We start from the raw sequence: 57,671 nt of genomic DNA on the forward strand, positions 1-57,671 counted from the left end.
GATGGAAACCGCGGCGAAACAGGCGGCCCGCTGGAAAGCGGCCGGCTACGACCTGCGCGTCGCGATCAACGTGTCGGCGCGACAGCTCACGGATACAGCCGTAGTCCGCCATTTCACCGAGGCATTGCAGCACGCGAGTCTCGATCCATGCCTCGTCGACCTCGAACTGACCGAAAGCTGCCTGATCGAAAACGAAGCGGCCGCGATCGAGCTGATCAAGCAGTTCCGCCAACTCGGCGCGCAAGTGCATCTGGACGACTTCGGCACCGGCTACTCGTCGCTGTCGCAACTCGGCCGTATTCCACTCGACGTGATCAAGCTCGACCGCAGCTTCACGCGCTCGATCCACGCGGATATGAAGGCACAGGCGCTGGTGCGCTCGATGGTCGCCGTCGCGCAGGAACTCGATTTCCAGGTGGTCGCCGAAGGGATCGAAACCGAGGCGGAAGAAGCCTTCATGAAGGGGCTCGGCGTCGATTACGTGCAGGGCTTCCTGTATGCGAAGCCGATGCCCGCCATCGAGTTCGAGCGCTGGCTGCTCGATAGGCGCAAGCTCAGGCTGATCGCCTGAGCCCTGCTGTCGCGCGCTTCAGCCGAGGCGCGCCGACCAACCACCCACTTCGTCTTCATTCATCCCGACGGCGCGCGCCGCGGAGTGGATTTGCGTCCACGTCGCCGCGTCGATCGGAATGCCGCTGGCCTCGCGCTGCGCGCGCGTCACGCGCTCGGGCTCGCCGGGTTCGTAGATGCGCTCCGCGCCCGCCGCGAGCGGCGACGCCTTCACCCACGCGAGGAACGCATCGGCTTCGGCTTGCGCATCGGGCGCGTCGAATGCGGTGGGATCGATGATCACCGATAGCATGCAGTTGATGATCGCGTGTGTGGTGCCGAGCGTGTCCGCATGCGTCGTGAAGCCGCCCGACAGCGCGCCGCCGAAAATCTCGCACATCGCCGCGAGCCCGAAACCCTTGTAGCCACCGAACGGTGTGAGCGCGCCGAACGGCGCTTCGTGCATGACTTTCGGTTCGAGCGTCGGCATGCCTTCGTGATCGATCAACGCGCCGGGTGGTGTGTGCTTGCCCTGGTTATAAGCGACGCGCGTCTTGCCAAACGCGATCGTGCTGGTCGCGAAGTCGAGCACCAGCGGCGGTTTGCCTGGCCGCGGATAAGCGGCGCAGAACGGATTCGTGCCGATGCGCCGGTCCGCGCCGCCGAATGGCGCGACGAGCGGATCGCCCGCCACGTTGACGAAGTGAAACGACACCAGCCCGGCGCGCGCGCACTGCTCGGCCCAATGCCCGATGCGGCCGATATGATGCGCGCCGCGCAAGCCCACCGCGCAGACGCCGAGCCGCCGCGCGCGCTCGATGCCCCGCTCCATCGCCTCGAACGCGATCACCTGACCGAAGCCCTTGCCGCCTTCGACGGTCAGTACCGCGCCCGCGTCCTTCACGACGTCGGCGTGTCGATTCAGTTGCAGTTGCCGGTCGGCGAGCGATTCGACATAGCGCGGGATCATGCCGACGCCGTGCGAGTCGTGCCCGGTCAGATTCGCGGCCACCAGATGATCGGCCACCAGCTCCGCTTCGCGCGGCGTACTGCCCGCTCGCTCCCAGATCGCCCTGACGTAGGCATGCAGTTGATCGGCCGGAATCCGGGGCGTGGTGGTTTGGGCAGTCTGGGAGTCGGTCATTCAGCGTGTCGGTGAGGTTCGAACGGGAGGAATGAAACGGCGGGAAAAACAGCTGCATCAAAGCAGCATCAATAAACAGCGGGCCCGGGTGACGCCCGAGCCCCACTCAAACGAAACCAGAACTCACGACGCCACGGCAATCACTTCGGCAACCGCGGCCGTCAGCTTCTTGCCGTACGGCACGTGCAGGAACTCGTTCGGCCCATGTGCGTTCGACTTCGGCCCGAGCACGCCGCACACCATGAACTGCGACTTCGGGAAGCCCGCCTTCAGCACGTTCATCAACGGGATCGTGCCGCCGAGACCCATGTAGGCCGCGTCGGCGCCGAAGTGCTGACGCGACGCCTCGTTGAGCGCGGTGGCGAGCCATGGCGCGACCTCCGGTGCGTTCCAGCCGCTCGCCGCGCCCGCATCCGGCTTGAACGTGACCTTCGCGTTGTACGGCGGATCGAATTCGAGCAGCGCCTTCAGTTCGGCGACCGCCTTCTCCGCTTCGATGGTCGGCGGCAGCCGCAGCGACAGCTTGAACGCCGTGCGCGGACGCAGCACGTTGCCGGCGTCGGCGAGCGCGGGCAAGCCAGCCGCGCCCGTCACCGACAGCGACGGACGCCACGTCGAATTGAGCAGCGCCTCGCGCGGATCGGTCGTGGTGGGCAGCACCTGACGGCCGTCCTGGCCGCACGCCCACGGCATCTTCTTCCAGACGTCATCGCCGAGAATCTTTGCGGCGGCCTCCGCTTCGCGCAGACGATCGGCCGGCACCGTGCAGTGGAAGCCCTTCGGCAGCAGCGTGCCGTTCGCGGAGTCTTCGAGACGATCAAACAGTTGCCGCATGATGCGGAAGCTCGACGGCACGATGCCGCCGTAGACGCCCGAGTGAATCCCTTCGTCGAGCACCTGCACTTCGAGATCGCCGCCGACGAGTCCGCGCAGCGACGTGGTCAGCCACAGCTGATCGTAATTGCCCGCACCCGAGTCGAGACACACGACGAGCCCGACGTTACCGAGCCGCTCGCGCAGCGCGTCGACGTAGGGCAATAGATCGTAGCTGCCCGACTCCTCGCACGTTTCGATCAGCCCGACGCAGCGCGGCCGCTCGACACCCTGCGCATCGAGCGCGGCGAGCGCCGTCAGGCTCGCATAGATCGCGTAGCCGTCGTCCGCGCCGCCGCGGCCGTAGAGCTTGCCGTCTTCGAACTTCGGCGTCCACGGACCGAGGTCGTTGCGCCAGCCATCGAACTCGGGCTGCTTGTCGAGGTGGCCATAGAGCACGATGGTTTGGTCGCTGCCCGAGCGCGTCGCGGCCGTCTCGAAGAAGATCACCGGCGTGCGGCCCGGCAGGCGGATCACCTCGAGCTTCAGGCCGCGCACCGGTTGCTGCTCGGCCCATTGTGCGGCGTCGGTGATCACGCGCTCCAGATAACCGTGTTTCGCCCAGTCGGGATCGAACGCCGGACTCTTGGCCGGCACCGCGATGTAGTCCGTCAGCGCGGGCACGATCTCGTCGTTCCACTTGCGCTCGACGAATTCTCGTAGCGTGTCCGGGTTGAGTTGAGCCTGCTGGGTCGTGTCGTCGCTGATCATGATCGGGTCCGTGAAGTACTGTTCGGTCGAAACGATCATGATAGTCCCGATGCGTGTCGGGCTGAACCCCTTGCGGTGATTGGAGTGGAGACTGGAATGCGCAGGTGCGAGACGCGCGGCCGCCATTCGCGCGACAATCGCTATATGCATCGCGCATCAGGAGCTGGTATGGGTGGCAACGTGGCCGTTCAGGCCATCGGCGCGGCGTTCGCGCTGGCGCTGTATTTTCTGCCGGCGATCATCGCGGACCGGCGCAAGCGCCGCGACGTGCTGACGCTCGCGCTCTTCAATGCGTGCCTCGGCTGGACCGTACTCGGCTGGGTGCTCGCACTGTATTGGGCGCTACAGCCGAATCCGGCGGAGAGCCTCGCGCGGGACGTCGTGGAGACACGCAAGGTGTCGACCTTGCGCGCGTTTTCATCGGCGCTGACGCTGCGCGTGCGGCGACGCGAGGCCGCGCGCGACCGGCCCAAGCGCTGAAACGATTCGGGCGGCTCGAGCAATACGAGCAACAAACGAACAACAGGAAACCGATTGATTGACGTGCACGGGCGTCACTCAGGGGCGTCACTCAGGCCGCGCGCCCGATGCGACTCCACTGTACCGAGCCCGCCGGAATGGAGCGCGGCTCCGCGCGCACGGCATGCGCGGCAAAGCTTTCGTGGCGCAGTTCGCCGTGTTCGTCGAACCACTCGCAGATCACCCAGTCGCCGGGATTCAGCGCGAACGGACCCGCGTACGTCACGGTCATGCGCGGGCCCCCTTCTTTTAACTTGACGACGTCGCCCACATTGAAGGGGGCGGCGGATGTTGTCTGGAATGCGTCAATGGTAGCGGTCAGCATATTGGGTCCCCCTATCTTGAGCGTTTATTAAGTTGAGCCCGGCTTTATCGACTCCGACCTGTTGAACGTACACTCTAACGTAAAGTTAAGACAGATTAACAATCGAATTTAAACGCGGCAAGCGCTTTTTTATTGATACCGTTTTCATTAGGCCCGCAGTCCATGCTCGGTGGCTAAAGGTTCCCCGCATTACCGAACACAATCATCGCGACACCTTGCGGCTAACCCTATGTGCGCTACCGCACAAACGCAACACTTACTGCAGGCCGTTTGCAGGCCGGTAGAAAATGCGAGGTCGGTTTCATCTGATTAAAAACACTGACGTGATGTCGTCGAGCGGTTAATCGGAATGAGCCAGTTTGATCTAAATCAGAATTACCTGTGAACGAGTAGATCGCCGGTAAATAGCATGCAGTTCGTTATACCGCTTCGTTCAAATTGACCGATTTTTTCAGCGAGCCAACAAATGAAAACGATTACCAGCGGATTAATTTCAAACTGCCGGGGCCACCGAGCGCCGCACACCTTGCTGATGACGCACCAGCAGCACGCTAAGGCCGATACACACGAACATCAGCACAGCATTAATAGCGAGGCTCAGCTGGAACGCGTGCGCATAAGAGGCGGGTGCCGAACTGCCGCCGAGCGCCCCGAAGAACGCGCCGCTGATCGCCGCGGTGCCGAACGCGGAGCCGATCTGCAACGTCGACGAGACCACACCCGATGCAAGCCCGGCCTTCTCGGGCACCACCTCCTGCAACACGATGCGCATGATCGACGGCAACAGCAGACCATGTCCGACGCCCGCGCACACTAGCCCGCAGTAGAACAGCAGATCGGGCGTCGCGGACTGGGTCGCGGACCAGCCGGTCACCGTGAAGCCCAGCGTCATCATCGAGAAACCGAGCGTCAGCACGTGGGCGCCGATGCGCTTGACCACGGCCGGCGACGTCAACGGCCCGATCACGAAGCCAAGCGCGAACGGCATGATCGCGATGCCCGACGCGAGCGGCGTCCAGTGCAGGCCGGTTTGCAGAAAGATGCCGTAGGTCAGGAAGAACGCGCTATTGCAATAGAACAGGAACGCGAGCACGAGACCAAGCGCGAACGCGCGATTGCGGAACAGTTGCAGATCGACGAGCGGATGGCCGCCAGCGCGCTCGACGCGCCGCTCGGTCGCGACGAACAGCGCGAACACCGGCACCGCGAGTGCGAACATGGCGAAGGTCCACGCGGGCCAGCCGGCTTCGCGGCCATGCGTCATCGGATAGATGACGAGCAGCAGCACCGCCGACAGCAGCGCGACGCCCTTCAGATCGACGCCGGTATGCGTGGCCGGCTGGTTCTCCGGCACGAACTTCCATGTGCCGATGAACGCCGCGATGCCGATCGGGATGTTGATCAGGAAGATCACGCGCCAGTCGAGCCCGAACGGGTGATATGTGATCAGCGCGCCGCCGCCAAGTTGCCCGACGATCGACGACAAGCCGAACACGAAGCCATACAGGCTCATCACGCGCGTCTGCTGATGCAACGGCACGACCGCGCGAATCGTCGCGAGCACTTGCGGCGCCATCACCGCGGCCGCGATGCCTTGCACGATGCGCGAGATCACGAGCATGTGGCCGCTCGTCGCGAAGCCGCACAACGCGGACGCGATCACGAAAGCCGCCATGCCCGTCATGAACATGCGACGGCGGCCGAACAGATCGCCAAGGCGGCCCCCCGTGATCAGCAGCACCGCGTAGGCGGACGCATAAGCCGACACGACGAGTTGCAGTTGCGCGTCGCTAGCGTTGAGGCCCGTGTGAATCGACGGCAGCGCCAGATTGACGATGAAGTAATCGAGCGGCGCGAGAAAGGCGCCGACGAACAACACGGCGAGCGCGAGCGCCTGGCGCTGAAAGCCGGGCGCCGACATTTTGGCGGCGACAGCCATGCCGGCCATCGCCGGGCCGGGACCGGTCACGGCTACGCTCGCCGCGCAGCTGACGGATCCACCGAATGCCGCCGGAGGGGACTTGATCGCTTCGCTTTTCATGACCGATCGTTCAAAAATTGGTTAAAAAATTTTGCGCCACTGCTCGCGGACGAGGCGTTACACCAGCGCGCGCATCGCCACATCGACGATACCGATCAGCGCATCTTGCTGATGCGCGACCCGCCCCATGACGCGCAAGCCCTGCATGACGCACAACAGGAAATCGCCGACGGCTTTTTCGTCGAGCGTCGAATCGAATGCGCCGCTCGCCTGACCGCGGATCACCGCCGCGGCGAGCAAAGTCGCCATGCGGCGCTGAATCGCGGCGACACGCGCGCGCAGCACTTCGTCATCGGGCTGCATTTCGAGCGTCGTATTCGTAATGAAACAGCTGCGCCGGCCGCTCAATGCGCACGAGACCCGCGCGTAGTGCAGCAGCGCGTCGCGCAGCGCCTGCTCCGGCTCGGCCGTCGCGCTCAGTCGCTGCGCAAGCCGCGCGACCGCGCCTTCCGAGTAATGATCCAGCGCGGCGAGCATGATGCCGTGCTTGTCGCCGAACACGCCGTAAAGGCTGCCGCGCAGCAGACCGGTGGCCTTGCACAGATCGTCGATCGACGTCGCGTGGTAGCCGTGATCCCAGAACACCTGGCTCGCGTTCGCCAGCACGGTGGCCGTGTCGAACTCGCGCGGACGGCCGCGCTGACATGTTTCGCCAGCTTTTTTCGCGGCTTGCTTTGAATGACTCAATTGCGATGACCTTGTTGCCTGGTTGCGTCGGTCTGTTGATATTATGACTGGACGTTCAATAAATCAAGGATGGCATTCCGTAGGCCTACTCGCGTTGGGGTCATCATCCGTTAATTCGACAACAGCCATCAAAAAACCGGCGGCGGGCATGGCCCGTCACCGGCTTCGTTGCGCGCTGACCGTGACAGCAAAGACTCAGGTCTCGAGCTTCGCATCCATCGTAATCGTCGCGTTCAGCACCTTCGACACTGGGCACCCGGCCTTCGCGTCCGCGGTGGCTTTGTCGAACGCGGCCTTGTCTCCGCCCGGAATCTTCACGGCCACGTCGAGATGCACCGCGGTGATCGCGAAGCCGCCGCCGTCCTTGTCGAGCGTGACGGTGGCCGTGGTGCCGATGCGCTCCGGCGTGATGTTGGCCTTGCCTAGCTCCGCCGACAACGCCATCGAGAAACATCCCGCATGCGCAGCCGCGATCAGTTCTTCAGGATTCGTGCCGATGCCGTCCGCGAAGCGCGTCGCGAACGAGTACTGGGTGTCCTTCAGGACGCCGCTGTCGGTGGAAATCGAGCCCTTGCCGTTCTGCAGGCCGCCTTGCCAGACTGCCGATGCCTTGCGCTTCATTGCTCTCTCCTGTTTGTGCCTTGCCGCGCACGCTGCTCGACCAAAGATGATGCCCGCCACGGCGGTCCGCCCGGATGTGTCCGCGCCTGGGCATCGGTCGCAGGTGCCGCGCGGCTTGCAGGCGCGGGCGTGGACCGGATTTCATCATAGGCGCTTCCGTGTCCCGGCGCGGAAAAGGCGGCTTTTCACTATCTCAAAATCGGCAACGATATTTCACCAGAAACCCGCTTTTTTGCTGACATCGTAAGAAATGGACTCCGTTCAACGGATCGGGGAACGCGGTTTACGCCGATCCACCGCTCGACGATCGTCACCGCTTCGGCGCCAGGTTCGCAAGACGTCGGCGGCGCGAAGCCCAGTTCGTCGGACGCGGGCGCGCCGGCGACGGTCGCTATTCGGGAAACGGCAGGCTTTGCTGCCCCAATGCGCGCATGTCGAACACGTTCAGCGTCATCGCGACCAGCGCGTAGTAGCCGAGCAGGCCGACCAGGTTGATCACGACCTGGTGCCCGAAACGCCCGACCGCCTGCGCATACGTCGCGGCCGTCACTCGCTTCGTCTCGTACAGTTCGCTCGCGAAGTCGTAGATCAGCGCGTCGTCGGCATCGGCGAACTCGGGGCGGCGCCCCTGGCGGATCGCCTCGGCGTCCGCTTCGCCGACGCCCGCCTGCAGCGCGATCGGATAGTGGATATACCACTCCGCCTGGGCCTGCCAGCGCGAAGCGGTCACCAGAATCGCGAGTTCCGACAGCCGCAGCGGCAGCCCGGTCTGGTAGCGGCAAAACGCGCCGAGGCGTTGCGCGTGTTGCGCGAGTTCGGGGCTGTGAATCCAGCCGAGGAACGGCCCATTCAGGTTGCCGCGCGGGCCGGACAGGATTTCGTCGAGCACCGCCTTCTGTTCGGGCGTGGCAGTGGACATGTCGAAGTGAGGCAAGCGCTCGGTCATCATCGTTCTCGCAAAAGGCGGTAGGTCGAATCTCAGAGGGCGGTGAGCGACGCGCCGATCGCATCGCTGAGGCGGCTGACGATCTCGTCGATGTCGCGCTCCGTGCAGATGAACGGCGGCGCGAGCAGCACGTGGTCACCGCTCTTGCCGTCGACGGTCCCGCCCATCGGATACACCATCAGGCCGCGCGCGAATGCTTCGCGTTTGATCGTCGCGTGCAGTTTCAGTTTGGCGTCGAACGGCTCTTTGGTAACGCGATCCTTGACGAGTTCTACGCCGACGAACAAGCCGCGCCCACGCACGTCGCCGATATGCGCATGCTGCGCATAGTGCCCGCGTAGCCGGCCGCGCAACTGCTCGCCACGCGCCTGCACGTTCGCCAGCAGATCGTCTTCCGCGATCGCGCGCTGCACTTCGAGCGCGGCCGCGCACGCGGTCGCATGGCCGATATAGGTATGGCCATGCTGGAAGAAGCCGGAGCCGCCGACAATGGTCTGATAGATGCGGTCGCTGACCAGCGTCGCGCCGATCGGTTGATAACCCGCGCCAAGGCCCTTGGCGATGGTCAGCATATCGGGCGCCACCCCGTCTTCGTGGCACGCGTACAGATAGCCGGTGCGGCCCATGCCCGACATGATCTCGTCGAGAATCAGCAGCACGCCGTAGCGGTCGCACACCGCGCGGATCTTGCGGAAGTATTCGCGCACCGGCGGCACCGCGCCCGCCGTGGCGCCAACCACCGTTTCCGCGACGAACGCCGCCACCGTGTCCGCACCGAGTGCGAGAATTTTCTGCTCGAGTTCATCGGCGAGACGCTGCGCGAACGCTTCTTCGGTTTCGTCCGCGCGCTGCTCGCGATATGCGTAGCACGCGCTCACGTGATGCGCTTCGATCAGGATCGGCAGGAACGGCTCGCGGCGCCATGCATTGCCGCCGATCGCGAGTGCGCCGAGGGTGTTGCCGTGATAGCTCTGCCGACGCGCGATGAAATGGCGCCGCTGCGTCTCGCCCTTCTCGACGAAATACTGACGCGCGAGCTTGAGCGCCGCCTCGATCGCCTCCGAGCCACCCGACACGAAATACACGTGCTCGAGTCCGGCCGGCGCGCTCGCGACGAGCCGCTCGGCCAGTTGCTCGGCCGGCTCCGTCGTGAAGAACGACGTGTGCGCGTATGGCAACCGTTGCGCTTGCCGCTTGATCGCGTCGATCACGCGCTGGTTGCTGTGACCGAGGCACGACACGGCTGCGCCACCCGACGCGTCGATATAACGCTTGCCCGTGGAGTCGATGATTTCGATGCCGTCGCCCGCGACGGCCACCGGCAAGGTTTGCTTCGGAGAGCGATGAAAAACGGTGGACATGATGTTCAGTTCCTGGAGAGGGTGGCGGACGCTGAAACGCGGGCCGGTTCGGGCATCGCGCACGCGACGAAAGTGTCGAACGCGCATTGCCTCTGGCGATATGCTTTCATCGACACACCAGCGTTGCCGATTTCGAACAGCGCGGTGGCGAGGGTGTTTTCGTTGTCGGGATCGTGACGATCGTTGCGATAGATCGGCAAGCCCGACGGCCCGCGATCGTGCAGTACGTCGAGCAGGGCTGCCGGTTGCAGCGGGCCGGCCGCGGCGAGGCGATTTCGCCGAGCCGGTAGCCGATGTCGTACGGCTCACCGCTGACCTGAAAAACACTGAATTCCTGCATCGACGCCACGGCTCGCACCATATTCAACAATCGGTACGTATTTATACGCCAATACAACATTTGTTGTCAAATGCCGTTGAACGATATCGAGTGGAGTGCGCCGTGCCTCACGCAATCGCTCAAGGCACGTACGCGCCCTTCGCATGCAACGATTGTTCGGCGAGCGCAAGCTGCTCGAGCGCATCCGCGCCTTCGAGCGCGAGCAAATGCGCGACCAGCGCTTCGGCGATCGCCGTGGCGGCCACCAGCGACGGAAAGAACGACGGGCTTTCGTGCGAGAAGATCAGTACCTTGTCGGCGTTCAACGCGATCGGCGACACGGCGCTGTCCGTGATGGCGATCAGTTTGCTGCCTTTTTCGAGCGCGGCCTCGGCGACTCGCGCGGCTTCGACCGAATACGGCGCGAAGCTGATGACGATGGTCGCACTGTCGCGCTCGATCGTGCGCAGTTGCATTTCGAGCGTGCCGGCCTCGCCGTTGAGCAGCGACACCGACGGACGAAACAGCCGGTAGCCATAGACGAGACCGAACCCCACCGCGTAACACGAGCGGAAGCCCGCCACGTGCACGTGCGACGCGCGCCGCAACACGCGCGCGGCCTCGACGATCACGCGGCCGTTATGTGCGGCGGTCGTTTCGAGATTGTGCTGCTGCGCGACGAGAAGATCGTTCGCGAGCGCATCTTTCGATTTGACCATCGAGCGCGCCCGGCTCGTCAACGGCTCGGGCCGGGTGCGCACGCGCGCGACGAACAGATCGCGCAATTCGTTCCAGCCGGGAAACCCCAGTTGCTGCGACAGCCGCACCAGCGACGCGGGCTGCACCTGCGCGCGCTCGGCCACCTTGCGCATCGACGACACCGCGACCTCGTCGGGATGATCGAGCAGGAAGCCCGCTCCCATCTGGAACTGCGGGCTCAGTTCGGGAAAGCGCGCCCGAATCAGGGCGACGAGCTGATCGAAGCTATCTGGCATAGTGAGGTGGGTCGGCGCCGAGGTGAGAGATGACAACAAATGTTACCACCGGGCAGGCGCGTTTCAACGGCGCGAAGATGCTCAGTTCGCCAGCGCTTCTCGATGCGCGTCGACGAAGTCCGCCATGCTGTCGAAGCGGAAGTCGATGTCAGGCTGCGAGCCCGGGTTCATCGTCGCGCCAAAGCCCGGCTGCGAATGACGGCGGTAAATCCAGCACGACGCCAGGCCGAACTCGTTTGCGGGCTTGTGGTCATGGAAGAGACTTTCTGCCGTGTGAAGGATTTTTTCCTTCTTGATGCCGCGCTGATCGAGCTTCTGAAGCATGTACTCGAAGTTGCGCGGCGACGGCTTGTAGGACCCGACGTCCTCCGCTGTGATGATGGCGTCGAACTCAACCTGCAGCCTGGCGTTGCTGAAGGCGAAACTTTCGTTGTCGATGTTCGACAGGATGACCAGCTTGTAGTGCTTCTTCAGATATTGCAGCGCGAGCGCGGAGTCGGCGAACGCCGGCCAGTTTGCGATCGACCGGCCGTACGCCACGCATTCTTCGTGTGTATACGGCAGGCCCCACTCTTCAGCCATGCGCTTATATACGATGGGAAGCAGTTCCTGATAGCGCTTCGCAGGAGTGAAGTTCTGCTGCGACGACTCGTGGCGAGCGTGCGCTTCGAGAATCTCGTCACGCGTGAGCGGCGTCCTGGCTCGCTCCAGCAGAGGCCGAAGGCCTTCAAGGATGCCACTCTCCCAGTCGATCAAGGTGCCGTAGCAGTCAAAAGTCAGTGTATCGAAATCGGTCAGTTTCACGACTCCTCCTGTCGGATGGCGTGCTCAAAGGTTGAACCCATGCCGAAGCGGAGCTAATCTGGTCAAACAAGGGTCCAATACCTGGAGACTATATGCGCCCCCTCGTCCTGACAATGGCTGTCTTGACAGCCGCCGGCATCACCGCATCCGCCAATGCTCAATCGGTGGTCATCCTCGGTCACTCGGCTCCGCTTACGGGCCCCCAGGCGCCGAACGGAAAGGACAACGAGAACGGCGCCCGCCTTGCTATCGATGAACTCAACAAGAGCGGTGTCACGGTCGCCGGCCAGAAGGTAACTTTCAAACTCGACTCCGAGGACGACCAGGCAGATCCTAAGGTTGGCGTTCAGGTCGCGCAGAAACTCGTCGACAGCGGCGTGATTGCTGTCCTCGGCCCGTACAACTCAGGTGTGGCTATTCCGGCATCGCGCGTCTATAACACCGGCGGGGTACCGATGCTGCCGGTTGCCTCCAATCCGGCGCTGACGAAGCAAGGCTTCAGGAACATCTTTCGTATCGGCGCGAGTGACGAGCAGCTAGGCGGAACGATGGGTCAGTTTGCGGCCAAAACATTGAAGGCCAAGACCGCCGCGGTGATCGACGACCGCACGGCATATGGGCAAGGTGTGGCCGAGCAGTTCGTCAAAGAGGCAAAGGCAAATGGAATTCAAATCGTGGACCAACAGTTCACGAACTCGTCGGCGACTGACTTCCTCGGCATTCTCACCAGCATCAAGGCCAAAAATCCGGATGTCGTCTTCTTCGGCGGATACGCTGCTCAAGGCGCGCCGATGGCCAGGCAGATGCGCGCACGCGGACTGCGAGCCAAGCTGCTGGGCGGTGATGGCATTTGCTCGGCCGACATGGGCAGGGTTGCCGGTGACGCGGCCTCTATCGTGTATTGCGCCCAAGGCGGCATCGCGCTCGACAAGACCCCAGCCGGCCGTGAGTTTCTGCAGAAATACAAGGCCGCGTTCAACACCGACACGCAGGTTTATGCGGTCAGCTACTACGACGGCGTAAAACTGCTGGCTGATGCGATGGTCAAAGCGGGAACCACGACCGACAAGGCAAAGCTCACCGCCCAGTTGGCGAAGACCAACTACAAGGGCGTGGCAGGCACCTACTCTTTCGATGAAAACGGCGATCTGAAGGGCGCACCCACGACCGTCTATGTGATCAGAAACGGCCTTCCGGTGCCCTACGGGCAGTGACGTTCAATCGAGTAACCCCAACGCACACATGAAAATCACTCGCACTATTTCGACAGTCGAGGCCCATACCGGCGGCGAAGCGTTCCGTATCGTGACGAGCGGGCTTCCTCGTCTTCCCGGTGACACCATCGTCGAGCGTCGAGCGTGGCTGAAGGAGAACGCCGACGAAATTCGTACCGCGCTGATGTTCGAACCGCGCGGTCATGCTGACATGTACGGCGGATACCTGACCGAACCCGTTAGTCCCACGGCAGACTTCGGAATCATCTTCGTCCACAACGAGGGTTATAGCGACCACTGCGGACACGGCGTTATCGCGCTGTCTACCGCGGCGGTCGAGTTGGGCTGGGTTCAGCGCCAGATTCCCGAGACGCGAATCGGCATCGACGCTCCATGTGGCTTCATCGAGGCGTTCGTGCAATGGGATGGCGAACACGCCGGCAACGTACGCTTCGTCAACGTTCCGTCGTTCATCTGGAAACGGGATGTCACGGTCGAGACGCCGTCGTTTGGCACGGTAAAGGGTGACATCGCCTTCGGTGGTGCCTTCTACTTCTATACGGACGGTGCGCCGCACGGTCTCGCAGTCCGGGAGTCTTCTGTCGAGGAACTGATCAAGTTTGGGGCCGAGGTCAAAAAAGCTGCAAACGACGCATACCCGGTTGAGCATCCCGATATCCCGGAAATCAACCACATCTACGGGACCATCATTGCCAACGCACCGCGGCACGAAGGCTCGACGCAAGCCAACTGTTGCGTGTTCGCCGACCGTGAAGTGGACCGTTCGCCCACGGGCTCAGGGACGGGCGGACGCGTCGCGCAACTCTATCTGCGCGGCGAACTGGCAAGCAACGAGACGCTCGTCAATGAGTCCATCATCGGCACGGTCTTCAAGGGGCGTGTACTCAGTGAGACGACCGTCGGCGACTTCCAGGCCGTCGTCCCCGAGGTCCAGGGCAACGCGTACGTTTGCGGTTTCGCAACCTGGATCGTGGACGAGCGTGACCCGCTGGCTTACGGTTTCCTCGTCCGATAATTGGTTCCTTGCAGTCGCTTTTAGCGCGGAACGCTGTGACAGGCATTCCGCGTTGTTTGATTGGCGAATCGAGCGGCCCGACCGTTAGGTCAAAGCGCGGCTTCGTGCGCGAGGCCAGCGCGTTGGCATCAACTCATCGCCCGTTCTTACCTTGCGTCTTCTTTGCGGTCGCCCTGCTTCGGTTCCGAAGCGCGAAGAACACACCGGCTCCGAGCGCGACGAGCAGAACCACGATCAGGCCACTGATGTCGCTCATGCCGGTCATTCCACGAGATTCCCTCTGGCTGGGCGCCGCCGAGGCAGCCACGGGCGCGGAAGCCTCCGCCGTGACGGGCTGCGGAAGCGCCACACCGGCGGCACTCCCTTGACGCACCAGAGAAGCCTCCGATGTCGGCGAGGCCTGGGACACCTGAGATGCATCAGACGCGGATACGGCTGGAGGCGCTTCGGGATTGGGACCGACAGGTGCCATCGCCGTTTCCGAGGCCGTCACGACCGGCGCGGCCGGCTCAGGCGCGGCGGGCTGAGGCGCGGCCGCCTGAGGAGCGACGTCGACGGACCGGGCCATGGCCTTCCACTGCGCGAACACGCCATCCACGCAGTGCACATCGATACAGGCGTTTCGCGCCTGCCGCCACTTCGCCAGTTGCGCGGACGAGAGTTTCCCGCTGCTCAGAAGAGCCTGTTGCTGCGCGAAGATGTCGTCGTACTCGTTGTTCAGGATCGCGTGATCGCAAATGACGCGCTCAGCGGGTTGCTGCGTGGTTGCACACTGAATGTCGTTCGCCGATGCCGCGGTCGAACTCAACGCCGCCATGGATAGCAGCAATACTCCGAATCGTCGTGCCAAGTGCACCCGTCCTCCCAGAATGTGGTGTCAAAGTCCAGGCACCACAATGAATCCGCCTGGCTCGTCACCGTATGTATCGACTCTGCCTTCCAGCAGATAACGTGCCGCCAACGCGCACAGCGCCGCGTCGACGTCGTCGATCGAAGTCAGCGACGCTGTTGCGATACCTTCCCGCTCGAGGATTGCCCGGCGCTGCGGACCTTTTTGCTTCGCGGATGCGACGTCCGTCCCGAGGAAAGCGCATGTGATCGCGTGGGGGAATGTCTCGAAGCACACGCGGCCATTGAGTTTTTCGCCGCCGCTGAAAAGCGGAAAGTGCGCGACGAATGCATCGTAGACGCGCTCGCCGTTGAACATCCATCCATAGAAGCCGCTCTTGCTGGCGATCGCCGTTTCGCGAGCAGGTGTCGCAAACGAAAAGATTCGCTGCCGCGCGAGCGCCTTCTCGGCTAGTCGTCCCGCGGTGCCTGTTCGCCAACGACACGGCGCATCGATGCCGACCGCCGCCACCTCGAGTGCGCGACACCGTTCGAGCATCTGTTCGGGGGTCGCGTTGCCGAGATGGCTCACGATCTCGGTGCCGCGCAAGACGACCAGATGGTTTCCCTTCCGGTCGCCGCCAACATCGATGCCCGCTACCGTGGTCGGCGTCAAAGCAGCGCCACCACCCTCACATCGCCCTGCTCCGCCGACGCCACCACCTTTTCGCCGATCCGGCGGAACGTAATCGACACCGACGCATCCCCGACCCGCAAATCGCTGACCTCGAGCCAGTCGATACCTTCGGGCAGCATCGGCTGTTCGATCAGCACTTCGCGGCGCTCGGCGTCGATCGTGATGCCCAGACACGCCTCGAGCATCATGAACGGCGAGCCCGCCGCCCATGCCTGCGGCAAACACGCGACCGGATAGGCCGTGGGCGGCTCGCCGCGGCGTCGCGGGAAGCCGCAAAACAGCTCGGGCAAGCGCATGTCGAAATTGACCGCGGCCTGGAACAGCGCCTGCAGCAGCTTCACGGCCGACGCCTTGCCGCCATAGCGTGACAGCCCGCGCGCGCACAGCGCGTTGTCGTGCGGCCAGACCGAGCCGTTGTGATATGCCATCGGATTGAAGCGCGCCTGGCTGGCGGCCAACGTGCGCACGCCCCAGCCGGTGTGGAACAGCGTCGAGTCGAGCGCCCGCACCACCGCCTCGCCGCGCTCGCGCGTGGGCAGGCCGAACGCCAGCAGATGCCCCGCGTTCGATGCCATCACGCGACACAACTCGCCATGACCGTCGAGCGCGATGCCATAAAAGCCGAACTCGTCCATCCAGTACTTTTCTTCGACGCAGCGGCGGATCTTCTTCGCGCGCTCCGCGTATTGCGCGGCCGCGTCGCGCAGGCCGCGCAGCTTCGCGTAGTGAGCCATCGTGTCGAACGCGGCGCTCGCATAGGCCTGCACTTCGACGAGCGCGATCGGGCCGTCAGGGAAGCGCCCGTCCGCGTGGAACACCGAATCGTGACTGTCTTTCCAGCCCTGGTTCGCGAGGCCGCCATCCGATTCGCGCTGGTAATCGAGCAGCCCGTGCCGGTTTTTGTCGCAAACGCCCGCGACCCACTGCGCCGCGCGTTCGAGCGCCGGCCATAGTTCGTCGATCAACCCGACGTCGCCAGTGCGGGCCGCGTAGGCGCCGGCCAGCACAATGAACAGCGGCGTGGTGTCGACACCGCCGTAGTACAGCGCGAACGGGACTTCGCCGGCCGCGGCCATTTCGCCCTTGCGCATCTCGTGCATGATTTTGCCCGGCGCAGCGTCGCGAAACGGCGAGTTCTCGCGCGCCTGATGCTCGGCGAGAAAGCGCAGCACGCCGGCTGCGAGATGCGGTTGCAGCCACAGCGTCTGCAGCGACGTGATCACCGCGTCGCGGCCGAACGGGGTCGAAAACCATGGGATGCCCGCGTACGGGTACGGGCCGGTCGCGAGATCCGTCGTCAGCAGGCCGAGGTCGGCGAACGAGCGGTCGATCCACGCGTTGAACAGCGGATTGCTCGAACGCACGCGCGCGCTCGCGTTGCGTCGCTCGCGCATCACCAGGTGCGCATCCACCATTGCCGCGCGTACCGCCGCGCGGCCGACGCGCGGGCGCTCCGCATCGATCTGCGAGAGATGCGCTTCGCTCACCGCATGCATCGGCTGCGACACGTCGGCGCCGGGCTTGCCGGTCATCGGCACGACCTGCACCGCTATCGACAGATAGATCGACACGCACGCCTGCGCGGGCAGCTTGACGGTGTAGTCGGCGCGGTCGGCGAACAGCTTGTCCGGCTGCGGCGAGAATGCGATCTGCACGTTGCGCGCCACGTCGTCGAGACCGATGTAGCCAAGCAGCACCTGCTGATTCTCGATGCGCGCGGGCTGCACGCGACCCTGTTTGTCGCGCTTCAGGCCACGCACTTCGAACATGTCGCGGAAATCGCTGGAAAACGAAATCGACAGCGGCACGCTCGCATCGCTCGTGCCGTAGTTCGTGAGCTCGATCGCCTCGTTGAGCACGGTGCCCGACAGCACGCGCACACGCTCGACGTGGATCACGCCTTCGGGCGTGCTGTCGCCGCCGAGCGGCGGCAGCGGGCGGTTGGTCAGATGCGCGGTGAAACTGGTGTTGTCGCTGCTGACGCTGCCCGACAGCAGCGACGGCGCGCGGCCGCCGAAGGTCAGCCGCAGTTGCGACATCACGCGCGTATCGTTGACGAACAGGCCATCGTCGTGGCCGGTGATATCGCCGAGCGGATCGTTGACGACGAAGGTGTCGCCCGACTTGAGCACGTGCTGCGTAGCGCTCGCGACGTTAAGGTTTTCCGTCGGGATGAAAACGCCGTCCTGCTCGGGCTCGCGATGATCGACGCCGCCCGAGTGGGTCAGCCCGCCGAGGGCTTCTGGCTGCTGTATCAAGGTCGCTCCTATGGATTCGCTGCTGCGTTTAGTTGCACTTCGGGTCTCGCCTCGGATCTGCCGCCGGATGGCCCGGTTGCCCCCTCACCCGGACCCCGGTCGGCCGGACCATCCGATTGTAGAGGCTCTGTCCGCGTGAGACGAGCTTATCGCCTCGGAGTTTCGGCTTTTTACGCCGTTTTTTTGACGGCGTTTTCTGTGGCACGGGACGTGCAGGCGGCAGGATGCGCGGAACGTAAAAAAACCCACGGCCTCGTGAGCCGTGGGTTGGCGACCGTCGTTGAACGCGTTGTCGGGCGTCTATCCGGCCTGTTACCGCTTCGCGACCGGCTTCGCCTCACGCAGCGTCTCGCCGATGAACAGCTGACGCGGACGACCGATCTTCTGCTCGGGATCGGCGATCATTTCGTTCCACTGCGCGATCCAGCCGACCGTGCGTGCCATCGAGAAGATGCAGGTGAACATCGACGTCGGGATGCCCAGCGCGCGCTGCACGATGCCCGAGTAGAAGTCGACGTTCGGGTACAGCTTGCGCGACACGAAGTACTCGTCTTCGAGCGCGATCTTTTCCAGCGCCATCGCGAGCTTGAACAGCGGGTCGTCGTGCAGGCCCAGCTCTTCGAGCACTTCGTGGCAGGTTTCGCGCATCAGCTTCGCGCGCGGATCGTAGTTCTTGTACACGCGGTGACCGAAGCCCATCAGCTTCACGCCCGAGTTCTTGTCCTTCACCTTCGCGATGAAGTCGGGAATATTGTCGACCGAGCCGATTTCTTCCAGCATGTTCAGCGCGGCTTCGTTCGCGCCGCCGTGCGCCGGGCCCCACAGACACGCGATACCGGCCGCGATACACGCGAACGGATTCGCGCCCGACGAACCGGCGAGCCGCACGGTCGACGTCGACGCGTTCTGCTCGTGGTCCGCGTGAAGAATCAGAATGCGGTCGAGCGCGCGTACCAGCACGTCGTTGACCTCGTACTCCTCGGCCGGATTCGAGAACATCATGCGCATGAAGTTCGCGCTGTACGACAGGTCGTTCTTCGGATACACGAACGGTTGACCGACGCTGTACTTGTACGCCATCGCGACCAGCGTGGGCAGCTTCGCGATCATGCGGACCGCCGATACGTCGCGATGCTGCTGGTTCGTGATGTCGAGCGAGTCGTGGTAGAACGCGGACAGCGCGCCGACCGCCGCAACCAGAATCGCCATCGGGTGCGCGTCGCGACGGAAGCCGCGGAAAAAGAAGTGCATCTGCTCGTGCACCATCGTGTGCTGCGTGACGGTGTTCTCGAACTGGGCTTTCTGCTGGGCGTTCGGCAGTTCGCCCTTCAGCAGCAGGTAGCAGGTTTCGAGGAAGTCGGCGTTCTGCGCGAGGTTGTCGATCGGGTAGCCGCGGTAGAGCAGTTCGCCCTTGTCGCCGTCGATATACGTGATTTCGGAGTTGCACGCCGCCGTCGACATGAAGCCCGGGTCGTACGTGAATTTGCCGCTCTGGCCGTACAGCTTGCGGATGTCGATGACATCGGGGCCCAGCGAGCCCTGATAGATCGGCAGATCGATGGTCTGGTCGCTGTCCGAAAAGCTCAGCGTTGCGTGTGACTTCGAGTTCATCTACGTCTTCCTTTTGCTTGATACCGCACTCGCGCCGGCATGCATTCCCGAAGAAGTACGGGCATGCTCAGGCTCCGCTGCGCATTCTACGGGTCGGCGTGTGGTTGATTGCGTCGATTGATCGCAACAGTCCATCTCCTTGGGCGCAACATTCGTTGTCGCGGCGGGTGCATCGCGATGCCGATGAAAGTTGCACGAAGGTCGGAACACCAGCCGCAACAATGTTTTGCTGCCAGCACACTGCGTCGGACGTGATCCATCTGCGATACTCAGTCCGTGCATTGATGCTTGCGGCCCGCGATTCGAAGCGGGTTTTTTTGATCACACAGAAAAGCAGGACGAATACAAATGAATGTCTCTCTCGAAACGCTGTTTCCGGATCATGTCCATACCGAAGACCACACGGTCACCGCGCTGAATCATCAGGATATCGTCGTCGCGCTGTCGGCGGCGCTGAAGACGCAGGACGTCGCGGTGCTACACATGCTCTACCCGCGCACCGACGCGCGCACGCATCGCAGTCTCGACACGCTCGTCGACGTGCTGCATGGACACGGCCTGCATGAAGTCGCGGATCTGATCGCGCAGGAAGCGCACTATCTGTTGTTCAAGGACCCGGTGAAGGCGTGGAAGGTGTTCCACGAAATCCGCAACGACTCGCTCGCGATCGGCGTGCATCTGTACTATCACGGGCTCGTCGGCGAGGTGGCCGAACGCGCGCTCGACAAGGACGCGCATCGCAAGGCCTGATGCAGTAACGGCGATCGGCGGCGGCACGCGCCGGCCGATCGCCGTTGATTTTCGCTTTACTTGCTCAGCGCGCGCTCCTCGCCTGAATGAAATCATCCACGTAACGATTGAACGCGGACGGATGGGCGAGGTTCATGCCATGCGACGCACCGCGTACCGTTTCGCGGCGCGCATCGGGCAACCATCCCCGCAACGCCGTCACCGTGCGATGAAACATGTCGGGACTCTTCTCGCCGTCGATCAGCAGGACCGGGCAGCGCAGGTCGGCCGCGTCCTGCGGCACGTAGGCGGGCAGCGGATCGCGGAATTGCCGCGCGAGCGTGTGCGCGTTGTCCGTCGCCATGCGGCGAAAACCCGGGGTGCTCATCGCCCAGAAGCCGGGGCGGCTCACCGAATCGACGAACAGTTGCAAGCCTGCTTCGACCTCGCCGCTTTCGATCAACTGAGCCGCTTTCGCGCGCAATGCGTTGACCGTCTCCGGCAGGCTCGCGGGTGGACGTCCGGCGATCTGCAGCGGGCCGCCCGGATCAGCGAGCGTCAGCGTGCGCACGCGTTCGGCATGGCGTCGCGCGAAATGATAGGCGACGCAGCCGCCGCGCGAATGCCCGACCACATGCGCGGGCCCCGCGCCGAAACGCGCGATGAACTCCGCGACTTCATCGGCGTGGCTGCTCCAGCTGAACGGCAGGTCCGCCGCGCTATCCGTCACTGGCCAGTAATGCGTGAGACTGACCGCGACGCAGCGATAGCGCTTCGACAGACCGGCCAGTTGCGGCTGCCAGTAGCGGTAGTCGCACAACGAACCGTGCACGAACAGCAGCAACTCGCCGTCGCCGGCCTCGACGTAAGGCATGCGCAAGCCGCTACGTAGTCCGATGAAGGATGGCGATGACGACAGCGACGAAGCGGAAACAGATTGATTCACGGGTGAGCTACGGGCAGCGCGGCATCGGCGCGCGAATGCGCGCGGAGCCGGCAACAAGCATTGGAATGAGCATATCGGCGTCCCGGAAAATGGGACGCGATGCGTATTGTCACATAAGCGTCAGCGACGCGTCGGGCAGGTGTCTGCCGGGTGCCCCGACGGAGCGCCTATTGAGCACCCACGAAAAAAAGACGCACCATGCGGAAAAGCGAATCCTCTGCATCGCTTGCTCTGGCCGAGGCCGTTGTATTCCAGCTTTTCCGCGAACCACCCGCGCGTGGCGACAAAGGGACTACTCGTTTGGATTGTGCCCACCAATCCGGCAGCCAGCTTGCGCCTCATGCTCAATCAGATTGATACGGCCACACGGACCCAGCAGGGCATCTGCGATGGAATGGGGTGGAATGCAATTTGGCAGTCACCCAAGCCCCCATCCACCGCTCACGCGTCCCAGGCTTCGTCCACCCACCCCGCCGCGGCCGCCGCGCCCGCGCCACGCACCGCGCAGGTCAACGGTTCGTCGGCGACGTGCACGTCGAGGCCGATTTCCCGGCTCAAACGCCGCCCCAGATTGCGCAGCAGCGCGCCGCCACCGGTCAGCACGATGCCCTTGTGCGCGATGTCCGTCACGAGTTCGGCGGGAGCCAATTCGAGCCCGCGCTTCACCGCGCCGATCACCTGACTCAGCGGCCCTTCGATCGCCTCCGAAATATCGCGGTTGCTCAACTGCACCGTGCGCGGTAGCCCATCGTCGACGCTGCGGCCGGTTGCGTTCATCTGCTCGAGAGGCACGTCGTGCACGGCCGAGCCGATGGCTCTCTTGACGTGCTCGGCGGTCTGCTCGCCGAGCAGCACGCCATACAGATTGCGCACGTAGCCGATGATCGCCGCGTCGAAATTGTCGCCGCCGACGCGCACCGAGCCGCTATACGCGGTGCCGCCCAGCGCGATCACGCCGACCTCGGTGGTGCCGCCGCCGATGTCCACCACCATCGAGCCGGTCGCGTCGCCCACCGGCAGGCCCGCGCCGAGCGCCGACGCGAGCGATTCGCCGATCAGGCTGACCTTCCACGCGCCAGCCGCCTCGGCCGCTTCGCGGATCGCGCGGCGCTCGACGTGGGTCGCGGAGGCCGGCACGCACAGCGTGAATGCCGCGCGCCGGCTGAAGAGCGAGCGCGGCCGCGCCATGTCGACGAATTGCTTGATCATGTGTTCGGCGGCGGAGAAATTGGCGATGACGCCATGGCGCATCGGCCGCACCGCTTCGAGATTGCGCGGCACGCGGCCGAGCAGCTGGCGCGCCTCGGCGCCGATCGCGGCGATCCGCTTCGACCCGCTCGCGGGCTGCGTCTCGAAGCACACGACGGACGGCTGGTTCAGCACGATGCCGCCGTCGTCGGTATAGATAAGGGTGTTGGCCGTGCCGAGATCCACCGCCACGGAGTGGCGGAACAGTCGCTCAAAGAGCGGGTAATGCGGCGTCGGTCTGGCCATATGCAGGCTCTGATGTGTCGTTATGCGCCGTCCAAGGCGGTCTGGAAATGCGCCCCCGGTACCCCGAAGCCGCGCGACACGCCCGCTGGGCGTTGCGCTTCCCGCGCGGCGGGGGTGATTTTCAAGCTATTGCCCATATGACGGCAAGCCCGTCAGAATCTTTAGGGCCACTTTCTAGTGGGGTTGTGTCAATCGCGCGACAGCTCGCCCAGTGCGCGTTCCAGCGCGTCACGGCCGAGCGCGACGCCGTCGGCGGTGATCGTGTGGCCGACGCCGGGCAGCACGTAGGCGTCGACCGCATAGCCGGCGGAGTTGAAAGCGTCGGCCGCGGATTCGAGTTCACGCACCGGGATCACCTCGTCGTTCTCGCCGTGGACGAGCGTGAGCGGCGTCGCGCGGTTCGACGATACGATCGGCGAGGCGAGCCGCCCCGAATACGCGACGACGCCCGCCGCGCCCTCAACGCTCGACGCGACGTGATGCAGCGCCATGATTGAACCTTGCGAGAAGCCGACCAGCGCAAGCCGGTCGAAAGACAGCTGCCAATGCGCGAGCTCGGCGTCGAGCACGCGGCGCAGCGCCGGATAGGCGGCGGCGACGCGCGCCTCGCGGTTCGCCGCGCCGACGTCGCGCAGGCTGAACCACTGGCGGCCGCCGAAGCCGCCGTCGAAAGGATCGGTGCCGTCGAGCGACACGAACGCCGTGCGGGGCAGGTCCTCGCTCCAGATGTCGGCGAGCGGCATCAGATCGCGCGCGTTGCTGCCGACGCCGTGCATCAGCACGACGAGGCTCGTCGCGGGCGTGTTTTGCGGCGAGCGCCGCCAGCCGTGTTCGAATTGTTGCCAGCTCATGGGTGTGTGGTCCTTTTTTCCGTGGGATTGGGTATACGTTTCGGCCTTTGGTGACGCAGCCTCAGCCGCGAGCATACGCCGCGTGCCGCGTTCGCGCCGTCGGGCGCCGCATCGGCTGCTGCCGTGGCCGGCGCCGGCCGGCGATTGCAGGTATGCTTTTGCGCATCGACGGACCCGCCGACGCGGTACACGGTCCACGGCATCCTGCGCCGACCATGCATTGCGAATCGCGCGCCCTCGCCGTCCGTCCTCACGCCGTTCGCGCCGTCCGCCGAAAAACATCCGGAGAACGCCTTTTGAGCCAGCCCAACGCCGCGCCTGATTCCGCGTCGCCGCCGCCTCAGCCACCCGCGCCACCGCCGCCGCCCGCGCCTCTCGAAGGCGGCCGGCTGGTTCTCGCGACGATCGCGGTCGCACTCGCCACGTTCATGAACGTGCTCGACACGTCGATCGCGAACGTCGCGATTCCGACTATTTCCGGCAACCTCGGCGTCTCGGTCGACGAGGGCACGTGGGTGATCACCGTGTTCGCGGCCTCCAACGCGGTGGCGATTCCGCTGACCGGTTGGCTCACGCAGCGCATCGGCCAGGTGAAGCTGTTCGTCGGCGCGATCCTGTCCTTCACGCTCGCGTCGTGGCTGTGCGGCATCGCGCCGACGCTGCCTATCCTGCTGCTGGCGCGGGTATTCCAGGGCGCGGTGGCCGGACCGCTGATTCCGTTGTCGCAGGCGATCCTGCTCGGCTCGTATCCGAAGGAGAAGTCGTCGACCGCGCTCGCGCTGTGGGCGATGACCGCCACCGTCGGCCCGATCGCGGGCCCGGCGCTAGGCGGCTGGATCACCGACAGTTACAGCTGGTCGTGGATCTTCTACATCAACATCCCGGTCGGCCTGTTCGCGGCCGGCGTCACGTGGATGATCTACCGCACCCGCGAATCGCCGACGCGCAAGCCGCCGATCGACGTGGTCGGTCTCGGCCTGCTGATCACGTGGGTCGCGTCGCTGCAGATCATGCTCGACAAGGGTAAGGATCTCGACTGGTTCTCGTCGCCGGTGATCGCGATTCTCGGCCTCGTCGCGCTGATCAGCTTTGCGTTTTTCCTCGTATGGGAGCTGACCGAGGAGCACCCGATCGTCGATCTTCGGCTCTTTGAGCAGCGCAATTTTCTCGGCGGCACGATCGCGATTTCGATCGCCTACGGGGTATTTTTCGGCAATCTCGTGCTGCTGCCGCAATGGATGCAGGAGTACCTGAACTACCGTTCGATCGACGCCGGCCTCGTCACCGCACCGCTCGGCATCTTCGCGATCATTCTTGCGCCGATACTCGGCCGCGTGCTGCCGCACTCGGACGCGCGCGTGATCTCGACGGTCGCGTTCGTCGGCTTCGCGATCGTGTTCTACATGCGCTCGAAGTACGTAATCGAGATCGACACGTGGCACCTCGTGCTGCCGACGCTGCTGCAAGGCATTCCGATGGCGCTGTTCTTCGTGCCGCTAACGGCGATCATCCTGTCCGGCCAGCCGCAGAGCCGGATTCCGGCGGCGGCGGGGCTGTCGAATTTCGTGCGGGTGTTCTGCGGCGCGGTGGGCACGTCGATCGCGGGTACCGCGTGGAACAACCGCACGATACTGCATCATGTGCGGCTCACCGAGCAGGCGTCGGTCGACAACCCGTTGTTCGCGCAGCAGATCGACAACACTCAGTCGGTGCTGCATCTGAATCCACAATCGGCGAATGCGCTGTTCGATTTCACCGTGAACACGCAGGCCGCGATGATGGGCCTGAACGACGTCTTCTTTGTGTCGGCGATCATCTTCGTGCTGATCATTCCGCTGATCTGGATCACGCGGCCGGCCAAGGGCGGCGGTGGACCGGATGCGGCCGGCGCTCATTGAGGCAGATTCGTTTTCGTGCGACGGCGACGCTCGCGCGGTGGCCACGAAGCGGCGTCAGCGGAAATAGCGCGCCGGCGTATCGCCGAACGCATCGCGAAACACCGCGATAAACGACGACACGTCGTTATAGCCGACTTCGAGCGCCACCTGCGTGACGCTCTCACCGGCGCCCAGATGTTCGAGCGCGGCCAGCAGACGCAACTGCTGGCGCCATTGACCGAAGGTCTGCCCCGTTTCCTTCGCGAACAAACGCGCGGCCGTGCGCGCGGTCACGCCCGCGGCCGCGGCGAGCTCCTCCAGCACCAGAGATTGCGCGGGATTCGCGCTGAGCGCCTCGGCGATGCGCCGCGCGCGCGGATCGGCCGGCCAGTTCAAGCCAAGCGGCGCGGCGGGCAAGCCGGCGACGCGATCCAGCAGCACCTGCAGCAGACGGCGGGCGGGTTCATCGGGCGTGTGATCGTGCGGCAGATCGGCCGCGGCGGCGAGCAGCGCCTGCACCAGTGTGTCGGGGATCAGCGCGCCGGTCTGCGCGGGCAGCGGCGCGGCGGCGGCGGCGGAGTCGTCGGTGGCGTCCATTGCGGCATTGGTTGCGACGTAGAGCGAATACGACTGCACCGGGCGCGTCGCGTGCAGGCAGTGCTGCGTATTCGCGGCGATCCACAGCGCGCGGGCGGGCGGCACGACCCAACGGCCGGATGCCGTGCGCACGGTCAGCACGCCTTCGCTGACGTGAATCAGACGCGCGCGCCGATACGCGCGCCACGGCTCGTCCAGCGTCGCATGGCGCTCGCCGACCACGAAGACCGCTTGCTCGATGCCGTCCGGATCGAAGGCTTCCGTCATGGTGTCTGCTCTGACGCGGGACGTCCGCGAAGGGAGCAAGATTAGCACGCGCGCGGGGCGCGGCTGCAAGGCGGGCTAACAGGGTTCGGCCACCATGAGCGCGCACCCCGCCTAAGGCCTGGTTACCCCGCCCGCTTCACCAACTCCTCCAGCACCGTCCGATACGAAGTCATGCCAATCACCCACTCGTCGGCGGCGTGATGCTGCTCTCGGTCGCACTGGGCTTCTTGATCTATCCACTCGTCGAAGGCCGCGAATCCGGCTGACCGGATTGGATCGTCGCGATGTTCGCCTGCGCACTCGGCTGGTGTCGCGAAGCGGGAACCGTACGTGCGCAGCCACGTATCGTTGATCAAACCGTGGTCTTCGAAACCGTTGAGCTTCAAGGTACTCAGAATATTGAAACCGAGTTCGCCCAGCACGGCATCGAGACGTCCTTCAGCCTCGGCGTTCAAGATCCACTGAAACCACGGGGATACCTTGGCGTTTGCTCGCCATCGGTCAACCAGCGTTGCCTGGCCGAACGGCGTGGGTCCGTTGACGCTGATGATGCGCCGCACGCGATCCGGATGGCGAGACGCGAGACCCATACCAACCGGCCCGCCGAAATCATGCATGACGAGCGTTATCTCCCGCAGGTCTAGTGCTAACACGAAGCGTTCGAGATTGTCGCCGCTGGTTACTACACCGGCAGTTGGCTCATCTTGAACGGAACATCGCTCGAAACATGGTCGACATTCGGCGGCGCTGGGGCAATCGGATTCGCAGCGTCCGCGACCTCTTCATGGCTGGGCGGCCCCTCATGCAGTGCGCATACGCCGTTTGAACCTCGCAAGGCTGCGACCAGTTGAATCCGCCACTCTGAACGGCCTTTCGAATTGCATATAGCGGCCTTTCAATATTCACCGAGGCCAATTTCACGCGCGGCCTTGACCGCGAAGCGGGCAATCACCCTGAATCGTCATTGAGGCGACTTTGTGCGCCATTCCGTTGCTGCTTTATTTTTCTCGCTAGAATCACCGGCTGCCACTCCGTCACACTGCTCCCGATACATTCGGCTTTTCTAACAATCCACTTTTGATTAGAAGGAAGACTATATGTCAAGCGATTCGAGCAAACTGGATTTGGGCGATTTCGAGAGGTATATGGAAACTCTCGTGCGTGACTGGCACGTTCCGGGAGTCGGTGTGAGTATTGTCAGGAATGACGAGGTCGTGATGACGCAGGGGTACGGCCATCGTGACGTTGCGAAGGCGCGGCCATTTACTTCCTCGACACTGTTTCCAATCGCGTCGAATACGAAACTTTTTACCGCTGTCGCCGCAGGTCTGCTGGTTGAACGTGGCCTGCTGAGTTTCGATGAACCGATTCGCAATGCGGTACCCAGTCTGCGGTTTTATGATCAGTCACTTGATGCGGCAGTCACATTACGCGACATGCTCGGGCACAAAACCGGTGTGCCGCGTTATGACATGATCTGGTACGAATCGGACTACTCGACGAAGGATCTCTTTGATCGCATCCGGTTCATGAAGCCGATTGCTCCGATGCGCTCGCGGCTCATCTACAACAACATGATGTACGAAGCGGTCGGCCATATCATCGAGCTGATAAGCGGTAAGCCATGGGAACAATTCATCAGCGACGAGATTCTGGTGCCCCTTGGTATGCACCGAACCTTGTTCACGTATGGCGACGCAAAAGCCGACGACCAGGGAGACTACGCGTTACCTTTCTCTGAACGACGCGACAGTAATGAATTTTGGCAACCCCCTGCGCCGAAAGATGACAAGTCCAGTCCGGCGGGCAGCATCGTCTCCAGCCTGGAGGACATCGCGCGCTGGTCGATCATGCTGATGAACGACGGACGGATCGACGGCAAGCAAGTCATACCCGAGAGCGTTCTAAAAGCGACGCTCGCTCTCGGCTTGCCGTGGCCAACCGAAATGAGTGACGTGTTCGGCTTCAAAACCGATCTTAACGGCATCTACGGCATGGGACGCATGACGGCCGCGTTTCGGGGTCATCTGTTGACGAGTCATGGCGGCACGCTGCGTGCGTTTCATTCGCAGGTGTCATATTTGCCGGAAGAGAAGATCGGTGTTTCCGTATTCGTGATAGGCGACCATTGCTCCCCGCTAAGCAACGCAATCGGCTTCGATATCTATAGTCGCGCACTTGGCCTCAAAGAGACCGACTGGACAGCGCGCCTGCTCGACTTTCGCAAGAAGGCAAAGGCGACAATGCGCGAGGCCCGAGAACGGGCCGTGCCACGTGCGGTTCCGAACACACAGCCGTCGCACAACTTAGCGGATTACGCCGGCTCGTACGAGCACCCGGCGTATGGAACGCTGGATATCACAACTGACGGCACGCAACTCCAGTTCGAATTCCGTCAGGTCAAGCTGCCCCTTAACCATTTCCACTACGATCGCTTTGACACGGCTGATGACGAGACAAATGGCGCATGGTCGGTTTCGTTCCTTACAAGCATGCTCGGCGATATAGATCGCGCGGCGATACGGCTTGATCAGGCGGAAGCCGTGTTCGCTCGTCTGCCAACGCTACCCGATGCGGACGTCCTCGCAAGACTTGTCGGCACGTACGAAACGCCTCTTGGCAGGAAGATCGGTGTCAAGCTGAGTCGAGACAACGATATCGCATTGTTCCATCCGGGCGAACCGGCCGATGTCCTGAAACCATTCAAAGGCCTGCAATTTCGCAGCAGCGATTTCCCGGACATCACGTTTGAATTCGTTCTCGAAGAGGACGGTCGTGCGAAAGCGCTTCGCCACTGGAATGCACATGTCGAATTGGAGTGGCCGCGCATCGACGACTCCATCCCTGCTGACGCGCTCGAAAGCGACGGGCTGCTCAAGAGTTAGCCTCGCGTTCCCGGCAGACGGCTGTGGGTACAGCTAACTGCCCAGACACGTCGCCTGCTCACGTGCTTTTATAGAACCATCCTTTCCCGATGCACCGCCTTCGTCATGACAACCTTTGAACCGGTCACATTGACTACCACGCGTCTCATTCTGCGGCCGCTGCGTCATGAGGACGCGCAATGGCTGTTTGCGATCTGGTCAGATCCTGAGGCAATGCGCTATTTTCCGTTTCGAGCGATGACATCGCTAGACCAGGCAACGGATCGCGTCTCACGCAAATTGAAGACGTCAGCCGGCGGCCAGGATTTCATCTGCGTAGTTGAATTGCGGGCGACCCGTGAAGTGCTCGGCGACTGCGCTCTCTTTAATGCGAACGAGCAATGCCGACGCGCGGAGATAGGCTTTAGTCTGAAACGCAAGCATTGGGGAAACGGATTTATGCGAGAGGCGGCTTCTGCGCTAATCGAGCATGGTTTCGGCACGCTGAATTTACACCGGATTGAAGCGGATATCGACCCACGGAATTCAGCCTCGGCGCGTCTTCTCGAGCGGCTCGGGTTTATCCGTGAAGGGTTGTTGCGTGATCGTTGGATAGTTGGCGACGAGGTGTCAGATAGCGCGTTGTATGGCCTGCTTGAACGTGATCGTCTGGCCTATATAGACACTAACTGCCGTTAGAGACACTCAATGTCGCCGAAAGCAGCCGCTCGACGGCTCGACCACGTCGCCGCGCTAACACAGAGAAAGCTAGCGGCGCGGAGAATCATTGGAACTGCTAGCGCCACCCCATTCGCGCTCCCGACCCGGCAACTCCTGCAGCATAGTCATGAACGCTCGCACCTTCGCGCTCAGAAGCCGGCGCGAATTGTAAAGGGCCCAGATTTCCACGGGCGAGCCCGCCTTTCCCCAACAGGCGAGTCTTCCTGTCGACACATCATGCTCAACCAGCAATCTGGGCAAGAGCGCCGCGCCTACGCCCTCGAGCACCGCGTCACGCACCATCAGCAACGATGACAGCCGCAACACGGGCATCGGCCTGATCGCTATCGCACCACCGTCTTCCGTTCGCATGTGCCATAACGCGCCTGATGGTGCCGCGGCCGACATAACGGCCGGCACCTCCAGCCCGGTTGAATCGGGTGCCGTTGTGGAAGGTATCGACATGCCCGGCGCCGCGACCACGAGGCGCTCGTCACCGAGGATGCGCCGTCCCACGAGTTGCTCGCCATGCGCCGGGTCGATACGGATCACGAGGTCGTAGCCGTCCTCCACCGGATCCACGATGCGGTCTTCTGCAATGACCTCAAGTTCGACCTGCGGATAGGCGAGCGCAAAGCGCGCAGCGATCCGGCACAGCACGACATGCGCGAAAACGACAGGCGCGCTGATGCGCAGCCGCCCGCGCGCCACCGGGGCGCGTGAGGCGAGCGCTTCACCCGCCTCCTGAATCTCAGCCATGAGCCCCCGCGTGCGTTCATGGAGTGCAACGCCCTCTTCCGTCAGACGCAGCCTGCGTGAGCCTCGCTCGATCAGCCTGACGCCGAGGCTTTCCTCGAGCTCGGCCACGCGCCGCGAGAGGGTGGCCTTGGGGCGGTCGAGCGCCCGGCTGGCGGGCCCAAAGCCACCGTGCAGTGCAACTGCATTGAAATCGCCGAGCGACGTCAAATCCATGATCGTTCCGTTTACGAGACGAAGTGTATGAATTCTGGCACTTTCGACTATTGAGCGAAACGACTATTGTTTGTCTCACGGGCTGACCCAGCCCATCCACTTCAAGGAGATACCCATGGCAGTCCTCGTTACAGGCAGCACGGGCGTGATCGGTAAGCAGGTTATCGAGCATCTGGGCGGCAGCGGTGCCGAGGTACGCGCGCTGACCCGCACACCGGAGAAAGCGCGATTTTCTGGTGGCGTCACCGCAGTGAAGGGCGACCTGTCCGACGTCGACGCGGTGCGGCAGGCGATGATCGGCGTCAGCACGTTGTTCCTGCTTGCGCCCAACGTCGCGGACGAGCTGACTCAGGCGGTGCAGACCCTGAGCGTCGCACGGGAAGCGGGTGTGAAAGGCGTGGTTTATCTGTCGGTGTTCAAGGGCGCCGAATACGTCGACGTGCCGCATTTCACCGGCAAACATACGGTCGAGCGCATGATCGAACACCTCGACCTGCCGGTGACAGTGCTGCGCCCCGCGTATTTCATCCAGAACGACGTCCGGCAGAAAGACCCGCTGCTTTCGCACGGCGTCTACGGCATGCCAATTGGCGCGAAAGGCATTTCCATGGTCGACGTCCGTGATATCGGCGAGGCTGCCGCGCGCGAACTGCTGCGCCGCGAGCGTGGCTCAAACCCGCTGCCGCGCGAGACCTACGAACTCGTCGGTCCTGACGCGATCAATGCGCAGACCGTGGTTTCGATCTGGGCCGAGGCGCTGGGACGTCCCGTCCGCTACGGTGGCGACGATCTCGACGTCCTTGAGCAGCGCCTCAAGTCGGTTGCTCCTGCCTGGCTCGCATACGACATGCGGCTCATGATGGGCCGGTATCAGCAGGACGGCGCGGTCGCGTCCAGCGCGGAGGTCGAGCGTATGGCGACGCTGCTGGGACGGCAACCGAGATCCTATCGGGACTTTGCTGTCGCCATGGCTGCGGCGTGGGCTAAGGACTGACCTGCCAGGATACGCGATCGCGACTTTCAGAGGCTGGCACGCGCGACGGGGGGCTTGACGGGGCCGACCCCTACTCGCGGGTGTATTCCGCTGCTTATGAAGGCCGCGCGGATATCGACCCAGCGTGACACTCGTGGCTTCAGGGAGCGGACGTCCGTAAATCGTCTCCAGAAGCACGAACGATTCAACGCGTTTCCCGCCGACTTCAGTCAGGGCCTCGCATCCTCTGGCTTGGGGCCCCTGGCATCAGCAAAGCGGCTTTGTACCGCGACGAGTTGGTCATCAGTGGTCGCCACTAGCCACAACCGTGCGTGCTCCGCGATTTGGCGGTTGTGGTCCTTCAACGGGCCCATTGCCGCGGCGGACTTCCATACCACGGGGCCAATTCGGCTGCTCCTGCCCGACGGCGCACCCACCAGCAGGCAGTATGGCCCAAGAGGAAGCGAAACAAACGGAAGGGCCGGACTAGCGCGCACGCGCCAGTCGATGAACGGCGCCTCGCTAATGAGCAGGGGCGTGGGCAAGCCGTAAAGCACACTGAAATCGTACAGCGCCAATTGCTCGCGCATGCCCCCGTAGATACGTCGGATATCGTCGACAACCGCAGCGCGGATTTCATCCTCGAACATGGGTTCTTGCGCATAGCGTGCGGCGGCCTGCTGGGCGCTCAACTGATATGCGCTGAACAGGCCGAGTTCCATGCAGTCCTGCACTGCGCGCTGGACCTCCACGATAGTGCCGGCCTCCTCGGGCCTGCCTAACTGCGCTGCCCTCAAAAACCGGGCGAGCCCCGCCTCCTGGATCGCAGGACCTTCCACAGGCGCATCGTCGTCAGCATCCTTGTCGAGCGGCACGTAAATGTATTCTTCGGCCGCGAAGCGCGACTTCTTGCCTTCGTCAAACTTGATTTCGCCATCGGTGCAGTCCAGATATCGGGTACCGATTCGGCCATGCTCCCAAACCCAATTCTTCAGGAGCGGACGTAGCGGATGCAGTCTGTCTTGATTAGCCATCGAAGCCTCCAGGTGCCCCAGTATAGATCCACATGACCGCTTGCTACGTTGTGGAGGGACATGGCATCAAATCTAACCAGTGGATCGGCCTTTTCAAATCGGGCTTTGGGTCTCGCTGGCCAGGCACAGACTGGCCAGATCGGCCGCCCTCGAAATACTTGACGGGGACGGACTCAGGGCTTGTGGCAGCCGCTCAGGCGACCTCGCGGAGCCGTTCGCGACCGTCTCAAATTGGCCGATTGCTGACTTACAACCTCACGGCACGATCGCGTCAGAGCCGAGGACGCCCATCAAGGTCTTCGCGTTGCGCTGCCCCTGATCCTCGATATTGTTGTTCTCTACACCGACGAGCGTTACGCGCGACGTTGAGGACCGTGAGCCCGCAAAGCAGATTGCTTATCTACTTTGAGGACACCCGTCGAGGAGCGGCAGCCCGTACCGACTGTTGCTCACGCGTGACGGGCCTTCGGGCTGTTTCGCCTTTGCGTGAGACAGAGCGCTGTCTGGCATCCTTGGGCAAGCGCTGCGGATTGCCAAGGATCTCGACCAGCCGTGCCTCGCATTCGGAAAACGAGTACCCGCGCCGCTGCGAGACCATGAAGGTGAGGGGGCGCATGTGCCATGCGCGCCGTTGGAGTTCGACAAGTGTTCCATTCGCAAGGTCCTCCGCAACCAGATGATGCGGCATGTGCCCCCAGCACAAGCTTCCCCTGAGCAGATCGTGCTTCGCGCCGAGATCATTCACCAGCCACTGGCGTTCACTAGCGACGCCCTGTTGCGTCTTTTCCGCATCAGGCTGATTGTCGGTTACGACGAGCTGGATGTGCCGGCCGAATTCCTCTCGCGGGATCGGCCCCGCGATTGCGGCCAGCGGATGCGATGGCGCACACACCGTCACCATTTGCGCGTCACATAGATGCTGTCTTTCAATGGTACCTGGACTCAGTTCCGGCACGTCCGTGATCGTCACCGCCAATGCGCACGTGCCCTCGAGAACCAAACGCTCGCCGCCCTGCATGGTTGTCATGCGCAGATTGATTGCAACCGTTGGAAAGTCCGCCTGCAGGGCGCGCAGGCATTCGATCAGGTGCGTACGCGGAAAATAGGTGTCTACGGCAATGGACACCTGCGGGACCCCGGCCTCAGAAATCGCAACCGCGCGCATCTTCATTTCCTCGGTGCGTGAGATTACCCCACGAGCATCGGGCAGGAGGCTGCGGCCCGCGGCTGTAAGCGTCGCTTTGCGAGTGTTGCGCTCAAACAGCATCACATCAAAGGCACTCTCGAGCGCGTTGATCGCGTGACTGATCGCCGACTGTGCACGCCTCAGCTCCCGTGCGGCTCCGGAAAAGCTCCCGTAATCACAAACGGCGACGAAGGCCCGAAGTTGATTGATGGTGACGTTGTCGAGCACAGTTATATCCAAATAGTAGATGGTACTTATACATATTCAGTCAATTGTCTTCATGAATCAAGAGCGCCAGAATTATGTTTTCGCTCTTGTCTCAAAGGATTGCATGACATGAACAGACTGAATGGAAAGACCGCCGTGATCACCGGTGGCGCTACCGGCATCGGCCTCGCCGCAGCAAAGCGCTTCATCGAGGAAGGCGCCTTCGTTTTCATCTTCGGCCGCCGGCAGGAAGCGCTCGACGCCGCCTTGGCCAGCCTCGGGCCCAATGCCCGCGCGGTAAAGGGCTCAGTCTCCGATCTTGCCGACCTCAACCAACTCTACGCGGCGGTGAAGTCCGAGCGCGGAACTCTCGACATTGTCTTTGCCAATGCCGGGGCGGGAAGCCCGCTTCCGCTCGGCAAGATCACCGCCGAGCACATTGACGAAATTTTCGACACCAACGTGAAGGGTACGATTTTCACGGTCCAGGAGGCGCTGCCGCTGATGGGCCAGGGCGGTTCAATCATCCTGACTGGGTCGAGCGCCGGCACCACCGGCGCCCCGGGATTCACCGCCTACAGCGCGAGCAAGGCGGCCGTGCGCAACCTCGCGCGGACTTGGGCGGCGGACCTCAAGGGCACTGGCATCCGCGTCAACGTGCTGTCGCCCGGGGCGACGGCGACCGAACTCGCGAAGGAGGCGCTGGGCGAGGAAGGCCAGAAGGCGTACGGCGCGATGACCCCGCTCCAGCGCATGGCTGATCCCGCAGAGATTGGAGCGGTGGCCGCCTTCCTGGCCTCGCAGGACAGCAGCTTCATGACCGCCAGCGAAGTCGCCGTCGACGGCGGCCTTGCGCAACTCTGACGTGCAACCCCACGGCGCCCGCACGATTTTTCGGAGCGCCCCAGGGTTCAACAAACAGAAGGAAAATCTATGAGCTACGCAATCATCGGCTTCGGCAAGATCGGTCACGCGCTTGCCAAAGCGTTTGCCCGCAAAGGCATTGAAGTGTCCGTTGCAACCACGCGCGACCCGATAAGCTTTGCGTCCGACGCGGCCGCGATCGGACCCACGATCATTCCCAAAAAACTGGCGGAAGCGGTCAAGGCGGACATCATTTTTTTGGCTGTCCGTTTCGAGGCGCACCCGGATGTCGCCAAGGCGCTCCACACCTGGCACGGGAAGACCATCGTCGATGTGACCAATGCCTACGGCGTACCCCCTGACGAACTGGGAGGTCAGCCTTCTTCCAGGTTCATCGCGCAGGCCTTCAATGGCGGACGACTGGTCAAAGGCTTCAACCATTTGATCGCTGCGACGCTTGACCAGGATCCGGCCGTGCATGGTGGCAAGAGAGTCGTGTTCCTGGCGAGCGACGATGAAGACGCTGCGACGGAGATTGGTGTGCTCGCGGAAAATCTCGGCTTCGCGCCGATCAAACTTGGCGGGCTCTCGGAAGGTGGAAAGCTTGTGCAGGCGCGCGGAAATAGCTGGGGTCAACTGATCTTTAAGGACCTTGTCAAGTTCGACGGATGACCACAACGCACGCGATCGGATCCGAAGGAAATGGAGAATTCCCATGAGTACCGAGACGAACGTTCAGACTGTGAAGGATTTCTTCGCCGCCGTCGGCCGCGGCGACAGGGACAATCTGCGGGCGCTGGTCGCCGAAGAAATAGAGTGGATCATCCCTGGCGAGGGCTGGCCGTTGGCCGGGACCCATATCGGGCACGCGGGATTGGAGGATTTGCTTCAGAAAGCTTCCAAAGAAATGGAGATTACGTCCCCAGAGCCTCCCGAATTCCTGGCGCAGGGAGACCGGGTCATGGTCGTAGGTTTCGCAAAGGGCAAGGTCAAGGCGACGAACAGCACGTTCGAGGATCATTTCGTTTTCGCGATCTCCCTACGGAATGGCAGGCTGACGAACATCCGGGAGTATGTCGACACGCAAGCGCTGGCGCGAGCCTCGGAGATGGACGCGAGCCCCAGGCCCTGACCCGTCAAGACCTAACGACGGCCCAGTTCCCTTGCTGACTGGACAGGGCTGCCGTCTCCCGCGGTACGTTCCCCTACTCGCTCTGCTGAGCCGAAGCCGGGACGGTCACGAGGATGCCGGCGGTGGCCAGCGACATCGCGAGAGGGAGAAAGAAACGAAGTGGACGCACGCGAATCTCCTTGCAGCTGTTAAGGGGAGGAGAAAAATGTCCATGCGTCCGATAGTAGACCGCGCCTGTCTGGCGGCGGTAACGATATTATTTCGCCCTAAGGCTAAGCTGAACAAGCCACCAAATCGGCGACGTGTCAGCGACTTGAAGGTTGCCTTGGTACGCCGCATCGAATGCGTGCCATACGCTGTCGGATCAAGCCCTGCGGCCTCCGCCCATCGACGTATCATCCGCGCGTATTGCCGGGTTGAAAGATGCCGGGACGCGCCCAGGATCGGCAAGCCAGTGAAGAATCGCCACATAGCTGAAAATACCCGGCATCACAGCTGCGCATGCCCGTGCTGTCACTTCGAACAGCACATCCACGGCCCTTGGTGAAGCCGGGGGGCAAGCCCAACACGCCATCCGGCGATGAAACGTCGCGACACGACCACCAATCGGCGCGGTGTCACGCTAACCGGTTGGTTGAGTCCGCCATATGCTTGTCAATTATTCTTAGCATCGCAGATAAATAATTTTTTACGCTTTCCAGTTCTTCACTACCGAGTGTGTCATCAAACTCTGCCAGACTACGGTTGACCGCCTCGAAACAGGCATTAACCGTTGCACGACTGCCTGGAATGAAACGCAGCAGGATGCGCCGCCCATCGGTCGGATCGGGCTCACGGGCTATTAGCCCTGCTTTTTCGAGGTTCTTCAGGGATGTCGTGATACTACCTGGCGATAACCCCATCAGCTTCGACAGCCGGCCTGGCGTGACGGGTTGCACCTCGTCGAAATAGGCGACTTCGAGGCATTCCATGTCCGTAACGCTCAGTCCCAGACGCTCAGCCACGAACTGGTTGAAAGCCGCCAGCTTGACGCCCAGCATGAATCGCAGCTTGACGATCTCCGCGCATCGTTCCGCATGTGTCATGATTTCTCTCCAACCATCACTGTAATGGCACTGCGTCACCTGCCTGGCCAGCCATCGTCGGCAGCAGCACGCGAAGGATCTGAATAAAAGCCGGACCCAGCAATATCAGCATCAGCGTCGGAAATATGCAGAATATCAGCGGAAACAGCAATTTGACCGCGATCTTCCCAGCCGCCTCTTCCGCCTTCAGCCGTCGCTTGAGCCGCAGGTTGTCCGAGTGCACGCGCAACGAATCGCCCATGCTGGTGCCGAAGCGCTCGGCCTGAATCAGCATGGAGACCAGCACGTCGATTTCCTCGACGCCCGTGCGCTTTGCCAGGTTCTTGAGCGCCGCTTCCTTGCTCAAGCCCGCTCTCAGTTCGAGCAACAGAAGCTGGAGTTCAGCGCTCAGCGTCCGGCTCTTGATGTCCATTTCATCGGCCACTTTCATCAACGCCGCATCCAGCCCGAGGCCCGCTTCCACGCAGACCGTGAGCAGATCCAGCGCGTCGGGAAAGTCCTCGAAGATCGTCTGCTGGCGCTGGTGCACCCGGCGCGCGAGCGCCATATTGGGCAGGTAGTAGCCGATTCCCGCAAGCACGAGCAGCAACAGTAGAAGCAGATGGTTTTTTTCGTTCGAGAGGTACGGGCCGACCACTACAAGGCAGACAAGCGGCAGCCCGATCACGAGGACTGTCTTGGCAGCAAAGTAGAACCCGGGAGCGGTCGCGTCGCGCCAGCCGGCGTGCATGAATTTCGTGCGCAGTGCCGAATTCTCCCAACCTTCTTTGGGGATCGAAAGTTTCGCAATCGGCTTCGAAGCTTCCGCAATCTTCCTTACCCATAGAGCCTCCTCGCCGTCCGCTGCTTCTGGCGAATTCTGCTCGTTTCCGGTGAGCTTGCTGAGGCGGCGGTGGATCGAGTTTGGCATTAGCAGTGCCATCACGCCGAATGAGAAAAGGGCGACGATTGCGAATACGGCGGCCAGCAATAGGAGTTGTTCTGTTTTCATGGCGGGCATGGGATGGACCCATCCTCAAAGAATGGAAATGGCACACTTTCGTTAAACATGGATACGGATGACTTTGCGCATCCAGATCACGCCGAACACCATCATGACGAGCGACACGCCAACCAGCTTGATGCCGGCCGGGTCGGTCCACAGAATCCGAAGGAAGCCCGGATTAATAATCGAGATTACGAACGCCACCACAAACGGCAAGGCACCCAGAACCCACGCCGACAGTCGCCCTTCGGCCGACAGCACCCTGACCTTGCCGAGCAGCGCCAGCCGTGCCCGGATGATCTGGCTGATGTTGCCGAGTATTTCAGCCAGGTTGCCACCGCTCTCACGCTGGATCAGCACTGCGATCACGAAATAGCGCAGGTCGCTGATCGGTATGCGGTTGGCAAGGCCGCCCAGTGCGTCATTGAGCGATACGCCAAAATTGATCTGGCCGAACGTCGTGCGAAACTCGCCGCCGATCGGCTCGGGCATTTCATCGCCCACCATGCCGAGCGCCGCCGAGAACGAATGTCCGGCCCGGAGCGACCGGCCGATCATGTCGGCAGCCTCCGGCAGCTGTTGCTCGATCTGCTTCATCCGCTTCGCCTTCGCGCGGTTGACCCTGAATGGCGCGATCATGCCGGCGATCAGGATTGCGGCAAGAAGCGGCAGCAGCGGCACATAGATCGCGCTGCCCGCGATCCAGACCACGAGTGGCGGCAACACGGTGTAGGTAAGGAGCCTCCCCATCGACCAGTCCAGCCCGGACTGAACCAGCCAGCGGTCCACCGTCTGGATGCGCGGCACCCACAGCAGCAGCCTGGTCAACAGTGGCGATGTGCTCAGTTCGCGCTGCTTGAGAATCGACACCGCCTTGTCATTGCCGTGCCCGCCGGCGGACATCATCCGGATGCGGTTTTCCAGACGCTTCGCCTCGCTGCTGTGCCCGCTCTGCCACCAAAGATAGCCGGCTTCGATCAACAGGATGATCGTGAAGAAAACCAGAATGACGAATCCATAGAATAGATAGTTCATTTCCAGATACCTCGCAGGCGCATAGCCGTGGCCGCCGCCCGTTGTTGTTTCCCCGCTGCGTTCGTCATGCGGGGCTCATACCGGGTAATGCCTCGACGGGTCGTACAGCGTATCGGGCACGGCCACGCCAAAAGCCTGGAGTCGGTCGGAAAATTTCGGCCGCACGCCCGTCGCGCAGAAATGCCCGCACACCTTCCCGCTCTTGTCGACCCCCGCGCGCTTGAACGTGAAGATCTCCTGCAGGTTGATGATGTCACCCTCCATCCCAGTAATTTCCTGGATGCTGGTGATCTTCCGGCGCCCATCCGTCAGACGGGCTGCCTGGACAATGACACCGATCGCGGAGCTGATCTGATGGCGTGCGGACTTCGGCGGCAGATTCAGCCCGGCCATGCCGATCATGTTTTCGAGCCGGGTCAGCGCGTCACGCGGCGTATTAGCGTGCACCGTGGCTAGCGATCCTTCGTGCCCGGTGTTCATTGCCTGCAGCATGTCCAGTGCCTCCGCGCCGCGCACTTCGCCGAGGATGATCCGGTCAGGCCGCATCCGCAGTGCATTGCGCACCAGCGAGCGCTGGGTGATCTCGCCTTTGCCTTCGATGTTGGGCGGACGCGTTTCGAGCCGCAGCACGTGCAGCTGACGCAATTGGAGTTCGGCCGCGTCTTCGATCGTGACGATCCGTTCATCGGACGGAATAAACCCCGACAGCACGTTGAGCAGCGTCGTCTTGCCGCTGCCGGTACCGCCTGAAATCAGCACGTTCACCTTCGCAGCGGACAGCGCTTCGAGCACCTGCATCATCGGCGGCGTGACGCTTTGATACTCGATCAGGTCTTTCACGCTCAGCGGATTGACCGCGAACCGGCGAATGGAAAGCAGCGGCCCATCGATTGCCGATGGCGGAATGATTGCGTTCATGCGCGAGCCGTCCGGCAGACGTGCATCGACCATCGGGTTCGACTCATCGATTCGGCGACCCACGCGCGAGACGATCTTTTCGATGATCTTCATCAGATGCGCATCGTCGTAGAACGTCACGTCGGTCATCTCCAGCTTGCCGCGACGTTCGACATAAACATGCTTGTAGGTGTTGACGAGAATGTCGGAGACGGTCGGATCCGCCAGCAGTGCTTCGAGCGGGCCGAAGCCGAGCATCTCGTCACGCACGTCGCGCACGAGCTGCCGCCGCTCGACCTCGTTGATTGGCACGTTGTCTTCTTCGACGATGCGCTCAACCAGTTGCGCGAGTTCATGCTGGATCTGTTCGGTCGAAAGGCGCTGAAGCTTTTCCAGTTCGACGCGATCGATGATGGCCTGATGGACGTTCTTCTTGAGTTCCTGATACGCGCGCTTGACCATCCGGTTGCGATTGAGATTCTCATCCTGGGCGGACGCACCGCCCTGATCGGAGAATTGCTCGCGCAACGTCAACACGTTTTCCATTTTTTCTCTCCTCTATCTCACGCCCGGCCCAGCACCGGCCTGTTGAAGAACTTCTGCAAGATGCCGCCCCGTTCGGTCTCGGCCTGCGGCGATAGGGAGCGCACCAGTTCACAGAGGCCTTTAGCCACACCGCTCGATCTGGCGAGCCGCAGAATCGGCACGCCCTGATTGATCGACGCAGACACCGAAGCGCCGTCTTCCGGAATCACGCTGGCCACCCGCAGGCCCAATGCCTTTTCCAGTTCCGGCAACCCGACTGGTCCTTTCTTTTCATAGCGGTTGACCAGCACGCGCACCTTGTCGCTGCGGTAGCCGAGCGAGCGGAAGATATCGAGCAGACGCCGGCCGCCGCGCAGATACGGCAGACTCAGTTGCAGCACCGGGAAAATACAGTCGCTCTGGTCGAGCGCCGCGATGGACACATTGCTGATGCTGTGACCGATATCGAAGATGACGAGATCGTACCGGTGCCTCACCAGATTCAGGATGCGCTGCAAATGCTCGGGCTTGATTTCTTTCGCCTTGGCTGGATCGAGCGCGCCGGCCAGCACATCGAAACCGTCGCTGACATGGGTCAGGCACGCATCGAGAAACGCGGGATCGAGCCGCTCGATCTGTGCGCTGACATCAGCGAGGGTGGCAGGTGGCGTGATTTCGGACACCAGGAATGCCGCTTCGCCGAATTGATGGTCGAGATCGATCAGCAGCGCGCGCTTACCCGCTGTCGACGCCGCAAACGCCAGATTTGCCGCAAGGAACGACGTGCCGCTTCCGCCCTTGCAGGAAATGAATGAAATCACCGTGCCTTCGCGTCGCGTGCCGTTCGACTTCATGGCGATGCGTTCGACGGCATGCCGCAAATCCTGAGGATCGGCCGGCCACGGCTGGACGTCCCGCACCCCCGCGCGCATGGCGCGAATGAGCAGGTCCGCGCACGGCGACGGCGTCAGCAACATGCAGGTCAGATCGGCATGCTTCGTCGCAATAGCCGACAGTGCGTCGAAGTCCTGTTGTGTCAGTTGCGAGCCGTCGGATATCAGCAGGTCGACGCCATCAAGCGCTTCCTTGTTCGTGCAGAGATCAGGCAATCCTGCCGTCGACGTCTTGACGCGATGATGGGAATCGCTCGCCTCGACAATCCGCGCAATCACGCTGGCATGCGCTGGATCGGGTGAAATTATGAGAATGTCGATCATTTCATGCTTCCTGTCACGGACGATGGCTTAACTACAGGTGGGATTGGTTCCGCCCACGCTGCTCAGGCTTTCTCTTGGCAACCTCGTCGAGAAGGGCGGCATGGTCAGGTTGAATGGCACGAAGGGCACTACCGTATTGACCGTGACATTGGTGATGGCAACCGTGACCGAAGTGCATGACGTGGCGTCGCAGCCCGCTGGCGCGTACGTCACTGTCACGTTGGAAGGCTGAAGAATCGGCAATAGCTTCTGCATATCCTTGATCACCGGATTGCTTGCCGATTGGCCGCTGTTGATATCGCACACCACGGCCACCCGTGCGCCGAGCCGTGTGGCCTCCGCTGCCGTGTTCCAGTAAAAGAGCACACGTCCCATCTCCATCACGCCGATCAGCAGCGTAAAGAACACCGTCGCGACCAAAGCGAATTCGAGGGCGGCCACGCCTTTTTGACGGCGGGCACCGGGCAGCCGAAAGATCGCGGTTCTGTTCATAGCACTTGCCTCATGACGCAGCTGATATCCCCGAAGGTCAGTTTGCCCAGGTTGAAGAACCCGGTGATCTGCGTGTACGGGTATCCTGTGACCTTGACCTGCACGAGATTGATGGTCTCGGCGGCAGGGTTGGTTGGGACGTTCTTGAACGCTCCTGTGCAGCCAGCGGTGTTGACCTGGTCGCACACCACGACCATTTTCGTCGTCAGGCCGCCGACAAGAGGCGAACCTGAACAGTCTGTCGTGCCATAGACAGCAAGACACTGGGCTTGCGCAAGCGGATAGTCGGCGGTGTCGGTCGGGTCATACGCAGACAGCAGACGCGTCGCATCCCGCACTGACTTGACAACCGTGTTGTACTGGTAGAACGCGTGCCCGAACTCGGCGATGCCAAGCAGCAGCGTGATCAGCGGGATTGCCACGAGCGCGAACTCGACAGCCACCGCGCCTCGCATGCGGTGAAGGGATCGGCGGTGATAGTGCATGACGACTCTCCTATTGCACGAGCACGGGGACCATCGGCCCGATGCCAGCGCTCGTGCTTCCCGGTATGCCTTGAGTTGCGCAGGGCGTAGCCGGATCGCTCGCGTCACCGCGGTACTCTATGTAGATCGTGCCGTTGAGATAACCGTTGATGTTTTTCTCCATCGGATGAAGCATCAGCACGCAGGCCCATGAGTCGATCGCCGCTTTCTGGCTACCGCCTTGCAACGCAGAACAGTCGACCACGGGGACGACTGCGAGCCGCCGGTCAGCACCATTGGCGTAATAACTCGATGATTGAGGCCCGTTCTTGGCACCCTGGACATCCAGGTGTGTCGTGGTTTTTCCCTGGTACGGGGCGTGGGTCGTCCGCTCGTTGTCACGGAAATTCGGAAAGACATTCGCCCCCGGTATCAGGGTTCCGTCAGGCGCCTTTGTGGGGACGTAGGAGTAGCCAGTGAAATCGGGCACAGCCGCGGAAGGATCCGGCGGGGAATTGTACGGATTCTGGTAAATCCCGAAACGGGTATTCCAAGCGCCGTCCATGCTCTGGATGTTGCCCGTCGCTCCGACTTTAGAACCAATCGTCGGCAATGTGCATTGTCCGGAACTCGTCAGGAGATTCTTGATGTCGGAAACTGTCATCAGGCTGCCGTCCGGATTGTAGTACTTGACCCACATGAAATTGCCGGTCAGCTGCTGGTCGGTGTCCGAGCCGATCTTGCTGGGCAGCCATTGCCCGACTGTATAGGGGCTTCCGGCTGGCGGCTTGCAAACGGACGCCGGCAGCGCACACGTCGTCTGCGCCTGCGTGGTCGACGCCACGGCAGTCGCGGCAACGGCCGACGTGCCGAGCGTGGCGTTGACCACCTGCATGAACCAGTTGGCAATACCCGTGCGGCTCACCGTACAGCGCACGTAACCGATGCTCGGTACATCGGCCGGCATGAACTTGCCCTTCGTCTGATAGGTTCCGGCGAACTGTTTGCTGAACGTGACGTTGATGTTGGACACGTTTTCACTCTGCAGCAACACGCGGTTGCTCGCCCCCACGGTCATCCCCGCCGCCTCGGGTGCATCCAGCGACGCGGCTTTCGTCAGATCGCGCGCCGCTGCCAGAGCGCATGCGTCCGCAGCATTGGACAGCTCGCTTTTCGCGACGTACAGCTTGCCCAGATCGAGCGCAAGACCGGCGAAGGCGACCAGCACTGCAAGCGTCAGTGCAACGATGATCGCCACGACGCCGCGCTCGCGCCGATGCGCAGCACCGTATACACCCGAATGATTGACACGACGCATGACGATCTCCCGCATATGTGGTTCTTACTGGCCGCTGTTCCCATTGCCTATGCCGATCACAAATGCATTCGGCGTCGATACAGGTTCCTTGAAGGATTTGTCATAGGTGGCCATCGCCGAGACAGCGGACTTTGCCATCCATGCCCTCTGGGGAGCGCTCGCGTTCTCCCGCATGCGGATCGATGATCTGCGCCTGGGCGACCGCTTTCAGCGCTTCGCCCATATGTGCATCCCAGATCGGCGTGCTGGACATGCATCCACCCAGCGCAGCACAGACCGACACCACGATGGCTGCACGGCGCGCGAAGACAATATGTTCGAGTTTCATGAGATTCCCCCTTGGGATGACTTCAGTGGTCCAGCGCGTGGCCTGAAGCATCAGTGTTCGCGACGTCCTGTTGTGCCTCGCGTGCAGCGATTTGACGGGCGGCACTCTCGATGCGGGCGATCTGTGGTGCCTGCTCGTCCGTCATCGGGTTCTGCGCTGAAGGTTGAGCCGATGGCCGCGCCTTCTCCGGCGGCGCTGCGGTGCCAGACGTGGCAGGCTGCGCGGGCGCACTCGACGTGGCCTGTGTGTCGTGCGGTGGCAGTGCATTCGCTGCGGGTGCAGCGGGCGCCTGAGGTGCGGGTGCGGGCACAGGTGTCGGCGTTGGCGCGTTACCCGGCTCGGTACCCACCGGTGCCACAGAAGTCCTGCCATGGCGGCCTTCCATGTTGCCCGTCGCATAGACGTCGGCGACGTTCGGTTGCGAGAAGCTGTCCGTCGGCAGCGGATAGTTCGTGGTCTGCATCGGCTTCACGAGGTGCGGCGTAATGACGAACACGAGTTCCGTCAGGTCCTGCTGGAACGAGGTGCTACGAAGCAACGCGCCGAGAACGGGCACTTCGCCCAGACCGGGAACGGCTTTCAGCGCGCCCGTCACGTTGCTGCTCAACAGTCCGCCGATCGCAAACGACTCGCCATCGTGCATCTGGACAACCGTCGACGCGCGACGCGTGTTGATGAGCGGCAGGATGGAAACACCGTTCACGTTGGTGGACGAGACCGTCACACCCGTGGGCGACAGTTCGGACACTTCCGGCGCCACCTTCAGGCTGATGCGCCCTCCCGACAGCACGGTCGGCGTGAACTTGAGCCCGACGCCGAACTCTTCCTCCTGCAGCGTGATGCTCGACACGCCGTTGCCGCTGCTCTGGGGAATGGGAATGAAGATCTTGCCGCCCGAGAGGAACGTGGCCTCCTGCCCGCTGATCGTCACGAGGTTCGGTTCCGCAAGAATTTTGACCAGATTGTCAGTCTTCTGCGCATCGACTGCGAGATTGAACGGACGGTTGTTGGCCTTGCTGAGAGCGACCGCGCTGGTCACGCCGGCGAGTAGGTTGCTCACCAGCGCACCCGTCCACGATCCGAAGCCGCCCTGGATGTTGACGGCTGAACCGAGCTGATTGATCAGCGTCTTTGAGACTTCTGCCACCTTGACCTCGAGCATCACCTGCTGCGGCGAGTCGACGGACATCATGTTGATCACTGAAGCCGCTTTGCTGGTGCTCGAGCTCTGCTGGCTTATGCTCGGCATCCCGTTGCCCGAATTCGACGAGGCCGCTTGCTGTTGCTGCGTGGGTTGCGAGTCTGCGAAGGCCTGCGCGATCTGCATCGCCTGTTGCGCAGCGGGCGCACTCGACACTTGACCGCCCAGCACCAGGTTGCCGGCTGCCGTCGACACGCGGATGCCCCGCTCATCGGGCAACAGCTGTCCGAGTGCCTGCTGCAATCCATTGGCGTCGATATTGACGATGACGTTGATCATCTGGCAGGCGCCGCTCCGGCCTTGCACGATCATGTTGGTGGTGCCGACTGCCATGCCGACAACATAGAGCGTACGGGGAGACACCAGCGTGGCCTGTACGATTGCTGGATTGCCGAGCGTGCGGTTACGCGTAGGCTCGATGAGGGGCACCAGGATTGATTTGCCGACGGGCACGGTGACGGTCGATTCGTCACGGATCTCGCCCGTGCAGCTTGGGCCGCGCAGAGGCAAAGGTCCGCTCATCCCGGCACCTGCAGCACCCGCAGCGCCAGCTGGCATTGTCCCCATCGCGACCATCATGGGCTTCCCATTGCGACCCGCTGGCAGGGGCGGGGTCGCACCGCGCTTCGCCAGCGCCGGATATTCGATCGCCTCCTGCGCCTCGGCGCTCTGCGTGCCGACCAGCCCAAAGCAAAGAATCGCGGCGAGCGCTTTGCTGCCCAGTGAGCAGCGGTGCTTCTTGCTGCCCCGCGAGAACCCCGGTTTCGTTTTCATTTGGTCATGCCCCCGTTACTCGATATCAACAGTCGAGACTTGCGTTCCTGCATTTTTGTTACCGGCCGCGGCGCCCCGGTCAGACCCCGCTGCAACCGGTCTAGAAACATTCGACACTGCCCAGCACGCCCGACAGCACGCCTACGCAGTCACGCGGCGCAGCCGGACGTGCCACGTAATGTGCGCGCACGTGACGTACAGGTGCCGCAGCGGGTGCAGAGGCCGGCGCCGGAGCGGGAGTGCCGAGCAAGCTGAACTTGGTTGCGCCTTCCGTCGGCAGCGTCGCGGTGTCGACCTGGTTGCGCAGCACCAGCGACAGCGTGCCGACGCTGCGCGCCAGATCGAGCTTCTCTGCCTGTTCCGGCGTGACTTCGAGCGTCACGGCGTTGACGACCTTTGGCCTGGTCTCGTCGCGTCCCACTTCCTGGGCGACGGCCAGCACCAGAATTTTTTCGAGCACGATCTTGGAAATGCTCTCGTCCTTGCTCGATCCCTTGTCGCTACCCTTGTCCTGCTGCGTGCTGACGATGATGTCGACGTAGTTGCCGGGCAGTGCAAATCCGGCTACGCCGATCACGTCGTTCACGCGCACGGTAATGGCACGACGACCGTCCGCGATCACGGCCGAAAGACCACCCGTCGTGCCGACGGGCGTCAGCTTGCCGTCAAGAATCGGCTCGCCGCGCAACACGCTGTTTTTCATGACGCGCCCGTCGAGCTTCTGGGCGTCGGTGAACGCCCCGGGCGGCACACTGCCAGACGGCCAGTCGACCATCTTGATGAATTCGGGGTTCAGCCGCTGTCCGAGGTTGATATCGACGGCGGCGACCGCGACCTTCGCAGTCATGCCCGACGATCGGTCCATCAGCCAGCGCGATGCCATTGCCACCGCACCGAGCCCTGCGATCGCAGCGATCAGCAACATCACCAACGCACGTATGTTCTTCATGACAACTCTCCCTGATGCCTGCCCTGTGTTCCGACTAGAATTTCCAGCCGCTTAACCGGTCACTTAACCGGCCGCGATTTTTTTTGCGGTCCACTCCGCGCCGACGCCCTGTGGCGGTGGCGGATTCTCGTGCTCGCCCGTCACCGCGAAGTAGCTGTTCCATGCCCTTAGCAAGCTCGGCCCATCCGCCACGGCGGCTTGCTCCTGATAACGCGCGTTGGCAAGCACGATGCGTAGCAGATCGCCCGGATAACACGCGAGCAATGGCCTGCCAGACGTCATGTGCAGGTGATGGACGAGGTAGTCGAAAGCGTCGTCGTCCGATGCCAGCGCCAGTTCCCGGCAGCGCTGCTCGTACACGACGCGATACTCGGCGACATCCAGCGCACCGACATACAGCTTGCAGCCGAGCCTGCGAAAGAAGGCTTCGTCGCCGAGATCCGCCGGGGCGATGTTGCTCGAGAACGCGACCCAGACATCAAACGGCAGCGAGAAGCGCAAACCGGTATGCAACGTGAGCATGTCGAGTCCGCGGTCGAACGGCACGATCCAGCGGTTGAGCAGTTCGGCCGGCTCGACGCGCTGTCGGCCCAGGTCGTCGACTACATACAGGCCGCCGTTCGCTTTCACATGCGGCGGCGCCTGGTAAAAGCCGCTCGCAGCGTCGTAGCGCAGCTCGAGCATCTCGAGCGTGAGCTCGCCGCCGGACAGCACCGTGGGCCGGCGGCAAATCTGCCAGCGGGCGTCGGCGGGCGCATTTAACAGGCCATCGGGCGACCCGGCATCGTGCGGCTCGTGAACAAGCTGATCGAAGATCTGAATGATCTCGTTCTCGACGACGATCGCATAGGGCACAGCGAGGAGGCCGGGCAACAGCCGTCCCAATCGTTCGGCTAGCGAAGTTTTTCCGCTGCCGGGCGGGCCGAAGAAGATGACCGGTTTGCCGCTGTTGACTGCGCCGCCGATTTCATCGAGCAGCGCAGTCTTGATCATCAAACCCGCAAAGGCCGCCCGCACGCTGGCGCGCGTGACAGGCATGTGCCGGATCGACTGGCGATGCAACGACGCTTCATACGCTGCGAGTGAAACGGGCGCTGGGCCGACGTAACGGCAACGCGCCATGAATTCGGCCGCCCGCTGACGTCCGCTATCGGTCAGCTGAAGCTCGACGTCGATATCGCTCGCGCCGCGCCGAACAATTTCCATGACCCGCTCGCGCACCGCGAAGGCCATCACGCTCTCCAGCACGCTGACACCAAGCTTCAGGCGCTGGGACAGTTGGGACAGCGACACCTTGCCCAGCAGATGCGCCGTTTTGGCCACCAGTTCAAGCAGAAGGTTCTGATCGAGGCCGGTGTCGGCGATGGTGCGCGGTGCCCGCGCCACGAGACCCGTTTCTGCGCCGTCCCCGTTCAGGCGTGCCCGGCTGGCGTCGTACAGACGCGTCACGTCGGCCGACGCTTGCGGCGCCGTATGTTGTTCGTCGTTCACGTTCTTCCCCCGAGTGGTCCCCGCGCATTGCGCGAAGTCTTCTCTGTCCGCTGCCTGTTCTGCTGTCTTTTCTTTTGCCCCTCGACGTGGGCTCTTCTCTCTTGTATGAATCCGGCTGGCCGTCACCCGATGCTCAGTCCTGTGCGCAGGACCATGATGCTCAACGTGCCCAGGGCAATAGCCACGCCGTACGGCAGCGACCCGACAGAAGGCAGTGCGGCGCCCCTTCCTGTTTCACACAGACTGCCGCACTGTCCGCCCCTCGAAAGCAGGATCGCCAGTATGTTGGTGCCGACGGATTTCACGGCGCCCTTGAAAACAACCACTGCCAGCGCCCAGATGCCGCCAATGGCCCAAGTCCCCAGCACGATCTCCAGCGCCAGATTTGGCCCGACGAACGCGCCCACGGCCGCCATCAGCTTCACGTCGCCCGCACCCATGCCGCGCATCAGGTAGAGCGGCAGGAACAGGCCACCCCCGGTGAGCAGGCCCAGGATCCAGCGGTGGCTGCCCTCGCCTGCTCCGTGCAGACTCCACTGCACGGCGAACGCCACCGCAAGGCCCGTGAGCACCAGCACATTCGGAATACGCCGTGTATGCAGGTCCATGCCCGCGGCTGCTCCGAGCAGCCCCAGCAGGCATGCCCCAACAGGAAAATCGAAAGCGTTCATGGAGTTCCCCCGTTTGTGCTGCGGCAAAACTGGACCGACCCGCGATAAATGTGGGCCGCTCCGTTATGATTTTTAAGGCATCGTGACGCCGCTGAACCAGTTACCGATACTGCTGAAAAACTGGCTGATCCATCCACCGATGGCCGTCGCGCCACCGATAATGCACACTGTTATCAGGCCAGCGAGCAGGCCATATTCAATCGCCGTTACACCATCTTCTTCGTGCGCAAAGGCACGGATCAGGTCGGGAGCTTCTTTCATCTCCCCCCAAGACGTTTAGTTTTCCAGAACTACCTTCGCGGCGCCGATCACGGAACTGCCAGTGCGAAGACCCGGCAGCTCCGCTCACCTCGGTTGTGCCGCTTATCCGCCGTTGGCCGCGGTCAGCTTAGTCCCGATGTTGGTGAATACGGTATTCAACTGTGTGCCGATAGTCGTCGCGCCAACGATAATGGACACCGCGATCAACGCAGCCAGCAGACCATATTCGATCGCCGTCACGCCATCTTCTTCACGCGCAAAGGCACGGATCAGGTCGAGAGTTTTTTGCATTTGATGCTCCTTGAAAAAGAAGTTGTTTTACTCAGGTACACTAAACATGCCCGCTGCGGGACCGGGCATTGGTGAAGGCTGCCAACTGCGCAGCCGGTTTTGGCCTGGCTGACCGGTTCGGTGCTGGAGCACATCGCCTCGACAATGCGCTCCAGCCCGTCCTCTCCCCAATGCCACTCTCTTCGGGAACTGCGGTGCCGGTCCAGACTGGCATCGCAGTTCCTTGAACTTCGCCACCATCGGCAAACAAAACCGGAAGTGCCGAAGTTTTCCTGCGCCGCAGAAGCAAACTCCTCCGTCAGCTGTTCTGTGGCACCTGAAATCGAGACGCTGTTACTGCCGGAACCATGTGCGTCGTCGGTGTGCGGGACATATAGCTAGAACAGTGCCATCTACGCTGAAAGGCTTACTGGGATTAGTTCATTTGGCCAAATGAAAGACCTCTTGATGAATGTATGACAGCGAATGTTTCACAAATGAGAATTGGCAAAGTCGGGGCGTTCGTGGGTAGCGCAGACATTAATGTGGGGAGGCGAACAGAAAAAGTCTGAGGAAAGCTTCAGGCGGAATTGGGCGCGATGGCGCATCTCACGGTAATTCAAGGCTCCGCAAGGTATCACCCAACTATCGGGAGCATAGTTTCATCACAACAAAATCCGCGTACGGGAAAGACCATGAGGCCGCCCGCACGTCACAATTTGTTACAGACAAGAAACACGAAATTACGGGTGAACATTCGCCAGAAATCGGCGTCCGTTATAAGTACCGGCAAAAAATGGTCATGGGTCCATGGAGCATGCCGATCTGGTTGTGTTTAGACTGATGAATACCCTGATTTTTTGGACCAACCGGGCCGCTCGCCCGTTCTCCGTCACATTTTGTTACAAGACTGATACACGAGCGGTAATCATTGCTCGTTGGAGTCGTCGAGCCGGAACAGGCCGGGGCAGTTTTAGTGAAACTTTTAAACGGTACGCCGATTCGCGCACGACGTTCGGGACATGCTGCGCAGTTTCTTGAGCGATTGCGTTTGTTCCGTAGCGGAACGTCTCGATCAGCTTGCGCATTTCGTATAGATCTTCGAAGCGCTTGAAGTCGATCGGCACGACTTCCCAGCCGCCGCGCACATAGCCGCGCATCAAACCGTCGCTTTGAAGACGCTGCAGCGCCCCGCGCGCCGGTGTGCGCGAAACGCCGAAGCGGTCGGCGGATACTGCCTTCGGTCATGCGATCGCCGGCAGCAGGCGCAGGTCGAAGATATCGTTGCGCACGCTGAAGTAAACATGGTCAGCGCGCGATGAACGAGAGCGGGTTGTGTCTTTCACGCACGCGCGTGGAATGAACGGAACTTTTCGGCAGTGACTATCGGTCAGCGTCAAAACATCCGTCAAGACGAATTTCATAGCGCGCCAGGTGGAGTCGATCAACGTGATCGAGACGCGCAAGCCGATCCGGCTGTCTTTTCCGGTCGGACTACGCGGGCCGCTCTACTGTTCGTCAATCGGCAAGCTGCTTCCTGCGCACCAGCCGCCGGCGCGGTCGACGACTACCGGGCGAAGACGCGCCTCGTCGCATACACGCCAGAGACCGTCATGGATCCGGGCCTGTAGGGGGATCAACAAGGTTTCATGATTATCCTCTGCCCTGTCCTCTGCAGTGCGTAATCGCGGACCTTGTTCAACCCCTACCTCAACGCCTTGTTGCGGCAGAGCCCGCAGCCATCATCCCACACCGCAATATCGCCAAAGGCAGAAAGAAGATATCAAAATCGTAATCAGGCTGTCAGTCTGGGAGCAACGTCAATTGACGACAATGGGCTCATCGGTGCATTGCGTCGGGCATGCCCTGATGGGATCCGATCAACGGGCCGATTGGCAAATTCCTAGAGACTTCGGAGAAAACCGTGAAAAAGACAACACATATAGCGATTGGCGCCCTTGCGTGTTCGATCGCGATGAGCGCCTTGGCGCAGACGCAGCCAACTGGCAAGACCCGGGCGGACGTTCATGCGGAACTCATCGAGGCGCAACGGGATGGTCTGGTGCCCACGCCGAAGTACGACTATCCGCCAAGCGAAGCTGCGATTGCACGCAATAAGGCGCTGTATGCGATCACTCACAAAGGTGAAGAAATATCGCCTGTTTCAGTGGCGCCAACGCAATCTTCCAGTGAAACGGTGCAGTGACAAGCTTGTCAGGAATGTCTGCGTCTGCGCGCGAATGTCAAACCTGGAGTCGAAGATGACTTTATTGAACATAGCAATCCTTTCCGCGTTTCTTCTTATGCCCGTTGAGGTCGCCTACGCATGTGATGGACCTCGTGAAGAAGGATTAGGGTAAGGAATACAAAGAAACATGCAATGCCCGCCACGGACGCACACGGATCGGCAAAGCCGGCGATTTCGGAAGACCGCGCAGCCTGTCGGCGCGGAAACGCGTGTGACGTAGCGTAAGGTCAATGGGCCGCGCCGTGAAGCGAGGCGCATCGTTCATGCGCAGGCATCTGTTCTGTCCTACCCAACGGCTCGCGAGCGAGCTAGCCTAAAATCCCCCGACCGCTGCGAAACGATTCCATGAATCAATTAGCCTCCGTTCGCATTTTCGCCAAGGTTGCCGACTGCCTGAACTTCGCCGAGGCGGCGAAGCAGCTTGGTATCTCGAATTCGGTCGTCACTCGCGCGGTCGTCACTCGCAGCGTGGCGGTACTCGAGCAACATCTCAGCGTGCGCCTTGTGAACCGGACCACTCGCCGAGTGTCGCTGACGCCTGCCGGCCAGTTGTATCGGGAGCATTGTGGCGAACTGCTCAGGCAGCTCGCGACGATGGACGAATGCATGGCAGCTGCTGCCGGTCAACCCGTCGGATCTTTGCGTATTGCGGCGTCTTCTTTATATGCTTCGACCGATCTGCCCGAAGTACTAGCGGCGTACCGGGTGCAAGAGCAGCGTACGCAGTTCGATCTGACCGTGTTCGATAACATGGCCGATGTCACGGTGGCAGACTTCGATGTATGCTTCAGCGCCGAGCGCCACCTGCGTGACTCGTCGCTGGTTTGCCGGCCGCTCGCACAGACGCGGGACGTAATTGTCGGGAGCCCCGCGTACTTCGCACGTCGGCGGCCGCCACGCACCCCCGAGGAGCTGTCGTCGCATGATGTACTGGTCGCGTCGGACGCGCCGAGTCGTTACTGGGAGTTTCGTGACAAGCATGGCACGCAGCGCGTAGTGGTACGGCCGATTCTGAGCATGCAAAACCCACTGCTCATAAAGCGCGCAGTCCAGGCGGGCCTCGGCATCGCCCGGCTTTCGCGCTCGCTCGTTCAAGGTGAGCTGGCAGACGGCTCATTAAAGCCAGTGTTCGAAAACATCGAATTGTGCGGCGACGCGCGGACAGTGTGGGTGCTCTATTCCGGACAACCGTACATGGCGGTGGCGCTCCGCCGCTTTGTCGATTTCGTGGTAGAACGTTATCGCCAGAATCCACCTGAAGACAAGCGCGAAACTGTCATTCCCGTGGGGGCGGCACAACACCATTTCAGCAATACTGAACTGCAGTGGACGGGCATTTTGTAGGTCCTAAAGTGCAAATACCTTTCGTCAGATCCCGGCTCCACGCACCGGCGCGCGAGCTAGATCATGGCGAGGTACTCAGGCAAACCTTAGGAATCTACACTCATGAAGCGACTCCTCATTACGGGCGCAGCGATCGGTTGCACGATCGTCCCGATGGCCGCGCTGGCCCAGAGCAGCGTCACGCTGTATGGCCTGATCGACGAAGGTCTGAACTATACGAACAATACCAAGCAAGGTTCGGCTGTGCAGATGGAAAGCGGCTTTGCACAAGGCAGCCGATGGGGCGTGAAAGGCAGCGAAGATCTGGGCGGTGGCACGAAGGCCCTCTTTCAACTGGAAAATGGCTTCGACGTCAACTCCGGTGCACTTGGACAGAGTTCGCGCATGTTCGGCCGGCAGGCGTACATCGGTTTGAGCAACACGAAGCTCGGGACCCTGACAATGGGCCGTCAGTATGATTCAGTCGTCGACTATCTCGCCCCGCTTACGGCGAACGGCAATTGGGGCGGCTATCTGTTGTCGCATCCGTACGACAACGACAACTCAGACAATTCGTTCCGACTGAACAACAGCGTGAAGTACACCAGTAACGCCTACGGCGGCTTTTCTTTTGGCGGTCTGTACGGTTTTAGCAATCAGGCGGGTGGCTTTGCTGACAACCGGTCGTATAGCCTCGGCGCACAATTCGTCGCTGCCAACGTTTCAGTCGCAGCGGCGTACATGCAGATCAACAATCCGGGCGGAAACTCCGGTGGGTCGCTTGCAGCCGACGACACGAATTTTTTCGCGAGCCGTCAACAGGTGTGGGGCGCCGGGATTAACTACACGATCGGCTCTGCGATACTCGGCTTCGTATATAGCCACACGGCGCTTAATAACGCGACGGGCTCCGTCTATGTCGGCAACTTCGCGAATACGGCAAGCAGCCTGAAGTTCGACAACTTTGAATTGAACGCGAAGTATCAGTTACTGAAGAATGCGTTCGTCGGAGCGATGTATAACTACACGATCGGTCACTTCAATAGCGCCGCCGGCGATTCGAAGCCGAAGTGGCATCAGGTAGGACTGATGGCGGACTACAACCTGTCGCCGCGTACTGACGTGTACGTGCAGGGTATGTATCAGCACCTGGCGGGCGGCAGTGCGTCCGCGGCGCCGCTCAACACGGCGTTTATCACGGGTGCAGATTCGCCTTCGACGACAGCAAATCAGGTCATCACGCGCGTAGCCATTCGCCACCAGTTCTAACTAGTTCGCGCTTCATCGCGCCATCCCGCGCCCACGCATCGAGAGTCCGCACGTGGGCGCGCGTTCGTCTTCCCTTTGCATCAGTCACACGTGACGCCCCAATCCGTCGGGCTCGTAGAGACGAACGCCGTCGCGCTAACCGGGTCGTTCTGGTACTCGATTGCGTAGAGCTCCTTGTTGCGGCCAATTCTCGTGGCTGGCGGCGGATAGTTGTTCTCCGGTATCGGCAAGAGTCCATCGGCCTGTGCCTGCACCCGTTGCCGGCGTGCTTCGGCGCGCGTCATTCCCGGAATGGCGGTTTGGGCGGAAGCGCTCCAGCCAAAAGTAAGGCTGACCGCGGCGGGTGCGACTGCAACGCTGGAAAGCAGCTTGTTCGTGCTTCTCCTATCAGGTTTGGAATTGTGGACATGGCCATGCTTTCCATTCCGATCGCACGACCTGGCCTTTCTCTGACCACGCGACTACGGATTTGCTATCTGCGTGCGGCGGCTGTCGATTGCATTCCCGAAGCGCGTCCGGTTGTCCGGCAGATGACAGACTTGTATTGTGGCTGACCGGAACCGGTAAGCACGGCCCACACATACTCCAGACCAGGCCTGAATTCAAGCAGCAGTTCTACTGCGCGAGCCTTGGGTCGGGCAACTCTATTTGCTATTTATCAGGAATTCGTCATGTGGATTGTGAGGCTCGCCCTGCGCCGCCCGTACACATTCGTGGTACTGGCTCTGCTGATATTCATCGTCGGGCCGCTTTCCATTTTGCGCACGCCGACCGATATCTTCCCGAACATCAATATCCCGGTGGTCAGCATCGTCTGGACGTACAACGGCTTTTCCGCCCAGGACATGGCCAATCGCATCACATCGAATTACGAGCGCGCGCTGAGCTCGGACGTCGACGACATCGAGCATATCGAATCGCAATCGCTGAACGGGGTCTCGGTGGTGAAGATCTTTTTCCATCCGGGCGCGGACATCAATCGCGCGATCGCCGAGGCAGCGTCGAATTCCGCATCGATCCTGCGCGTGCTGCCGCCCGGCACGCTGCCGCCCAACATCATTACCTATAACGCCTCGACGGTGCCGATCCTGCAACTCGGCCTCTCCAGCGACACGCTCTCCGAACAGCAGCTTTACGACCTCGGCAACAGCCAGATCCGCACGCAGTTGGCGACGGTACAAGGCGCGTCGGTGCCGCTGCCGTTCGGCGGCAAGGTCCGGCAGATCATGGTCGATATCGACCCGCGCGCATTGCAAGCCAAAGGCCTCGCGCCGCTCGACGTAGTCAACGCCGTCAACGCGCAAAACCTGATCCTGCCGGGCGGCACCGCGAAGATCGGCACGAAGGAATACAACGTGCAGATGAACGGCAGCACGGACACCGTAGCCGCGCTCAACGATCTGCCGATCAAGACGGTGGCCGGCGGCGTGGTGTATGTGCGCGACGTCGCCCATGTGCGCGATGGCTACGCGCCGCAAACCAACATCGTGCGCAGCGACGGCAAACGCGCCGCGCTTCTTACCATCGAAAAGTCCGGCAGCGCGTCGACGCTCACCATCATCCAGCAGGTCAAGGCGATGCTGCCGCATATCGTGGCCGGCTTGCCGAGCGCGCTGCACGTCACCGCACTGTCGGATCAATCGGTGTTCGTGAAGTCGGCCGTCGTGGGCGTGGCGCGCGAAGCGCTGATCGCCGCCGCCCTCACCGCTTTGATGATCCTGCTCTTTCTCGGCAGTTGGCGCGCCACGCTGATCATCGCGGTGTCGATTCCGCTCGCGGTGCTGACCTCGCTGATCGCGCTGTCCGCGCTTGGCCAGACCATCAACATCATGACGCTTGGCGGCCTCGCGCTCGCCGTAGGGATCCTCGTCGACGACGCCACGGTCGCCATCGAAAACATCACGCATCATCTGGAGAACGGCGAGCCGCTGCATGACGCGATCCTGAACGGTTCCGGCGAAATCGCGGTGCCGACGTTCGTATCGACGCTGTCGATCTGCATCGTGTTCGTGCCGATGTTTCTGCTCTCAGGCGTGGCGCGCTATCTGTTCGTGCCGCTCGCCGAGGCGGTGGTGTTCGCCATGATCGCGTCGTACTTTTTCTCGCGCACCCTGGTGCCGACGCTCGCGATGTATCTCATGCGCGCACGCAGCGACGCGCTGGTGACGGGTAATGGACCGATTGCGCGCCTGATCCGCTTTCAGGCCGCCTTCGAACATCGCTTCGAGCGGCTGCGCGAACGCTATCGCGGCGTGCTCGGCGCGGCGATAGCGAGTCCGCGGCGGTTCATCGCGATCTTCCTGCTGTTTTGCATCGGCTCGCTCGCGCTGGTGCCGTTTGCGGGCCGCGACTTCTTCCCCGCCGTCGATACTGGCGAGATCCGCCTGCATCTGCGTGCGCCGACCGGCACGCGTATCGAAGACACCGCGCGCCTCACCGACGAAGTCGAAGCCCGTGTGCGCAGCATGATTCCGAAGCAGGAACTCTCGGCGATGCTCGACAATATCGGCGTGCCGGTGAGCGGGATCAATCTGACCTACGACTCATCGGACCCGATCGGCCCGGAAGACGCCGACGTGATGATCACCCTCGCGGCGAAGCACAAACCGACCGCTC

The 57,671-nt window shown here is 62.1% G+C and carries 53 protein-coding genes and 3 pseudogenes (2 of these 56 only partly in view); 17 read left to right on the top strand and 39 right to left on the bottom strand.

The features are described from left to right. Nucleotides 1-571, top strand: the end of a protein-coding gene (gene pdeR / locus OKW45_RS07465; protein WP_429466905.1) for a cyclic di-GMP phosphodiesterase. Its footprint begins 1,433 nt before the window's first position; the window shows 571 of its 2,004 coding nt (coding positions 1,434-2,004); its start codon lies beyond the left edge, outside the window; its stop codon occupies nt 569-571. An 18-nt stretch (nt 572-589) separates the two neighbouring features. Here the strand turns inward: pdeR and OKW45_RS07470 are convergent, their stop codons facing one another. Beyond that, the gene (locus tag OKW45_RS07470) at nt 590-1,693 is read right to left on the bottom strand and encodes a malate/lactate/ureidoglycolate dehydrogenase (RefSeq protein ID WP_429466906.1); all 1,104 of its coding nucleotides are present in this window, start codon (nt 1,691-1,693) and stop codon (nt 590-592) included. Nucleotides 1,694-1,816: 123 nt separating this feature from the next. Next, entirely contained in the window at nt 1,817-3,277 is a 1,461-nt protein-coding gene (locus OKW45_RS07475) for a M20 family metallopeptidase (protein ID WP_429469297.1), read from the bottom strand. 168 nt (nt 3,278-3,445) lie between these two features. Between OKW45_RS07475 and OKW45_RS07480 the strand changes: the two genes are divergently transcribed. After that, a complete protein-coding gene (locus OKW45_RS07480; RefSeq protein WP_018425315.1) occupies nt 3,446-3,757 on the top strand; it encodes a superinfection immunity protein in 312 nt (103 codons plus the stop codon). Between the two features lie 91 nt (nt 3,758-3,848). Here OKW45_RS07480 and OKW45_RS07485 read toward each other — a convergent pair whose 3' ends face one another. The 9 genes from OKW45_RS07485 to OKW45_RS07525 form a co-directional block, all read right to left on the bottom strand. Then, complete coding sequence (locus OKW45_RS07485; protein ID WP_429466908.1) at nt 3,849-4,121, bottom strand: YodC family protein; 273 nt, start codon at nt 4,119-4,121, stop codon at nt 3,849-3,851. Between the two features lie 493 nt (nt 4,122-4,614). Further along, on the bottom strand, nt 4,615-6,162 hold the full coding sequence (locus OKW45_RS07490; protein ID WP_429466910.1) for an MFS transporter: 1,548 nt from the start codon (nt 6,160-6,162) through the stop codon (nt 4,615-4,617). Nucleotides 6,163-6,219: 57 nt separating this feature from the next. Then, the gene (locus OKW45_RS07495) at nt 6,220-6,849 is read right to left on the bottom strand and encodes a TetR/AcrR family transcriptional regulator (protein ID WP_184062500.1); all 630 of its coding nucleotides are present in this window, start codon (nt 6,847-6,849) and stop codon (nt 6,220-6,222) included. Between the two features lie 195 nt (nt 6,850-7,044). Continuing rightward, nucleotides 7,045-7,470, bottom strand: coding sequence for an OsmC family protein (locus OKW45_RS07500; RefSeq protein WP_018425319.1), 426 nt, complete (start codon nt 7,468-7,470; stop codon nt 7,045-7,047). A gap of 391 nt (nt 7,471-7,861) precedes the next feature. Beyond that, nucleotides 7,862-8,416, bottom strand: coding sequence for a carboxymuconolactone decarboxylase family protein (locus OKW45_RS07505; RefSeq protein ID WP_187630746.1), 555 nt, complete (start codon nt 8,414-8,416; stop codon nt 7,862-7,864). A 32-nt stretch (nt 8,417-8,448) separates the two neighbouring features. Next, the gene (locus tag OKW45_RS07510; protein ID WP_429466912.1) at nt 8,449-9,777 is read right to left on the bottom strand and encodes an aspartate aminotransferase family protein; all 1,329 of its coding nucleotides are present in this window, start codon (nt 9,775-9,777) and stop codon (nt 8,449-8,451) included. Between the two features lie 106 nt (nt 9,778-9,883). Next, the gene (locus OKW45_RS07515; protein WP_429466914.1) at nt 9,884-10,126 is read right to left on the bottom strand and encodes a hypothetical protein; all 243 of its coding nucleotides are present in this window, start codon (nt 10,124-10,126) and stop codon (nt 9,884-9,886) included. A 110-nt stretch (nt 10,127-10,236) separates the two neighbouring features. Further along, a complete protein-coding gene (locus tag OKW45_RS07520) occupies nt 10,237-11,091 on the bottom strand; it encodes a MurR/RpiR family transcriptional regulator (protein ID WP_429466915.1) in 855 nt (284 codons plus the stop codon). Nucleotides 11,092-11,172: 81 nt separating this feature from the next. After that, nucleotides 11,173-11,895: a haloacid dehalogenase type II gene (locus OKW45_RS07525; RefSeq protein WP_429466917.1), complete on the bottom strand. Its 723-nt coding sequence runs from the start codon at nt 11,893-11,895 to the stop codon at nt 11,173-11,175. Between the two features lie 92 nt (nt 11,896-11,987). On the opposite strand from OKW45_RS07525, the gene OKW45_RS07530 reads away from it, so the two are divergent. Then, on the top strand, nt 11,988-13,109 hold the full coding sequence (locus OKW45_RS07530) for a branched-chain amino acid ABC transporter substrate-binding protein (protein WP_429466919.1): 1,122 nt from the start codon (nt 11,988-11,990) through the stop codon (nt 13,107-13,109). Nucleotides 13,110-13,137: 28 nt separating this feature from the next. Further along, on the top strand, nt 13,138-14,145 hold the full coding sequence (gene lhpH, locus OKW45_RS07535) for a trans-3-hydroxy-L-proline dehydratase (protein ID WP_429466921.1): 1,008 nt from the start codon (nt 13,138-13,140) through the stop codon (nt 14,143-14,145). A gap of 133 nt (nt 14,146-14,278) precedes the next feature. On the opposite strand, the gene OKW45_RS07540 is transcribed toward lhpH, so the two are convergent. The 4 genes from OKW45_RS07540 to gltA form a co-directional block, all read right to left on the bottom strand. Beyond that, nucleotides 14,279-15,001, bottom strand: coding sequence for a hypothetical protein (locus OKW45_RS07540; RefSeq protein ID WP_429466923.1), 723 nt, complete (start codon nt 14,999-15,001; stop codon nt 14,279-14,281). A 21-nt stretch (nt 15,002-15,022) separates the two neighbouring features. Further along, nucleotides 15,023-15,649 (bottom strand): DUF429 domain-containing protein, encoded by a 627-nt coding sequence (locus OKW45_RS07545; RefSeq protein WP_018425328.1) that lies wholly within the window; start codon nt 15,647-15,649, stop codon nt 15,023-15,025. Further along, the gene (locus OKW45_RS07550) at nt 15,646-17,925 is read right to left on the bottom strand and encodes an amylo-alpha-1,6-glucosidase (protein ID WP_026226677.1); all 2,280 of its coding nucleotides are present in this window, start codon (nt 17,923-17,925) and stop codon (nt 15,646-15,648) included. The genes OKW45_RS07545 and OKW45_RS07550 overlap by 4 nt, the downstream gene beginning before the upstream one ends. A gap of 315 nt (nt 17,926-18,240) precedes the next feature. Beyond that, a complete protein-coding gene (gene gltA / locus OKW45_RS07555; RefSeq protein WP_018425330.1) occupies nt 18,241-19,539 on the bottom strand; it encodes a citrate synthase in 1,299 nt (432 codons plus the stop codon). Nucleotides 19,540-19,887: 348 nt separating this feature from the next. Here gltA and OKW45_RS07560 point away from each other — a divergent pair, with 348 nt between their 5' ends. Continuing rightward, nucleotides 19,888-20,289: a hypothetical protein gene (locus OKW45_RS07560; RefSeq protein ID WP_018425331.1), complete on the top strand. Its 402-nt coding sequence runs from the start codon at nt 19,888-19,890 to the stop codon at nt 20,287-20,289. Nucleotides 20,290-20,353: 64 nt separating this feature from the next. Here OKW45_RS07560 and OKW45_RS07565 read toward each other — a convergent pair whose 3' ends face one another. From OKW45_RS07565 to OKW45_RS07575, 3 genes are all read right to left on the bottom strand, one after another. Further along, nucleotides 20,354-21,214, bottom strand: a complete 861-nt coding sequence (locus OKW45_RS07565) for an alpha/beta fold hydrolase (RefSeq protein ID WP_429466925.1) — start codon at nt 21,212-21,214, stop codon at nt 20,354-20,356. A 441-nt stretch (nt 21,215-21,655) separates the two neighbouring features. Then, the gene (locus tag OKW45_RS07570) at nt 21,656-22,708 is read right to left on the bottom strand and encodes a rod shape-determining protein (protein WP_184012091.1); all 1,053 of its coding nucleotides are present in this window, start codon (nt 22,706-22,708) and stop codon (nt 21,656-21,658) included. Between the two features lie 188 nt (nt 22,709-22,896). Then, nucleotides 22,897-23,559, bottom strand: coding sequence for an alpha/beta hydrolase (locus tag OKW45_RS07575; RefSeq protein WP_429466927.1), 663 nt, complete (start codon nt 23,557-23,559; stop codon nt 22,897-22,899). A gap of 296 nt (nt 23,560-23,855) precedes the next feature. Here OKW45_RS07575 and OKW45_RS07580 point away from each other — a divergent pair, with 296 nt between their 5' ends. Further along, complete coding sequence (locus tag OKW45_RS07580; RefSeq protein WP_429466928.1) at nt 23,856-25,457, top strand: DHA2 family efflux MFS transporter permease subunit; 1,602 nt, start codon at nt 23,856-23,858, stop codon at nt 25,455-25,457. A gap of 54 nt (nt 25,458-25,511) precedes the next feature. On the opposite strand, the gene OKW45_RS07585 is transcribed toward OKW45_RS07580, so the two are convergent. Beyond that, on the bottom strand, nt 25,512-26,300 hold the full coding sequence (locus OKW45_RS07585; protein WP_429466930.1) for an AraC family transcriptional regulator: 789 nt from the start codon (nt 26,298-26,300) through the stop codon (nt 25,512-25,514). Between the two features lie 290 nt (nt 26,301-26,590). After that, nucleotides 26,591-26,971 (bottom strand): annotated as a pseudogene (locus tag OKW45_RS07590) (alpha/beta fold hydrolase); the annotation flags it as partial. 426 nt (nt 26,972-27,397) lie between these two features. Between OKW45_RS07590 and OKW45_RS07595 the strand changes: the two are divergent. Continuing rightward, the gene (locus OKW45_RS07595) at nt 27,398-29,185 is read left to right on the top strand and encodes a serine hydrolase (RefSeq protein ID WP_429466932.1); all 1,788 of its coding nucleotides are present in this window, start codon (nt 27,398-27,400) and stop codon (nt 29,183-29,185) included. 105 nt (nt 29,186-29,290) lie between these two features. After that, nucleotides 29,291-29,863, top strand: coding sequence for a GNAT family N-acetyltransferase (locus tag OKW45_RS07600; RefSeq protein ID WP_429466934.1), 573 nt, complete (start codon nt 29,291-29,293; stop codon nt 29,861-29,863). Nucleotides 29,864-29,932: 69 nt separating this feature from the next. Here OKW45_RS07600 and OKW45_RS07605 read toward each other — a convergent pair whose 3' ends face one another. Next, nucleotides 29,933-30,856: a LysR family transcriptional regulator gene (locus OKW45_RS07605; RefSeq protein WP_429466936.1), complete on the bottom strand. Its 924-nt coding sequence runs from the start codon at nt 30,854-30,856 to the stop codon at nt 29,933-29,935. Between the two features lie 115 nt (nt 30,857-30,971). On the opposite strand from OKW45_RS07605, the gene OKW45_RS07610 reads away from it, so the two are divergent. Further along, entirely contained in the window at nt 30,972-31,850 is an 879-nt protein-coding gene (locus OKW45_RS07610) for an NmrA family NAD(P)-binding protein (RefSeq protein WP_429469300.1), read from the top strand. A gap of 209 nt (nt 31,851-32,059) precedes the next feature. Here OKW45_RS07610 and OKW45_RS07615 read toward each other — a convergent pair whose 3' ends face one another. Further along, on the bottom strand, nt 32,060-32,863 hold the full coding sequence (locus tag OKW45_RS07615) for a hypothetical protein (protein WP_429466938.1): 804 nt from the start codon (nt 32,861-32,863) through the stop codon (nt 32,060-32,062). A 400-nt stretch (nt 32,864-33,263) separates the two neighbouring features. Next, the gene (locus OKW45_RS07620) at nt 33,264-34,277 is read right to left on the bottom strand and encodes a LysR family transcriptional regulator (protein ID WP_429466940.1); all 1,014 of its coding nucleotides are present in this window, start codon (nt 34,275-34,277) and stop codon (nt 33,264-33,266) included. Nucleotides 34,278-34,385: 108 nt separating this feature from the next. Here OKW45_RS07620 and OKW45_RS07625 point away from each other — a divergent pair, with 108 nt between their 5' ends. From OKW45_RS07625 to OKW45_RS07635, 3 genes are all read left to right on the top strand, one after another. Continuing rightward, nucleotides 34,386-35,120, top strand: coding sequence for an SDR family NAD(P)-dependent oxidoreductase (locus OKW45_RS07625; RefSeq protein WP_429466941.1), 735 nt, complete (start codon nt 34,386-34,388; stop codon nt 35,118-35,120). 69 nt (nt 35,121-35,189) lie between these two features. Beyond that, nucleotides 35,190-35,792, top strand: a complete 603-nt coding sequence (locus OKW45_RS07630; RefSeq protein ID WP_429466943.1) for an NADPH-dependent F420 reductase — start codon at nt 35,190-35,192, stop codon at nt 35,790-35,792. A 43-nt stretch (nt 35,793-35,835) separates the two neighbouring features. Then, the gene (locus tag OKW45_RS07635; RefSeq protein WP_429466945.1) at nt 35,836-36,252 is read left to right on the top strand and encodes a nuclear transport factor 2 family protein; all 417 of its coding nucleotides are present in this window, start codon (nt 35,836-35,838) and stop codon (nt 36,250-36,252) included. A gap of 617 nt (nt 36,253-36,869) precedes the next feature. Here OKW45_RS07635 and OKW45_RS07640 read toward each other — a convergent pair. From OKW45_RS07640 to OKW45_RS07715, 16 genes and pseudogenes are all read right to left on the bottom strand, one after another. Further along, entirely contained in the window at nt 36,870-37,337 is a 468-nt protein-coding gene (locus OKW45_RS07640) for a MarR family winged helix-turn-helix transcriptional regulator (RefSeq protein ID WP_429466947.1), read from the bottom strand. A gap of 16 nt (nt 37,338-37,353) precedes the next feature. Continuing rightward, on the bottom strand, nt 37,354-38,337 hold the full coding sequence (locus OKW45_RS07645) for a type II secretion system F family protein (protein WP_429466949.1): 984 nt from the start codon (nt 38,335-38,337) through the stop codon (nt 37,354-37,356). 42 nt (nt 38,338-38,379) lie between these two features. Continuing rightward, nucleotides 38,380-39,357, bottom strand: coding sequence for a type II secretion system F family protein (locus OKW45_RS07650; RefSeq protein ID WP_018425349.1), 978 nt, complete (start codon nt 39,355-39,357; stop codon nt 38,380-38,382). A 75-nt stretch (nt 39,358-39,432) separates the two neighbouring features. Continuing rightward, nucleotides 39,433-40,800, bottom strand: coding sequence for a TadA family conjugal transfer-associated ATPase (locus OKW45_RS07655; protein WP_429466951.1), 1,368 nt, complete (start codon nt 40,798-40,800; stop codon nt 39,433-39,435). A gap of 17 nt (nt 40,801-40,817) precedes the next feature. Beyond that, nucleotides 40,818-41,996 (bottom strand): CpaE/TadZ family protein, encoded by a 1,179-nt coding sequence (locus tag OKW45_RS07660; protein ID WP_429466953.1) that lies wholly within the window; start codon nt 41,994-41,996, stop codon nt 40,818-40,820. 27 nt (nt 41,997-42,023) lie between these two features. After that, nucleotides 42,024-42,488, bottom strand: coding sequence for a TadE/TadG family type IV pilus assembly protein (locus OKW45_RS07665; protein ID WP_429466955.1), 465 nt, complete (start codon nt 42,486-42,488; stop codon nt 42,024-42,026). After that, entirely contained in the window at nt 42,485-42,973 is a 489-nt protein-coding gene (locus OKW45_RS07670) for a TadE/TadG family type IV pilus assembly protein (protein ID WP_429466957.1), read from the bottom strand. The genes OKW45_RS07665 and OKW45_RS07670 overlap by 4 nt, the downstream gene beginning before the upstream one ends. Before the next feature lie 10 nt (nt 42,974-42,983). Beyond that, complete coding sequence (locus OKW45_RS07675) at nt 42,984-44,270, bottom strand: pilus assembly protein TadG-related protein (protein WP_184012347.1); 1,287 nt, start codon at nt 44,268-44,270, stop codon at nt 42,984-42,986. A gap of 24 nt (nt 44,271-44,294) precedes the next feature. Beyond that, nucleotides 44,295-44,598, bottom strand: a pseudogene (locus OKW45_RS07680) (hypothetical protein). Nucleotides 44,599-44,620: 22 nt separating this feature from the next. Further along, nucleotides 44,621-46,573, bottom strand: a complete 1,953-nt coding sequence (locus OKW45_RS07685; protein WP_429466959.1) for a type II and III secretion system protein family protein — start codon at nt 46,571-46,573, stop codon at nt 44,621-44,623. A 100-nt stretch (nt 46,574-46,673) separates the two neighbouring features. Then, nucleotides 46,674-47,522 carry a Flp pilus assembly protein CpaB gene (gene cpaB, locus OKW45_RS07690; protein WP_429466961.1) on the bottom strand — a complete coding sequence of 283 codons (849 nt, stop codon included), beginning with the start codon at nt 47,520-47,522 and terminating at the stop codon, nt 46,674-46,676. Between the two features lie 63 nt (nt 47,523-47,585). Next, complete coding sequence (locus OKW45_RS07695; RefSeq protein ID WP_429466963.1) at nt 47,586-49,013, bottom strand: DUF8689 domain-containing protein; 1,428 nt, start codon at nt 49,011-49,013, stop codon at nt 47,586-47,588. Nucleotides 49,014-49,135: 122 nt separating this feature from the next. Beyond that, nucleotides 49,136-49,684, bottom strand: a complete 549-nt coding sequence (locus OKW45_RS07700; protein WP_429466965.1) for an A24 family peptidase — start codon at nt 49,682-49,684, stop codon at nt 49,136-49,138. Nucleotides 49,685-49,756: 72 nt separating this feature from the next. Continuing rightward, nucleotides 49,757-49,945, bottom strand: coding sequence for a Flp family type IVb pilin (locus OKW45_RS07705; protein WP_429466967.1), 189 nt, complete (start codon nt 49,943-49,945; stop codon nt 49,757-49,759). 102 nt (nt 49,946-50,047) lie between these two features. After that, nucleotides 50,048-50,236 (bottom strand): Flp family type IVb pilin, encoded by a 189-nt coding sequence (locus OKW45_RS07710; protein WP_429466969.1) that lies wholly within the window; start codon nt 50,234-50,236, stop codon nt 50,048-50,050. Between the two features lie 1,045 nt (nt 50,237-51,281). After that, nucleotides 51,282-51,561: pseudogene (locus tag OKW45_RS07715) on the bottom strand (GntR family transcriptional regulator); the annotation flags it as partial. Nucleotides 51,562-51,664: 103 nt separating this feature from the next. Here OKW45_RS07715 and OKW45_RS07720 point away from each other — a divergent pair. The 5 genes from OKW45_RS07720 to OKW45_RS07740 all read left to right on the top strand — a co-directional run. Beyond that, nucleotides 51,665-51,868, top strand: coding sequence for an IclR family transcriptional regulator domain-containing protein (locus OKW45_RS07720; RefSeq protein WP_429469303.1), 204 nt, complete (start codon nt 51,665-51,667; stop codon nt 51,866-51,868). Between the two features lie 271 nt (nt 51,869-52,139). Further along, nucleotides 52,140-52,421, top strand: coding sequence for a DUF4148 domain-containing protein (locus OKW45_RS07725; protein ID WP_429466971.1), 282 nt, complete (start codon nt 52,140-52,142; stop codon nt 52,419-52,421). Between the two features lie 387 nt (nt 52,422-52,808). Continuing rightward, entirely contained in the window at nt 52,809-53,807 is a 999-nt protein-coding gene (locus OKW45_RS07730) for a LysR family transcriptional regulator (protein WP_429466973.1), read from the top strand. A gap of 102 nt (nt 53,808-53,909) precedes the next feature. After that, nucleotides 53,910-55,055: a porin gene (locus OKW45_RS07735; protein ID WP_429466975.1), complete on the top strand. Its 1,146-nt coding sequence runs from the start codon at nt 53,910-53,912 to the stop codon at nt 55,053-55,055. A 671-nt stretch (nt 55,056-55,726) separates the two neighbouring features. Next, nucleotides 55,727-57,671, top strand: the 5' portion of a protein-coding gene (locus OKW45_RS07740) for an efflux RND transporter permease subunit (RefSeq protein WP_429466977.1). It continues 1,295 nt past the right edge of the window; only the first 1,945 of its 3,240 coding nucleotides appear in the window; its start codon is at nt 55,727-55,729; its stop codon lies off the right edge, out of view.

The sequence above is a fragment of the Paraburkholderia lebeckiae genome (assembly GCF_050436225.1).
Lineage (GTDB): Bacteria > Pseudomonadota > Gammaproteobacteria > Burkholderiales > Burkholderiaceae > Paraburkholderia > Paraburkholderia tuberum.

Coding starts and splice junctions, on each gene's coding strand:
- OKW45_RS07625 (WP_429466941.1), top strand. CDS start 34,386: ATGAACAGACTGAATGGAAAGACCGCCGTGATCACCGGTGGCGCTACC.
- OKW45_RS07475 (WP_429469297.1), bottom strand. CDS start 3,277: ATGATCAGCGACGACACGACCCAGCAGGCTCAACTCAACCCGGACACG.
- gltA (WP_018425330.1), bottom strand. CDS start 19,539: ATGAACTCGAAGTCACACGCAACGCTGAGCTTTTCGGACAGCGACCAG.
- OKW45_RS07560 (WP_018425331.1), top strand. CDS start 19,888: ATGAATGTCTCTCTCGAAACGCTGTTTCCGGATCATGTCCATACCGAA.
- OKW45_RS07700 (WP_429466965.1), bottom strand. CDS start 49,684: ATGAACGCTTTCGATTTTCCTGTTGGGGCATGCCTGCTGGGGCTGCTC.
- OKW45_RS07730 (WP_429466973.1), top strand. CDS start 52,809: ATGAATCAATTAGCCTCCGTTCGCATTTTCGCCAAGGTTGCCGACTGC.
- OKW45_RS07520 (WP_429466915.1), bottom strand. CDS start 11,091: ATGCCAGATAGCTTCGATCAGCTCGTCGCCCTGATTCGGGCGCGCTTT.
- OKW45_RS07585 (WP_429466930.1), bottom strand. CDS start 26,300: ATGACGGAAGCCTTCGATCCGGACGGCATCGAGCAAGCGGTCTTCGTG.
- OKW45_RS07490 (WP_429466910.1), bottom strand. CDS start 6,162: ATGAAAAGCGAAGCGATCAAGTCCCCTCCGGCGGCATTCGGTGGATCC.
- OKW45_RS07645 (WP_429466949.1), bottom strand. CDS start 38,337: ATGCCCGCCATGAAAACAGAACAACTCCTATTGCTGGCCGCCGTATTC.
- OKW45_RS07605 (WP_429466936.1), bottom strand. CDS start 30,856: ATGGATTTGACGTCGCTCGGCGATTTCAATGCAGTTGCACTGCACGGT.
- OKW45_RS07600 (WP_429466934.1), top strand. CDS start 29,291: ATGACAACCTTTGAACCGGTCACATTGACTACCACGCGTCTCATTCTG.
- OKW45_RS07640 (WP_429466947.1), bottom strand. CDS start 37,337: ATGACACATGCGGAACGATGCGCGGAGATCGTCAAGCTGCGATTCATG.
- OKW45_RS07480 (WP_018425315.1), top strand. CDS start 3,446: ATGGGTGGCAACGTGGCCGTTCAGGCCATCGGCGCGGCGTTCGCGCTG.
- OKW45_RS07670 (WP_429466957.1), bottom strand. CDS start 42,973: ATGCACTATCACCGCCGATCCCTTCACCGCATGCGAGGCGCGGTGGCT.
- OKW45_RS07705 (WP_429466967.1), bottom strand. CDS start 49,945: ATGAAAGAAGCTCCCGACCTGATCCGTGCCTTTGCGCACGAAGAAGAT.
- OKW45_RS07635 (WP_429466945.1), top strand. CDS start 35,836: ATGAGTACCGAGACGAACGTTCAGACTGTGAAGGATTTCTTCGCCGCC.
- OKW45_RS07615 (WP_429466938.1), bottom strand. CDS start 32,863: ATGGCTAATCAAGACAGACTGCATCCGCTACGTCCGCTCCTGAAGAAT.
- OKW45_RS07665 (WP_429466955.1), bottom strand. CDS start 42,488: ATGAACAGAACCGCGATCTTTCGGCTGCCCGGTGCCCGCCGTCAAAAA.
- OKW45_RS07660 (WP_429466953.1), bottom strand. CDS start 41,996: ATGATCGACATTCTCATAATTTCACCCGATCCAGCGCATGCCAGCGTG.
- lhpH (WP_429466921.1), top strand. CDS start 13,138: ATGAAAATCACTCGCACTATTTCGACAGTCGAGGCCCATACCGGCGGC.
- OKW45_RS07735 (WP_429466975.1), top strand. CDS start 53,910: ATGAAGCGACTCCTCATTACGGGCGCAGCGATCGGTTGCACGATCGTC.
- OKW45_RS07500 (WP_018425319.1), bottom strand. CDS start 7,470: ATGAAGCGCAAGGCATCGGCAGTCTGGCAAGGCGGCCTGCAGAACGGC.
- OKW45_RS07655 (WP_429466951.1), bottom strand. CDS start 40,800: ATGGAAAACGTGTTGACGTTGCGCGAGCAATTCTCCGATCAGGGCGGT.
- OKW45_RS07575 (WP_429466927.1), bottom strand. CDS start 23,559: ATGAGCTGGCAACAATTCGAACACGGCTGGCGGCGCTCGCCGCAAAAC.
- OKW45_RS07530 (WP_429466919.1), top strand. CDS start 11,988: ATGCGCCCCCTCGTCCTGACAATGGCTGTCTTGACAGCCGCCGGCATC.
- OKW45_RS07610 (WP_429469300.1), top strand. CDS start 30,972: ATGGCAGTCCTCGTTACAGGCAGCACGGGCGTGATCGGTAAGCAGGTT.
- cpaB (WP_429466961.1), bottom strand. CDS start 47,522: ATGAAGAACATACGTGCGTTGGTGATGTTGCTGATCGCTGCGATCGCA.
- OKW45_RS07510 (WP_429466912.1), bottom strand. CDS start 9,777: ATGTCCACCGTTTTTCATCGCTCTCCGAAGCAAACCTTGCCGGTGGCC.
- OKW45_RS07505 (WP_187630746.1), bottom strand. CDS start 8,416: ATGACCGAGCGCTTGCCTCACTTCGACATGTCCACTGCCACGCCCGAA.
- OKW45_RS07485 (WP_429466908.1), bottom strand. CDS start 4,121: ATGCTGACCGCTACCATTGACGCATTCCAGACAACATCCGCCGCCCCC.
- OKW45_RS07675 (WP_184012347.1), bottom strand. CDS start 44,270: ATGCGTCGTGTCAATCATTCGGGTGTATACGGTGCTGCGCATCGGCGC.
- OKW45_RS07570 (WP_184012091.1), bottom strand. CDS start 22,708: ATGGCCAGACCGACGCCGCATTACCCGCTCTTTGAGCGACTGTTCCGC.
- OKW45_RS07630 (WP_429466943.1), top strand. CDS start 35,190: ATGAGCTACGCAATCATCGGCTTCGGCAAGATCGGTCACGCGCTTGCC.
- OKW45_RS07710 (WP_429466969.1), bottom strand. CDS start 50,236: ATGCAAAAAACTCTCGACCTGATCCGTGCCTTTGCGCGTGAAGAAGAT.
- OKW45_RS07685 (WP_429466959.1), bottom strand. CDS start 46,573: ATGAAAACGAAACCGGGGTTCTCGCGGGGCAGCAAGAAGCACCGCTGC.
- OKW45_RS07470 (WP_429466906.1), bottom strand. CDS start 1,693: ATGACCGACTCCCAGACTGCCCAAACCACCACGCCCCGGATTCCGGCC.
- OKW45_RS07595 (WP_429466932.1), top strand. CDS start 27,398: ATGTCAAGCGATTCGAGCAAACTGGATTTGGGCGATTTCGAGAGGTAT.
- OKW45_RS07650 (WP_018425349.1), bottom strand. CDS start 39,357: ATGAACTATCTATTCTATGGATTCGTCATTCTGGTTTTCTTCACGATC.